Here is a 42,634-nt window from a genome sequence, read left to right as displayed (position 1 = left end):
CAGGCCATGGAAACCCTGAACTTCTCCGCCCGTGCCCACGACCGCATCCTCAAAGTCGCCCGCACCCTCGCCGATCTGGAGGGAACCGACCTCATCGCCCCAAATCACATCCTTGAGGCCATCCAGTACCGCTCGCTCGATCGGAATCTATTCCTCTAGCCAAATTCTGCCTCCGTTCCAAACCAGCATCCCCAGAGGCTGAACAGACCGATAGGGAAACAACCCCGATTGGAAGGACACCCAGAATGACGTTATTTCAGCATTCATCCGTCCGCGTCATCATGCTGCAAGGTTGACACATTTTCTCTAGGAAACTCGTAGAGCATTGGATGGACATTAGGACACAGTCGGTCCTCACTTTCTTTCTCGCCATGCCAACGATCCCTCTCTTCGCTTAACTGAAAGCCTGATCCCTACCACCACCGTGCTCGAACTCCAGGACGTCAGTTTCACGATTCAGAAAGACGGCGAGGCCATCAACCTCGTTGATCGTGCCAACCTCAAGGTGCCACGTGGGCACTTCATGGCCATTGTCGGACCTTCTGGTTGTGGCAAGACGACCTTGCTCAAGACCATCGCCGGATTGAATCCCGAGTCGGAAGGAGCGCTGTTCTGGGAGGGTCGGAACCTTTCCGAAGACGGAGACTTCGAGCCCTCGGAGATCGGCTACGTCCCCCAGTTTTCCGTCGCCTACGACCCCTTGACCGTCGACGAATCGATCGAGGCCGCCACCCGTCTGCGGGTGAAAACCCGGAATGCCGAAGACCTCGACCATCGGATTGACCGGGTTCTCGAAGAAACCGGCATGACCGGATTCGCCGACCGCCAGGTCAAGGTGCTCTCCGGCGGACAGAAACGCCGACTCGGACTGGCCATGGAGCTGGTTTCCGATCCCAAGCTCCTGCTTTGCGACGAGGTCACCAGCGGACTCGACCCCCGCTCCGAGCGCGAGATCGTCCGATTGCTCCACGAACTTTCGCGAAGGGAAGGCCGGATCGTCCTTTCCGTCACCCACTCCCTTGCTCATCTGGAACTCTACGATTCCATCCTGGTGCTCCACGAAGGTCGCATCGCCTACCACGGGCCTCCCGAACTGATGAACCACTACTTCTCGGTCCATGACACCGAGGAAGTTTACCCAAAGCTGGCCACCCAAACGAGTGAGCAGTGGCAGAGTTCGTGGGGAAAACATCGGGAAGCCTACTACGGAAAGCTCGAGAAGGGCCGGGCGAAGGCGATCGCCGCCGGCACCCTGCATGTCCCCGCAAAGACGGAAAAGACGGAGGACGAAGCCAAGGCGCTGAAGACCCCGGGATTCTTCACCCAGCTTTCAACCCTGCTTTCGAGACGATGGCGGATTTTCTTCCGTGACCGAGGCCAGGTCCTGCTCCAACTCGCCATCCTCATCTGCTTCCCCCTGCTCGTCACGCTTTTCTCTGACAAGGCGGACGACAACATCAAGACCCTCTCGGATTCGAAGCAGGAGAACATTCTGGAAGAGATCCAGGAACGTCAGATGGTTCGGCAGGATCAGGTCAAAGTGGGCTCCGCCGTGAGCGGCATCATCATGTTCCAGGTCATTCTCCTCTCACTCATGGGATCTAACAATTCAGCCCGCGAGATCGCCGGCGAGCGACCGATTTTCGAGAAGGAGAAATTCGGAGGGCTGAGACCCTTGGCTTACCTTGCGAGCAAAGTCACCTTTCTCTCCTGTCTGGTCATTGCCCAGTCGGTGTGGATGGCGGTATTCGTGAATTTCTTTGGCCAGTTCCGCGGCGACTTCGGACAGCACCTGGTCTTCCTGCTGCTGATCAACGCGGCCATGACCGGCATCTGCCTCGGGATTTCCGCCATGATGCGGACCGCCGAACAGGCATCGCTGCTCTCGATCTACCTCGTTGGTTTCCAACTCCCGCTTTCCGGAGCCGTCCTGGCCCTGCCGGAGCACATCGAACAGTTCACCCGGCCCTTCATTTCAGCCTACTGGGCCTGGTCGGGAAGCGTCGACGCCCTCGAAAGCAAGGTTCTCTACGCCGTCAAATCCGTCATCGACACTTCCCTGACCCCCCAGAGCGCCTGCCTCTATACGCTCGGCCTCCACATCGGATTAGGCCTGCTTGCCGCCTGGATTGGGACGAGAAGACACCAATGGGACTGATTTCACCTAAACTTCGTCTCCCTTCCGGGGTTGATTCCTTGCCTCGCGAGGCTTCATTTGGACAATAAACCACTCACCCACCGCTTCTCAAATATGCCACGTCGCGCCAGTTCAGGAATGAATCCGGGACTCCTGATCGGAGTCGCCGTCGCCATCGCCGCTCTCTTTTTTGGCGGAAAACTTCTGTTCTCAGGGAAATCCGAGCAATCGCTCGCCGGCTCGGAACTCGACATGGCGACCGTCGAAGAAAATGCCAATTCGCTCCGTGGAAACGAATACGTCGTCGAAGGCAAGATTGACGATCGGGTCCTTTGGACCGACGACCAAGGTCAGGTGGTCTCGCTCAAGGTCGATTCTCCCGCCGGACCCAGGTTTCTCGGAATCGAGATCCCACCCGGTCTGTCCGATGTGAATATCGAGCGTGAGCAGACCTACGCGTTCCGGATCAGTTTTCGCCAAGGCGGCATTGCCGTCGCCGAGGAAATCGCGCGCCGCTGAACCCCTTTCTCCACAATTACGATGAAACCCACCTCTTTCGCGATCCTTCTCGCCAGCGCCAGTCTGGCTGCAGCGCAGGTGTACACGCCTCCTCCATCCAGCCAGTCGACTCCTTCCAGCAACGATGGAGGAGGTGATACCGTCATCAATCGCCAGCCGGAGAAGAAGAACAACGGACCGGTCATGGGCAACGAGGTGCCCTTCATGGATCCGTCCAGCGAATTGATCTCTTGGAATGGCCACTCATGGGCAGCCACGGACAACCGGCTGCTTGCCGCTCGTTTCGAACGCTACCTGAACGAACCCGAAGACGACTCGGAAGCTGCAGTTGCTTATCGGGAGACGATCGATGAAATTCTTTCCCTGATCTCTCCGCATCATCGGGGCGGGCCGGATTTTGCCGCAGCCGTTCAGCTTCTCCCCCGAGCCTCCAGCTACCCAGGCGACGCGCGGCTCTGCGATTCCCTTTCCCAAGCGATCTACGCCACAGTTCTCGCCAAAAAGGACGTTAACGCCACCCGGGCACTCAACCGGGCAATGGAAACTGAAAAAGAGCGCCTCATCGATGACGCCGACTGGAAAGCGCGTCACGAATCTGATCCGGTCCTCGGTGAAGCACAGCCAACGGGAGGAGGCGATGGCAAAGGCAAGGGCAAGAAACCTGCAACGGCCCCCGGGCGTGGCTTGGTCTCTCTGGACTACCAGGAGCATCTGCGCCGCATCGCGGAAATCGAGGCCCTGAAGAAAACCAACACCGCCAAGAACGAAATCCAACTCGTCCAAGCCAAGATCCAATATCAAGCCCTGATGATCCAGTTCTTCGTCCAGCGGCGCTTCCAACACGTGATGATGGCGTCGCGCTTCTATCATCAGATCTTCGACGATGGCGACAACCGTCTGCATATCGACAAGAAGTCGGACGTCTCGAAAATGATCAGCGATACCTTCGGCACGAGCCCGACCGTTGCGGCACTCGATTCTCTGGCAAGCGAAGCCATTCGCGATGTCGACAAGGGCGTTGAAGCCTTTCTTTTCCTTTCCGAGAAAGGCGAGCTCCAAAGTGCCTCAAAACGACTCAGTGAGTCCTACATGGTCGGCGAATTCATGCCCGTCATTCAAACGCTTCCCCGTGAGAAAAAGCGTCGGGTGCTCGAGTTCGTCCGCGAGTCCTACAAGCTGATCGCCGCCCTCGACTCGAAAGACTACACCTCTGCCAAAGCCTTGGTTGAAAGTATCAAGGTCACGGCTTCGGACTTCGATGCCACCAAGGCCGAAGCGGCGATCGCCACCTACACCCGCGTCGGTGACATGCACATCAATTCGGCCAAGCTCGCCGCCGCCAATGGCGACAACGAAAAGGCCGCGGCCGAGATTCAGAAAGCCATGGAAGTCTGGCCGCAGAATCCAAAACTCGCCGAGTTCGATGACCTTGTTGCTCAAGGCAGCGGACTCGCCGTGGCAAAGAACGATTTCGACCGGCTTCTTGCCGAGAACAACTACCGCGAGATCTTCAAGCGACAGTATGAGTTGGCACCATCCATCAATGGCGATCCGGTTCGGGAAGATGCCTTCAAGCAGATCATCACCAATATCTTCCGCATCGATGGTGCCCTCGAAAAAGCCTCGGAATTCCGGAAAATGGGTCAGAGTTATGCCGCATGGGAACAGTTGGCGCAGCTCCGCGAGGAATTTCCCGATGACCCGAAGCTCGGACGTGAACTCGAACTTCTCGCCCCTCAGGTCGCCGACTTCACCCTTGCACTGAACAAGGCAAGGAACTTCGAAGACCGGCGCGACCGGCAAATCGGATCCGCGCTTTCCTGGTATCTGAAAGCCCGCTCGATCTATCCGCAAAGCGAAATGGCAGCCAATGGGATTGATCGCATCGCCAAGGAGATCGTGCCTGGCACCCTTGGTGAAAGCGACACTCCGCGAACTTCAGCCGGCGAGTCCGAAACCTACGAGGATTGAGCCGCTGCCAGTCGCCTGAGGTAATCGAAGCTGTAGATTCCCGTCGAGTGCCCGTCAGCCCAGAATAGCTGGAGTGCGTAGCCGCCGATCGTTTCGATCTTACTCAGCTCAAAGCCTCTCGCCCCAATCTGCTTGCGTGGGCGAATCACCCTTCCCGTGACATCCGGCTCCCCTTGGCAGGCGGCACAAGGACAAGCCGACCGAAGAGCCTCCAGTGGCAGGTAGCATTCTACCCCGTCACCGAAAGCCAAGGCGAGTTCCTGACCGACCACGGCAGCGTTGATCAATTCATGCATCGCCAGATGAGTGCTTGAGGATCACCCTAGCGTCCACCGAAAATCGCGGATCCCACACGAACGATCGTCGCGCCCTCCTCGATGGCCACTTCGAAGTCGCCGCTCATCCCCATGCTCAGATCGGGCAAATCCAGACCGGATTCCTGGCGGAGTTCATCGCGAAGCTCCCTCGCCTTCACGAACCAAGCCCGCGCCTGTTCTGGTTCATCCACAGCAGGCGGAATCACCATTAGTCCACGGATCGAAAGGTTTTCAAGGGCCGCCAACTTGGCCAGATCGCGATGGATTTCATCCACCAAAAATCCCCCCTTGTTTTCCTCCCCCGCCAAATTCACCTCAAGAAAGACTTCGGGGTGCCGGTCGTCCTCGCCTGCAATTCGATCGATGTGGGCGGCCAGCTTCAGAGAATCCACGCTGTGGAGGCAGCCAAAGTCCGCGAGGACTTTGCGCACCTTGTTCCGTTGAAGCTTCCCGATGAAGTGCCACCGGATCTCTTTTGGCAACACCTCGACCTTCCCCGCTGCTTCCTGCTGGCGGCTTTCGCCAAAATCGAGCTGGCCAGCGTTTAAGGCTTCTTGAACCGACGATGCCGGGAAGGTCTTCGAGACCGCCAGTAGAGTAAGCTCGTCTGGAGACCTGTTGCTCCTCCCTGCAGCGAGCGACATCCGCTCCCGGATGCCAGCGAGTCTCTGCGAGATACCCGGCATCAGCGAACGTCAGACTTCTTGAGTAGTCCCGCCATCCTCGCGTCGTCGGTGATCTCCACCAGGTCGGACAGCACATTCAGAGCTTCCCGCTTGTAGGGATCAAGCTTGCTAGGCCAGTCCGGAGTATCGTCCAGGTCGGCTGTCTTGTCCTTCGCACGGCGCATGTAATCGTCCGCATCCTGAGATGGGTCCACTTCTCGAAGCCCGTTCCCCTCCTCGAGATCATCCAGTGTCAACTTGAAGAAGCGCATATTCGATGCATCGTCCTCGGCGATCTCGGCAAAACGTTTCCGGCGCTCCTTGTTGCGCGAGGTCTGTTTCTCGTCAGCTTCCGCCAACTCCTCCCGTCGCTCTTCGATGTTCAGCGAAACCTGATTCTCGCGCAGGCGGGAGCGGGCCTTCGTCACATCTTCGATCACGTAGGAAAAGTCCTTGGACTTGCTGATCCGTTCGTTGCTCAGCTCCTTCAAACGCGGAATAAACAAGTTCGACTTCGCCAGTGGCTCAAATCCCGATGCCGGCCGAATGATGTCGTGGTCGAGCGCATGATCCAAGTATCCCTCCCCGACCTCAAGGGCATCGGTGAGGCTGGGCAGGATGATATCCGGCACAACGCCCTTGTTCTGGGTCGAAGAGCCCGAAGGGCGGTAGAATTTCTGGATCGTCACCTTCAGCGTCCCCGCCTTGTTCCGATCCGCAAAGAACGGCATCTGCCGACCGATATCCATCGGCTGCTGCACCGTCCCCTTGCCAAAGGTGGAAGCCTCTCCAATCACGACGGCACGATTGTCGTCTTGCAGGGCCCCAGCCAGAATTTCAGTCGCGGAAGCACTGCTCTTATCGGTCAGAATCAGCAGCGGTCCATCATAGATCGGTCGCCGATTGTCGGACTCCTTCACCTGAATTTGACCCAAGGTGTTCTTCACTTGAACCACGGGCAGCCGACGCGTGAAAAAGCCGGTCATTCGCCGGACCTCCTCCAGAGCACCCCCTCCGTTGTTCCGGAGATCCAAGAGCAAACCATCGATCTTTTCTTCCTTCAAGCGCAACAGCATCCGCTCGACATCCACGGAACATCGAGTCTCCCCGGCGTCAAAGTCCGCGTAAAACGATGGCAAGGTGATCACACCAAGTTTCTGCGGTTCACCGTCCGGTCCCTGATGTTCAATGATTTCAGCGGAAGTCTGGGCATCCTTGAGTTCGACCTTCCCACGCTTGATGACGATCAGGGCAGTTTCGCCCGGAGGCGCTCCCGCCGGCTCCACCTTCAAGCGGACCTCGGTTCCCTCAGCGCCTCGAATCAGGTCGACCACCTTATCGATCTTCATGAACATGATATCCACCATGTCTTCGGGGTTTCCGGTATTCAACGAATCCACCCCAACGACCCGATCGTTCAGCTTCAGTTGGCCGGCCCGGTCAGCCGGCCCGTTCAGCACGATCCCCATGATCTTGGTGGCACCATCCTCTTCAGCCTGAAGCAAGGCACCGATTCCCACCAATTGATTGCGCATCCCATCCTTGAAGCGCTCCATTTCCTTGAAGCTCATGTAATCCGTATGCGGATCGAAAGTCTGTGCGACAGCGCTCAGGAAATAGGCAGCGATATCATCCTGATCGACATCCTTCACACTGTGAAGAAATCGCTCATAGCGCAGCTTGAGTCGTTCTCGAGGCTCACGCTCCTCCTTGAGAGGATCCTCCTTCCCTTGATTTTCAGCCAATTTCGCCACCATCTCCCGGCGCAACCTCTCAGAGAGAAGCGCCTCCTTGATCTGCTTGCGCCAAATTGACATCGCCTCAGCTTCGTCTTTCGGCCATGGCGCTTCCTTGCGGCTTCGCATCACAGAGTCATCCGCAGTGAAGTCGAAATCATCCTCTTCGAGCATGCGCTTCGCTTCCGCGACGCGAGCCTCGACTCTTTCTACGAATGTGGCGTAGATGTCAGTCGCCGCCTGCATGCTGTTCTGCTGCAAGAGCATCTCGGAGAGTTGATCACCGTAGGCCTTTTCAAAACGGTCCACATCGCTTTGTGTGAAATAGACCCTGCCATAGTCCAGATCCCGCAAGTAGGTCTTCAGAAAGTCATCACCAAGGTCCTTGAAGGGTTGGCGAGACCGATCAAAGTGGCTGTTTTGAAGCATGATGGCCATCTGGCGACCTACCTCATTGAAGTCAGCTTGCTGGGCGCAGGCAGCAAGGGAGCTAGCGGATAGGATCGCCGCCAGGGTGGCGGAACGAAAACGTAGTCGATTCATGGAAAACTGGGTAAATAACAGGCTCTACAGCTCGGATAGCGTCGCACAGCGCTTTAGAATGTCGATTTTTTTAAGTTCTGACTATCGGCCCGTAGCCGGTGATTTTTGCTGCTCCATCCAAGCCTGGAATGCTTGGTTTTGAGCGTCTTTTTCATTCGGCGGCTGGAAGACTCCAGCGGCGAATGGATCTCTTTGAAGAGGAATTCTGTCACCGTAGCGCCCCAGAGACCAAGGTCGTGGAGCCAACACCAGTTCGATCGATTCCTTTTTTCCTGCCCGGAGGATCTCAAGGCGGACTTTGTCTCCACCGTGCATGGCCCCAATTCGTTTCGCAAATTCTTCGTCCGCATTTGGCGTGGACCAGCCCTTTCCATCAAGACTTACGATCACATCGGAAACCCGCAGACCTGCTTTCGCTGCCGGCGCCTCTTCCTTCACAGCCTGAATCTCGACCCCGTAGTCGCCGCTTCCCAGGCCATCGGCCAGCTCTACGACACCCATTCCGATGCCTACGTAACCCGGTCGTTGCTCGGCCAACTCACCCATCACAACCTCTTTTAAAACCGCCATGAAGCGACGGCGCACTTCAGGATCTTCCGTCTGGGCATGTTGCGTCAGCAGCCAATTTTTCGCCACGGCTCCCTCATCAATCGCCCAAGATTTCAACGCTTCCTCGGCAGCGATCCTGTCCGGATAGGCTTCAGCTCCCAAGCCCGCCACCAGGTTCTCAGGTGGATCCAATGCCGAGACACTCGAAACAGCCAGCGAGCACGTAACGAGGGCACAGAGTGAAGACCGGTATGTACGGAAAGAGCGCATTGCATCACTCCTCCTCCTAATTAACGGCCAAACAGATTCTTTTGCGGAACTTCAATCGTGTCTGAAGGTTCGACCAAGACGCCTTTCGACTGGGTCTTGAATAGATCGTACTCGCGGAGCTTTCCATTTCGGATCAACCGGACCCGGTGCATGCTGCCGAACTCGGTGGCTCCCCCACCTGCCTGTACCGCATCGTAAAGCGTCAAACCGCGAACATACTTCACCGGGCCGGGTCGTCTCACATAGCCACCAACCGTCACGATGAATTCTGCCAGCGTCTCATCGCTTGACGCGAGGACCTGGACCGTTGGATTCGTGTAGATCTGGGCCGATTTGTAAGCAGCCTCGATACTTTGGGCGAGGGAGTCAGGGCTCCGTCCAGCAGCCATTACATTACCGATGAATGGCATCCGGATAAAGCCCGCTTCCGAGACCGGATACGTGTTGTTAACGCGAGCCATCTCTTCGTTCGGGACTCCTTGAATTCGGATCTCGATAGCACGTCCAGCACTGATGGTGGACTGGGCGGAAGCGGACGATAGCAGAGAGGCTACCGCCGCTAGAATCAGGAATAATGTCTTCATGGTTTCGAGGGTTCAATGGGAATAGCCTGATGTCAATACAGGTCCTCTCCCGAACCGGGATGCTGAGTGGGAGCAGAGGCCGGTTTATCAGCTGCCTTGCTACTCGTCGGAACTGCGGGTTGCCCCTCAGCAGGTGCATAGTAGGTGTAGTAGCTCGTGTAGTACTGATACTGGCTGTCGCTGCGGACATCCACGTTGTTCAACACCACCCCGATGACATGGCCGCCCACATTCTCGACGGCCTGCTTGACCCGCATGAGCATGTTGCGCGGCAACTTCCGGTGCTGGACGACAATCATAGTCAGATCCACCTCGCTCGCGAGAACCGATGCATCACTGACCCCGAGAATTGGCGGTGAGTCAATAAGCACCAGGTCAAAGCGCTGCTTCACGTCCTGAATCAACTCCGACATCCGTCGTGAATTCAGAATACCAGCAGCGTCCGCCGGCAGGATCCCCGAGGGCATGAAGTAGAGGTTGTCCACTGGCGTCTGTAGGATCACATCCTCCAGCATCAGTTCGGTCGTCAGGTAGTTCGTCAGACCCACCGAGTTGTTGATATCGAAGAAAGTATGAAGGCGTGGACGACGAAGGTCGGCGTCAATCATCAGCGTGGTGTATCCGCCCTGAGCGCAGATGTAAGCAAGGTTGACGAGGGTCGTCGACTTTCCTTCACCCGCACCGCCGGAAACGACGGTGATCGCGTTGTCCTCCGGGTTCTTTCGATTGAACTCGATGTTCGTCCGCAGGATTCGGTAGGCCTCCGCGTCGGGGCTCATACCGCTTTGCTTGTAGAGCACTCCCACATCCTTCGGAATCACGGCAAGCACCGGGACGTTCAGGTAGCGTTCGACGTCTTCCAAAGTCTTCACCGAGGTGTCGAGATACTCGAGGAAGAAGGCAATACCTACTCCAAAGATCAAGCCAACGACTGCTCCCAGTGCAAGGTTCAGTGGAATATTCGGACTGACTGCCGACTGGGACTCAAATGGCTCTGCGTGGATGATGATCGGGTTTTCCGTGATCCTCCGCTGCATCTCTTCTCCGACCAATTTGATTTTTAACTGTTCGAGCAACCGCTGTGAGGTTTCGAACTCGTTCTTGGCATCATCGAATCCATGTCGATCCAGCCCCTCGTCGACGGCCTTCTCCTTGGTCCGATCCATGGTCTTTTTGAGTTCCTCTAGCTGAACGGTCGACATCTCAAGTTGAGCCTTCAGCGTTTCCCTCAAGGCAACGACGCCTTCGTCAAGGTCGCGCCTCATCCCTTCCGAGATCTCTCGCTGCTGCCTGACGTTCGGGTGCCGCTCACCCAGGCCACTGAGCTTCAGGGCTTCAAGTGTGCGCTTCGCATCGAGATATTGGGGATGGAGGACCTTGATGATGTTCTCCGGCAAATCCAACCCCGAAGCGTAGGTCATCAGTTGATCGCCATCATACTTGAGCAAGGTTTCGATCTGGCTCTCGAGCATCACTTTCTGCTCGGCAAGCGCGGTATAGGATCTCGCAGCCGTTTCTGCAGCCTCTTCGCCGGTGAATCCACCTTCCCTGCCGAGCCCTGGAGCCAAGCCTTGGTAAATTAGCCCGCGATTTCGAATGATCGTCGTCAGAGTCTTGCGTTTGTCTTCAACCGTATCTTCCTGCTTCTGGACGGCATCCCGCAACTCGGCAAGAGCCTGCTCCGTGCGCTGCCCTTCCAGCTTTGTCCTGCGGCTGCGATAGGCTTCCGAAACCCGTTCCGCAATCAGACGCGCATCCTCAGCACTCGATGCCCGGACTCGAATCTCGATCAGATCGGTTCCTCGAATGTTCTCCGCATCGATAATGTTACCCAATTTGGCCCGGACCTCCTCACGGTCCATTCCCCAGCGGTTCATCAACTCGAGATCATCGATCACGATATCGAGGGTCTTCTGCGCCTTGATCACCTCAAACTCCGTCGGGAAGAAGGACTGGCTGATATGCCTTTGTGGCGACACCACATTTTGAAGCACTTCCATTGCAGGCGTCTGCGGACGGACCTGAAGCGTCGTCGAAGCTTCGTATTTCTTAGGCATCACATAGGTGATGACCAGGGCCGTCATGAAGACGAGCAGGAAGGTGAGAAGAATAATGCCGTAGCGGTTTTTTATGACCTGCCAGTAGTCGACAGCGTGAAGAGCTGCTTCGGATGGATTGTTCGCGGGAGAATTCATGGAATTGTACGGGTGGGATTTATCCGCCGGGGCGGCTCAAGATTCAAACGAAAAACTCCCGCAATGGGCGACCATTGCGGGAGCTAAGACGTTTCGTTCAGTATTGCTAGAAAAGTCGTGTTCTTAAATCACCTTGATCGGGCAGATCAAAATTCAGCACGAAGGCCGACGTTGATCCGGCTGCGATCGTAGGTGTAGAAGGGGAAGTCGGAATCGCTGTCCGTGTAGTTGTAGGAGAGCGTTCCGTAGAAAGTCTCGTTGAACTTCACTGAGAGCCCGATGTAGGCATTGAAGAGATCTTCATCAATACTTCCGGTCGCTCCTGGACCAAAGCCTGCCACGAGACGACCTTCATCGTAGGTCGAAGGAATGTAGTCAACACCTCCAAAGATGCTGAATCTTGGTGAAATGGCATACTCACCTGTTGCGCCGATGCGAAGCGTCAAACGCTCATCGAAGTCGTAGAGGTTGAAAGGGGCGGCAAACACCTGGCGTGTCGAGTCATAGGCCTCAACTCCGTATCGAGTGAAAGCACGGACGGAGAACTGATCATTGATCTGTGACCGCAGAGCCAGCTCGAGATATGGAGCAGCTCCATCGTTGCCGTTGACAGCCTCAGACTCGTAGAACTGAACACCTCCGCGAGCGACCAAGATCGTGTTCGGGCTGAAGCGGTGCTCGATGCCCAGCAGGAAGAACAGGTACTCGGAATCGGAAGTCAATCCATCGGCATTGTTCTGAGCGTAGCGAATGTCGAAGGTCAACACCGACTGAGGGCTCAACTGATAACGGAACTGGTTGTAGACCATCCATGTGAACATATCCTGATTCGGAAGATTATCATACTGCAGGCCAGTAAGAGTGAATCCGGTGTATGTTGCAAAGCGCTCGGTCCAGCGGTAACCGATCGAGTTATCGGTCTGCCAGTAGAAATACTCGCTATTCTGACGAGTTGTTGCAAAACCATAGGCGTAGTCGGGCTCAAGCTCGTATGCGATGAAGTTCCGGGAGCTGAAACGAAGACGTTCACTGAAGCGGCGCGTGTAGTTGAGTCCTGCACGAAACTGCGTGAAGTAATCGTCGGTGCCAAGAGCTGTGGGACTATCCAAGTAGAAGACTCCACCAACGCGGGCGTAGACGTCTAAGGTCGACTGCGGCGTCATGTTGACAAACGAAAGTCCAACGTAGGGATTCAGGCTGAATGCATTTTCATCCGCACCGACACCAACGGCAGTCGGGCTGACGTTGCTGTCCCAGGTTGCGTTCAAGCCGACCGTCCACTTCAGGGGAAGGCTCTCTTGAGCTTCCGAACCAAGGTAGTAAAGATCCGCAGAAGCGGAAGTGACCGTGGCTGCTGCAGCGATCAGTGTGAGTAGGTTGCGTTTCATTCTGATAAAAATAATCGGATTTTTTGAGTATTTGGCCCTGACGAAATCAGCCAGCGGTTACGAAGAAGTCGTCCGATGGACCGAAATCAGGATTACCACTATTGGGAAATCCGAAATCCACTTGCGTTCCATCAGGAGGGTTGATGATCGGTGGCGTATTTGGTGAAGGCGTAAATGGCATCACCGGAATACCGCCCGGGCCACCAGGACTTGGACCCACAGGCCCTTGACCAGGAAAGTTAAGGGGATTCCATGCCGGCTTCACATCGATTGGAGCCTTGGGATTCTTGGCACTGTCCATGGCAACCTCACCCTTGTTCGGGTCAAGGCGAGCGGTCACACCTTGCACTGCCACAAGCGAATCGGGAGCAACGGCCACAGCACACTGAGCAATGAGACGCAGTTGATCGGGAGCAATGCTTCCGGCAACTTCGACGATTGAGGCGACTTGGGAGGCATCGGCGTCAGTGGCTTCGATAGCCGCTTTGACGATCTCGCAGGCGCATGAAGCATTGGCACCAACAGCTTTCTCGACAATCTGGAGAACTTCGGAAGGCTCAGCAGCAACCGCATGCTTGATCGAGACACTCAGTTTAAGGCAATCAACCTCAGCCATGGCGGCCGAGGAGAACAGACCCAAAAGGGCTGCCACAATAGCGAAACGGAACGTTTTTTTCATAAGTTTGTGATTTTTCGGGGTGAGTCTGTCCTGTCGGAAAGCGGGTAGCGGGAATCGAACCCGCATAGCTAGCTTGGAAGGCTAGAGCTTTACCACTAAGCTATACCCGCGCTTCAGTGCTGCATTAGTAACAAGCTCAGGCAAGGACCCGCAAGGCTTTTTTCGAATATTTGATGAGAGATTTGACTCACTTTTTTGCCCGGAAGACACGCTTTACGTCTGCTCTGACCTTCTACGGTGGCCAATCCCCGCCCCTTTTCTCCCATACGGCTGCAGTTCAATGGTAGAACATGAGCTTGCCAAGCTCGAGGCGTTGGTTCGATTCCCATCACCCGCACCCGTCAGAGGCAACCTTCGTAAACGACTGATTACAAGCAAGATGTCGCGTTTTCTCCACTGGTTTCCAACGATCGTCGGGGTCTCGACCTCTGGCCCGGAACTACCTGGCCATAAGCTCAGCGGCAGACTTTTGTCGCAGCCGAACATCCTCAGGGTGGATTCGCCCGGGTTTTTAAAGACCCGTTGGATGGTCCACGAACAGCCACTCGACGCCAAAGCGCTCCTGCAAAACCTGCGCGAGCACTTTTACCCCAAAAGTCTCGGTGGCGTAGTGGCCGGCGTAAATCAGATTGATTTCCAATTCCTCGGCCAAGGGATAGCTCCAGTGAGGCCCCTCACCCGTGATGAAGGTGTCAACCCCCTCTGCAGCAGCGTCCGCGATCTGCGATCCGGCACCACCGGTGACGATACCGACTCTTTTCACAAGCTCGGGCCCGCCCGGACAAACGTGAACTGCGCCACCGACGGCGAGTTCAACCCGCTGAAGCAAATTGTCGCGGGTCATCTCGACCTCCCCCTGGAGTCCCAAAGAAATTCCCTTCCAGCTCATGAACGGCCGTGGATCGGAAACACCGAGGGCCCGAGCCAACTGCGTGTTGTTCCCCCACTCCGGATGGACATCCAAGGGAATGTGCGCGGAGTAAACCGCCATCCCGGCATCCATCGCCAGCTTGAGCTTTTTGTAGAGCGCTCCCGTCATGGGCTGGGTTCCCTGCCAGAACATTCCATGATGCACTAACAATAACTGAACCTCATGAGCGATCGCTTTTTCGAAGACTGGTAGTGAGGCGTCAACTGCTGCAGCGACTCGTTTCACTTCACCACCCCCCTCAAGCTGCAAGCCATTGAGCGCCATCGGATAGTCCGGAATTTCGGCGATCTTCAGCTCGCGATCGAGGAATACCCGAATCTCACTAAGCGTTGTCATGCCTTTGTATTAAAGAGGTGCCTTCCACAAACCGAGCCAAATCCCAGGGAAGGTCACTGCTCCACTCCATCCGCCGTCCCTCCCATTCGGCAGCCAGCTTGGTCGCATGCAGCGCGTGCCTCGGAAGCATCAGTCGCTCAAGTGTCGCCTCCGACAAGCCTCCCGCCACTCTTTCCAGGTAGGCACGACCGTCGTCCCCATAGACTTTGTCGCCGACGATCGGATGCGCCAAGTATTCGAGATGCACGCGTATTTGATGCATTCTCCCCGTTTCAGGAAAGCATCTGAGGATCGAAAAGCGTCCTCGGCGGTTTTCGAAGCGACGCTCGACCCGGAATCCGGTGATGCACTCGCGACCCTGCGAATGGACCCGCTGGCGTAGCCAAATCTCACTCTCTCCAACTTCCCCGGCCCTCACGATCGGTCGCTCCACCTTCTGTTCTTCCCACCCCGGCCAGCCATGCACCAACGCAAGATACTCCTTTTCGATCTGGCGCCGCTGAAGCTGTAGGGAAAAATGCCGCGCCGCCCGTCGGTTCTTTGCAACCAATACCAGCCCGCTCGTTTCCCGATCCAGTCGGGTCAGGATGGAAAGTCCGGCACCGTTCGCCAGCTCGAAGGCCAGTAAGTGCTGCAGCCCACTCAGCAGGGTCGGCTCATCGAACTTCCCGCTCGCCGGGTGCACCATCAGCGGCGCCGGCTTCTCCACCACAATCCAGTCCGCCGACTCATCGACCACCCGGAATTCACAAAGCGCGCGCACGGCCTGAGAATGATCCTCACCCCCGCGATTCGCCACGCTTTTCTCTGGTCTCTGGTCTCCCCATTCTGATCTCTTCTCCGCATGCCCGCCGACGCGCAACACACTCTCGCTGGACCTGCCACCCTCGAAGGCACCTCCCTCCATACCGGCGGGAAAGTCACCCTCACCCTCCAACCGGCACCCGTGAATCACGGCTTCAAATTCCGCCGGGTCGATATCCCCGACCAGCCCTTCATCGATGCCGACGTCGACAAGGTCCAAACCGTCGAACGCGCGACCACCCTCGCGGAAGGCTCCGTCAAAGTTCACACCGTCGAGCACGTCCTCTCCGCGCTGTGCGGCATGGGTGTCGACAATGCCATCATCGAGATGGATTCGAACGAACCTCCCATTGGTGACGGGTCCTCCAAGCCATTCGTCGAACTGATCAAGAAGGCGGGGATCATTGCCCAAGACACCCCGCGCAAAACCTGGGAGGTCCGTGAGCCGATTCATCACGAGTGTGGTGACGGATCACTGCTCACCATCGTCCCCAGTAAAACCTTCCGCGTCTCCGTCACCAACGTCGGCCCCGGCGGACGCTTCGCCCAGTATTTCTCGTCTGAAGTCACCCCGGAGATCTACGAAACCGAAATCGCTCCCGCTCGAACCTTCGTCTACTACGAGGACGTTAAACCCCTCCTCGAGAAAGGCCTGATCAAGGGAGGCTCGCTCGAAAACGCCGTGGTCGTCCGCGGTGATCAAGTGATGTCGAAAGAGCCGGTGCGCTACGACAACGAATTCGCCCGCCACAAGGCACTCGACCTGATCGGCGATCTGATGCTCTCCGGCAAACGCATTCTCGGACACGTCATCTGCGTCAAACCCGGCCACGGCCCGAACACCCAGCTGGCCGCGATCATCAAGCGCGAATACTCGCGCATGCGCTCGCTCGCCGCCCCCTTTTCGATTCCCTCCGGCGAGGCGGTTCTCGACATCAACGACATCATCAAGATCCTGCCGCACCGCTATCCCTTCCTCATGGTCGACCGCGTCGTCGACTTCGAAGGCGACAACAAATGCACCGGCGTCAAAAACGTCACCGTCAACGAACCCTTCTTCCCCGGGCACTTCCCGGATCACCCGATCATGCCCGGCGTGCTTCAGCTCGAAGCCATGGCCCAGGTCTCCTCGATCGTCATGCTCCGCAAGCCCGAGAACGTCGGTAAGATCGGCTACTTCATGAGCGCCGACAAAGTGAAATGGCGGCGTCCGGTCCTGCCGGGCGACACCCTCTACATCGAAGCTGAAATGACCCGTTCCCGAGGTGCCATCGGCACCGCCCGCTGCCGCTGCCTGGTCAACGGAGAGGTCGTCTCCGAAGCGGAACTCAAGTTCGCCCTCGTCGACAAATAGGGGAGCGTGGGCGTCCCGCCCACACCTGCAACAGACTCATGTCCACACCTGCCAAACTCGCCGTCCTCATCGACGCCGACAACGCCTCGCCCGCCGCGATCGATTCGCTGCTCGACGAAGTCGCCACCTACGGTTCTGCCAGCGTCAAGCGCATCTATGGCGATTGGACCAACACGCGGCTGTCCTCTTGGAAAAACGCCCTCCCCGAGCACGCGATCCAGCCCATTCAGCAGTTCGCCAACACCAGGGGAAAGAACTCCACCGACAGCGCCATGATCATCGACGCCATGGATCTGCTCTACACGGAACGTTTTGACGGCTTCTGTCTCGTCACCAGCGACAGTGATTTCACCCGCCTTGCCTCCCGCATCCGTGAGAATGGCCTCTCCGTCTACGGCTTCGGTGAACGCAAGACGCCCAAGCCATTCGTCAGCGCCTGCACCGAGTTCATCTACGTCGAGACCATCGAGAAGACTCAGGCGTCCAAAAAAGGCAAAGCCGTTTCCAAGGGTTCTACCAAATCTAGCTCGCCGCGTGAAATCGGGATCAAACAATTCAAAGGTAGCTCTGGTCTGATCAATTCCATGCGCAGCGCCATCACCGACCTTTGCGAGGAAGACGGCTGGGCCAACCTCAGCTCCGTCAACTCTCGCGTCAAAAACGCCCACTCGGACTTTCTTCCAAAAAACTACGGCTACGCAAAACTCAGCGAGCTGCTTCAAGCGACCGGATTCTTCGAGATTCGGCGCAAAGGACAAAGCGTCGAAGTTCGAGATGCGAAAGCAAGCTAGCACCCGTCCATGGACCTCCCCGACGTCATTGCCCACTGCCTCGCCAAAGCCGCCGTCGAGGAGACCACTCCCTTCGGGCCCGATGTCCTCGTCTACAAGGTCGTCGGCAAGATGTTCGCTCTCACTGATCCCGACAGCTTCCCTCCGCGAATGAACCTCAAGTGCGACCCCGAGCGATCCGTCGAACTCCGCGCCGAATACGACGCGATCATCCCCGGCTACCACATGAACAAGAAGCATTGGAATACGGTCACGCTGGACGACTCCCTGCCATCGGCCCTGATCGCCGAACTCATCGATCACTCCTACGATCTCGTCGTCGCCTCCCTACCGAAAAGCAAGAGACCGTAGGGAGGGCAGACACTCCTGTCTGCCGTACAGTCTTGGGATGGATTCGTCAGGCAAGAGTGCCTGAGCTCCTTACGAGTGATACTCCTGCAGCGCCTTCACCGTGAACTCCTTCTCCTTGAGCGAACGGATCGCCTTCACCGAGGCCACCGCCGCCGCGAGATTGGTCACGTGCGAAATCTTCGCAACAATCGCCGTTGAACGAATCTTCACTTCATCCTCACGCGCGGTCTGATCGCTTGGCGTATTGATCACGAAGGCGATCTCACCATTCTTCATCATGTCGATCACGTTCGGGCGGCGCTGCTCGTGGAGCTTGAAGACTCGCTGACAAGGAACCCCCTCCTCCTTCAGCTTCTGATACGTCCCGCCAGTCGCCCAAATGGTAAAGCCAAGTTCCACCAGATCACGGGCAATACCCATCGCTTCCTCCTTGTCCCGGTCAACGACCGAAATGAACACGTTGCCTTCAGTCGGCAAGGGATTGAAGGCACTAATCTGGCTCTTTGCATAGGCCATGCCCCAGTCGGCATCGATGCCCATCACTTCACCGGTCGATTTCATCTCCGGGCCAAGCACAATGTCGATTCCCGGAAAACGCGGCCATGGAAACACCGCTTCCTTCACCGAGAAATGCTTTGGAATGATCGTCTCGGTGAAACCCAATTCATCGAGCGTCTTGCCGACCATGATCTGCGCGGCGTACTTCGCCAGCGGCACCCCCGTCGCCTTCGAAACAAAGGGAACCGTGCGCGAAGCCCGTGGATTCACTTCGATCACATAAAGCTCCTCATCCTTCACCGCGAACTGGATGTTCATCAGTCCCCGAACCTCGAGCTCCTTGGCCAGGTTTTTCGCCGCAGTATCGATCTCTTTGAGAATTTTCTCCGAGAGCGAGTACGATGGAATGCAGCACGCCGAATCACCGGAGTGAATGCCCGCCTGTTCGATATGCTGCATGATCGCGCCGACAACCGACTTCGTGCCATCGGAAATGCAATCCACGTCCACCTCGACGGCACCATCGAGGAAGCGGTCGACGAGCACCGGACGATCGGGTGAAACGTCCACCGCTTCACGCATGTACTTCCGCAGCTCCTCATCTTCGTAAACGATCATCATCGCCCGACCACCGAGCACGAACGAAGGCCGCACCAGCACCGGATAGCCGATGCGATTCGCAATCACCACCGCCTCATCCTCAGACACTGCCGTGCCCGCTTCAGCCTGCTTGAGGCTGAGCTTATCCAGCAGGGCCGAGAAAAACTTCCGGTCCTCCGCCAGCTCGATGCTCTCCGGCGAGGTGCCGATGATCGGCACACCGTGACGCTTCAGATCCGCCGCGAGATTTAGTGGCGTCTGACCACCGAACTGCACGATCACCCCGTGCGGCTTCTCCTGATCACAAATATTGAGCACATCTTCCAAAGTCAGCGGCTCAAAGTAGAGCTTGTCCGAAGTGTCATAGTCAGTCGAAACCGTCTCCGGATTGGAATTCACCATGATCGCCTCGTAGCCGAGTTCCTTCACCGCGAAAGCGGCGTGCACACAGCAGTAGTCGAACTCGATCCCCTGACCAATCCGGTTCGGACCACCGCCAAGAATGATGATGCTCTTCTTCTCCGTCTCACGTGCTTCATTCTCATCGCCGTAGCTCGAGTAAAAGTAGGGCGTGTAGGCCTCAAACTCCGCCGCGCAGGTATCAACCAAACGGTATCCGGGAATCACCCCGGCCGCCTTGCGCTCTTCACGCACGCTGTCCTCGGTTATCGCGGGGACATCCGACCTCGCCGCACCGCTGTCGCGAGCTTCGGCAAGGTTTCGAGCCCGGGCGATCTGGCGATCCGCAAAACCAAGACGTTTGGCATCCTTCAACGATAGCTCCGCCAGCACGCGCCCCTCTTCGGCAATCTCCTTGAGCTGATGCAGGAACCACGGATCAATCGACGTCGCCTCAAACACCTCCTCAATTGTCCAACCGTTGACGAAAGCCGTCTGAATCCAGAAGATCCGCTCGGCATTCGGCACCGCCAGCATCCGCTCGATCTCATCGTGCATCGGTGCCGCCGGCGATTTTGGATCAAAACCAAATCCCCAGCGACCCGTCTCCAGAGAGCGCAGGGCCTTCTGCATCGACTCCTTGAAGGTCCGGCCAATCGACATCGCCTCACCCACCGCCTTCATCTGCGTCGTCAGTACGGCGTTTGCCGTAGGAAATTTCTCGAAGGTGAAACGCGGCAGCTTCGTCACCACGTAGTCGATCGTCGGCTCGAAGCTCGCCGGCGTTTCGCGGGTGATGTCGTTTGGCAGCTCATCAAGCGTGTAGCCCACCGCCAGCTTCGCGGCGATCTTCGCAATCGGAAAGCCCGTCGCCTTCGAGGCCAGCGCCGAACTCCGCGACACCCGCGGGTTCATCTCGATCACGATCATTCGCCCACTCACCGGATCGATAGAAAATTGAATGTTAGAACCGCCGGTCTCCACCCCGATCTCACGAATCACCGCAAAGGAAGCATCGCGCATGATCTGATACTCGCGATCGGTCAGAGTCTGCGCAGGCGCGACGGTGATCGAGTCACCGGTATGCACCCCCATCGGATCGATGTTCTCGATCGAACAAATAACCACGCAGTTGTCCGCGCAGTCACGCATCACCTCCATCTCGTATTCCTTCCAACCGAGCAGACTTTCCTCGATCAGGACTTCCGTCGTCCGGGAAAGATCGAGACCACGAGTCACGATTTCCTCAAATTCCTCGCGGTTGTAAGCAATCCCTCCACCCTGACCCCCGAGTGTGAAGGCCGGACGAATGATCAGCGGAAACTTGTTGCCGGTAAACTCCGCCATTTCATCGGCCACCTTCCACGCCTCCTCCATCGTGTGGGCCGTGCCGGACTGCGGCAGATCGATGCCGATCTTGATCATCGCATCCTTGAAAAGCTGGCGGTCCTCCCCCTTGTCGATCGCTTCAGCCTTCGCACCGATCATCTTCACCCCGTGCTTGTCGAGCGTGCCGGATTTGAAGAGATCCATCGAGCAGTTGAGGGCCGTCTGACCGCCGAGGGTCGGCAGCAGCGCATCGGGCCTCTCCTTGATGATGATCTTTTCCACCACCTCGGGCGTGATCGGCTCGATGTAGGTCCGGTGGGCGAATTCCGGATCGGTCATGATCGTCGCCGGATTCGAGTTCACCAGCACCACCGTGTAGCCCTCTTCCTTCAAGGCCTTGCAGGCCTGAACCCCCGAGTAGTCAAATTCGCAGCCTTGGCCGATAACGATCGGGCCGGAGCCGATGACGAGAATCTTCTGAATCGAGGTATCTTTGGGCATGATGAAACGGGGATTTCAGCCGCTCGGCGCACGTGGCAGCTAAATTTCCAGTGGTCTGGCAGGACAGGCCGAAATTGTAAAGACCCACCTCGAAGCTTCGCTCCAGTTTACGAAATCCAGTGCTCCTTGACGCCCCTGCCCGACCGCGGTTAGACCCATAAGGACGCTCCCATCGAATCCACCATGACCCCGATCCTCCGTTTCGCCTCGCTCGCCGCCGTTTCCACCAGCGCCTTGCTGATTTCCTCCTGCAGCACCGTCGGACTCGGCCCCTCGGGAGCGGGAGAATACGCAGGAACCACCATCGCCAGCAGCAACCTCCCGCTGATCCGCCAGACGACCGTCGCCGTCTTCTCCGAAAAAGGCTTCCGCCTCGATGGTCCTGCCGATTACGGCACCATTCGCTTCGTCAAACAGGGCAGTCGCTCCGCCCAACTGGCCTGGGGCAACAACCTCAACAACAATCCCGTCATGGTCCGGCCTGAAGTGCAGATCGATCCGCTAGGACAGAAGACCCGGCTGATCTGCAATGTTTACATGACTCAGCAAAGCGACGTCTTCGGAGAAGATAGCAAGAAACCCCACCTCGCAGGCAAAGCCGGCTACTCATCGATCATGAGCACCATACGCAGTCGGGTGGAAAAGGCGGAGAAAGCCAAACCTTGAGGCGGAAAGACGATTCTCTCTACCCGGCCAACGCGCTTGAAGCCCCAAGACGCAAAAAGGCCCGCTTTTCAGCGGGCCTTTTCAGAAATAAATGGCAACCCGTAGGGGAGTCGAACCCCTGTTGCCAGGATGAAAACCTGGAGTCCTAACCACTAGACGAACGGGTCGCTGCATTTAACGTCCGGCAGCGCGGACGGGGCGGCAAAATAGTCGTGAGCCCATGACTGGCAAGCCAAAAGTGAATGGAAAAGTCGCGACATTCATGACGCGAATGAGCGACATCCTCGTTTCCCCCATGAAAGGCGGCTTGCCAGTGGGGAATCTATTCCTACCCTGCGCCCCCTGTCAGACAGATCTCCGACCTTATGAATACCGAAATTCTCTCCCAAGCCGCCAATCAAGCCCGCGGCCTCGCCATGGACGCCGTCCACGCCTGCTCGTCCGGTCACCTCGGCCTCCCTCTCGGCTGCGCCGAAATTGGTGCGGTGCTCTACGGTGCTGGTGGCCTGCGCTTTAACCCGGAAGCCCCGAAGTGGCTCAACCGCGACCGCTTCATCCTCTCCGCCGGCCATGGCTCGATGTTCCTCTACTCGTGGCTCCACCTTTCCGGCTACGATCTCTCGCTCGATGAGCTGAAGAACTTCCGCCAACTCCACTCCAAGACCCCCGGCCACCCCGAGTCCTTCGAAACCCCCGGCGTCGAGGCCACCACCGGCCCGCTCGGCCAAGGCATCGGCAACGCCGTCGGCTTCGCCCTCTCCGGCAAGCGCGCCGCCGCCAAGTTCAACACCAAGGACCACACCATTTTCGACCACCACGTCATCGCCCTCCACGGCGACGGCTGTCTTCAGGAAGGCGTGGCCAAGGAAGCCATCGCCTTTGCCGGTCACAACCACCTCGACAACCTGATCCTGATCTACGATTCCAACGACGTCACCCTCGACGCCATGGCCGAACGCACTCAGAGCGAGGACGCCGAAAAGTATTTCGTTTCCCAAGGCTGGGACGCCATCACCATCGACGGCCACGACCTCAAGGCCATCAGAGATGCGATGACCCACGCCAAGTCAGACGACAACGGCAAGCCAAAGGTCATCATCGCCAAGACCCTTATCGGCAAAGGCATCTCCGAAGTCGCCGGCACCGCCAGCGCCCACGGTGAAGGCGGCGCCAAGTTTGTCGACGAAGCCCACAAGGCACTCGGCCTGCCCGCCGAATATTTCTACGTTTCCGACGAAGTCCGCGAGCACTTCCAGGAAGTCGCCGAGAACGCCAAACACGAATTCCTCAGCTGGCAGAGCAACTACGAGGAGTGGGCGCAAGCCAACGAAGATCTCGCCTGCGAACTCCGCGCCGGCGTCAACGGTGAGATCCCCAGCGACCTCGCCGACCGCATTCCCGCCTTCGCCGACGACTACAAGGACGCCACCCGCGGTGCCGGTGGAGTCGTCATCAACGCCGTCGCCAAGGAAGTCCCGCAACTCATCAGTGGCTCCGCCGACCTCTACGGCTCGACCAAGAATTACATCAAGGACGGTGGCGACTTCGGCCCCGATAACTTCGCCGGCCGCAACATCTGGTTCGGCATCCGTGAGCACGCCATGGGCGCGATTTGCAACGGCATCGCCTACGACGGCATCTTCCGTGCCTCCGGCGCGACCTTCCTGGTCTTCGCCGACTACGTTCGCCCCGCGATCCGCCTTGCCGCGCTGTCGAAACTCCCCGTCACCTACATCTTCACCCACGACTCCGTCGGTGTCGGTGAAGACGGCCCGACCCACCAACCCGTCGAAACCGTCAGCGGTCTGCGCGTCATTCCAAACCTCGACGTCATCCGCCCCGCCGATGCCGAGGAAACCGCCGGCGCCTTCGCCTCCGCGATGCTCCGCACCGATGGCCCAACGCTGCTCGCCCTCACTCGCCAAGGCGTGCCACCGATGAGCCACCTTTCCTCAAGCGAGCGCCGCGAAGGGGTCCGCCGCGGTGCCTACATCGTGAAAAAGGAAGAAGGAGAACTCACCCACATCCTCATGGGCAGTGGCTCTGAAGTGCAGCACTGCCTCAAGGCCGCTGAAACACTCGGCAGCGGCGTCCGCGTCGTCTCCGTCCCGTGCTTCGAGCGCTTCGACCGCCAAGGCGCCGACTACCAGGAAGCCGTCATGCCAAAAGCCTGCACCAAGCGTGTCGCCATCGAAGCCGGTGTCTCCGGACTCTGGTGGAAATACGTCGGCACCGAAGGCAAAGTCGTCGGCATCGACCGCTTCGGCATCAGCGCCCCCGGCAACGTCGTCATGGAGGAACTCGGCATGACCGCCGAATCCGTCGTCGCCGCCGCCCGATAAGGGAGCAAGGGCGTTCCCGCCCTGACCGCCTCACCAAAACGCGCCGCCCCACCCGGGTCGGCGCGTTTTTTCGTCAAGCACCACGGCCGCCCGCACTACAACCCTCACGGCCCACCCGGCACCCAGCAACCCCAGCCTTGTGCCGTCCGCCTACTCCTTCGTTCAAGCTGCCTTTCACTTCACACCGATCACTTGGCACTCCGCACTGCCGCGCAGCGGCCTTACACTCCACCCCAAAACTTCCATTCGACGCCCCGCACAATAGACCCGAACCTCCCATTCCATGTTCGCCCGCCTCCTCGCCCTCTTCATCCTCGTTCCCATCGTCGAGCTCGGGATCTTCCTCTGGATCGGCGACCGCCTCGGCCTGCTGCCCACCCTCCTCATCATCCTCCTCACCGGCATCCTCGGCGCCGCCCTGACCAAATCCCAAGGCCTCCGCGTGCTGCGTGAATTCCAGCAAAGCACCGCCAGCGGAGAACTCCCCCACGCCCCGATCATCGAAGGCCTCATCATCCTCGTCGCCGGTGCCCTCCTCCTCACCCCCGGCTTCCTGACCGACATTGTCGGCTTCCTCGCCCTCGTCCCCACCGTCCGCAAGCAGCTCCGCAAAGCCCTCACCCACACCGTCGGCAAACGCATCAAAATCGTCACCCCCGGACTCAAACCCGAAGGCCGCCCCGCCTCCCCCCATCGCACCCAACCCCTCAACGACGACGACATCATCGACGTTTAAACCATGCCACCCGGAACGTCCGCCGCCAACGCGCACTCGGACTCAGCGCTCAGACCTCCCCGGACGCAGCAGCGGATGCCCCTGTTTGGCGGCCGTGACATGAGGAGGCCTGAGGTAGGCGGGCTGAGGAGGGACGTTCGAAAGTTCATCCCTCGCGGCTTGTGGTAAATCCAACCAAGCTTCGGCAAGTAGCACCGCATTCGGCTGAAGACGCTGAACGGTGATCTCATTCGGGAGACTCAACTTTTCAAGATCTTCAAAGGTAAAGATCTGGCCTGTTCCCACGAGCTGCTCCTCAAGCGCTTCCGTTGGTAGCATGGCGGGTTGGGGCAACTTGCCGGGAGTAATTTCCGCCCACCAGGCGCTGCCGCGACGGGCGTCGCCCACGGCCACGCCCTCCGCCACCCCTGCTGCTAGAAGCGAGCTCAAACCCACCGCCGGGCACGCGTGGACCATCGCCACGCCTTGACCTGCCGCAATTCCGACACGGGTGCCGCTGTAGCTCCCGGGTCCGGTGCCGATGATCACCGCGTCGAGCGACTCACTCTCCAAGGCGGCGAGCGCTTCCTGGAGAGGCGCGAACATCGCGGCATTGTGATTCCGGTCGCTCTCGAAGCTCCTTTCGAAGATGACACGACTTTCACGCAGCAGCGCCAACGAGGCACGCGGCGTGCTGGACTCGATGGCAAGGATCCACGGCACACGGGAGCGTTTAGCGCCAATGTTGGATTACGACAAGGTTGCGACGATTCCCCCTTGCGCCGAATCGGAGGAATCGCTTTCTTCCGTGCGGCTCCCAGCCTAGCATTCATCCCCCAGATCACTTTCCCGACATGACAGAATATTCAAAAGGCCTCGAAGGCGTCATCGCCAATGAATCCGCCCTCTCCAATGTGGAAGGAAAGGATGGACGCCTCAGCTACCTCGGTTACCACATCGATGATTTGGTGGAGAATTGCTGCTACGAGGAGATCATTTACCTCCTGCACAACGGAAAACTGCCGACGCAGAACGAGCTCGTGGAGTTCGAAAGGAAGATCCGGGAGGATCGTACGCTACCACAAGGGGTGGTCGATTTCCTGAAAGCCGCGCCGAAGGACGCGAACCCGATGGATGTGCTCCGCACCGCCGTTTCCATGCTCGGCCTCTACGACCCGCGTGTCGCCATCGGTGATCCGGATCTGGTCAAGGACGAGGACATCGGGCTGTCCATCGTCGCGAAGACTCCGATCATCGTCGCCAGTTACCACCGCTTCCGACAAGGCCTTGAGCTCCCGGAGATTCGTGAAGATCTCAACGAAGCGGCTCATTTCCTCTATCTGATGAATGGCGGCGAAATGCCAACCGACCGGGCCATCCGCACGCTGGACGTCGCCCTCACGCTCCATGCCGACCACGGCATGAATGCTTCCACCTTCTCGGCACGCGTGACCATTGCAACCCTGTCTGACATGTATTCGGCCGTCACTTCGGCCATCGGCACCCTCAAGGGGCCCCTCCACGGCGGGGCGAACGAAGGAGTGATCCACATGCTCCAGGAAATCGGCGAGCTCGACAAGGTCGACGAATACCTCGAAGGCAAGATCGCCCGCAAAGAGAAGATCATGGGCCTCGGCCACCGGGTCTACAAGGTGCTCGACCCCCGTGCGCCCCATCTGCGGAAGTTCGCCGTCCAGCTCACCGAAGAGCTTGGCGAAACCAAATGGATCAAGATGTCAGAGCGCATCGCCGAGGTCATGCGCGAGCGCAAAGGCCTCAACGCCAACGTCGATTTCTACTCCGCCACGGTCTATTACTCGCTCGGCATTCCGACGGATCTGTTCACACCGATCTTCGCGATCGCACGGACTTCCGGCTGGACGGCACAGATCCTCGAGCAGTTGCGCGACAGCCGGCTCTATCGTCCGATGACCCTTTACACAGGCCCTACTGAGTTGATGCCGGTGCCTCCGATCGACAAGCGTTGAGACCCGCCGTGAGCGCCTTCGAACCCGCTGCCTTCCTGCGTGCCTTCCGCACAGAAGCTGAGCAGCGGGGGTTTGCCAGCGAGGAACTTGCCATGACGGCCAGCGGACCGGTCCTCGCCTTCACCAGTTCGATCGAGGGCGAAGCTGCCTACTTGTCAGCGGGCATGCACGGTGACGAGCCTGCTGGCCCTCTGGCGGCGCTCGAACTCCTAAGGTCGGGCTTCTTCAATCAGGAACTGGCCTGGACGATTTGTCCGGCGCTCAATCCCACCGGACTCGCTGCCAATACCCGCGAGAACGATGCCGGGATCGACCTGAACCGCGACTACCTGCGCCGCGAAAGTGACGAGATTCGCGCGCACGCCAGGTGGCTTGAAGATCGGCCCTGTGCTCAACACTTTTTCTCGCTTCACGAGGATTGGGAAAGTTCGGGATTCTATTTTTACGAGATCAATCTCGGGGAAGACCGGCCCGAGCGGGCGAAAGCCATTATCGACGCCGTGGGGCCCTGGTTCCCGCCGGAGCCCGAAGCTCTGATCGACGACCATGAAACCCGCGCGCCCGGTTGGATCTACCATTGTGCCGATGCCGACCTCCCCGACCTCTGGCCCGAAGCGATCTTCCTCGCCAAGCGCGGTTGTCCGCTTTCCTTCACGCTCGAAACCCCGAGCGGCGGCGAGCTCCAAGCTCGAATTGCTGCCCACGTGGCTGCTGTGAAGGCGGCACTCCCACGCGGCTCTTAAGGTGTCTCGGCGAGCGTTCCTGAGTCGATCAAGGCTTCTTTCCCGCCCGCCTCAGAACGACCCCGTAACCACGAAAAATCCCGGGCACCATTGATGGCGACCGGGATTGAGAAATGGATTGAGAAATGAGCAATCAGTTCACGGCGACAGCCGATGAACCGGTCTCGCCGGTACGAATGCGGATCGCTTCTTCGACGGGGGAGATGAAAACCTTGCCGTCACCGATCTTACCAGTGTTGGCGCTTTTGACGATGGCTTCTGCAACAGCTCCGGCCTGCTCGTCATCGACGATGATCTCGATCTTCACCTTGGGAAGGAAGTCGACGGTGTACTCGGAACCACGATAGATTTCGGTGTGGCCCTTTTGACGGCCAAAGCCTTTCACTTCAGTGACTGTCATGCCCTGAATGCCTACTTCGGCAAGGGATTCTTTAACTTCCTCAAGCTTGAACGGTTTGATGATCGCTTCGATTTTTTTCATGGTTCGGCGGTATGGTCGACGGTTGTTGAGCATGGCCCGTGCCAATCGGCATCGGGAAATTTTTAAAACTGTCTAAAGCTAAATCCACCCCAAGGCCTTGGCGAGAGGAAATCCGGGCAACGGACCTTTCTTCAATCACCTATCGTTTTGGGATCACTGGCGAGAAGAGCAAGTGGAGGAAAATTCCTTTCACGGCAGGATCCTAACCCGGTCCCCAAGCTCGGTCAAAGCGAAGAGTTTGGACGCGTTTCCAGCAGGAACCCTGATGCAGCCATGGGAGGCCGGGTAGTTGGGAACGTGTCCCTGATGAAATCCAAAGTCGCGGCAGCTCAGCCGCTGAAAAAACGGCATGCTCGAGTGATAGATGGTCGAGGTCCAGGAACGATGGCGGTTGGTGATGGCAAATTCCCCGGTAGGTGTCCGATAGCCGCCCTTCCCCGTCGAAACGCGAGTGCTGAAGACCTCTTCACCCGATGCCGCATAGACCCGCAGGCGCTGTTCGGACAAGCGGATTTCGACCGTCCGCTCTTCGACGTGAGGGTCCTTGCCAAGCAGTCGCCGCATCATCTTCACATCCTCATGCCCGGCCGCGATATTGATCGGCCAGATCGAGGAACGGCGGGTCCACACATTCACTTTGGCCCCATGATCCAAGAGTGCATCGGCGACGGCGAGAGAGCCACTATCCACCGCCAGCATCAGCGGGGTGATATTGTGGTCTTTCCTTAACAACCAGCGCATCGTTTTCCCCCGGACCAGGCGGAGAAACTCGGAGGTTGCCGGAGCCGTCATCGGGGCGTTCGCGTTCGCTCCCTGTTCGAGCAGGCGGCGAACCGTCTCCCCCCGCCGTAAAACGATCGCACTGATCAGGGGCGGCTGTCCTCCGATGGCCGGCACCTCCGGGCTGGCACCCCAGTCCAGGAGACGGCAGGCCATGCGGTCGCTTCCACTCAGGACCGCGTCGCTGAAGGGGGTCGCGAGGAAGGGTGCCCGAGTCGGGTTGGGATTGGCACCGTGGGCGAGCAAGATCCCGACGATATGAGGCCTCCTTTTGACGATCCACTCATGAAGGAGCCCTCGCGGAACCTCATGATAGCCAAGGAACAAATGCAGCAGGCCCGTTTCGTCCGCCATCGCCGCCTGACGAATCAAGCAGGGTCCGCCCGGCGGCGAGGGATCAGCGCCAAGCCGCAACAGCAACTCGCATTCTGCCTGCCTTCCTCCCTCGTAGGCCCGCCTCAAGGCCAATGCGAGCCCGCTTTGATCGGGAAGGGCCCCATGTTTGGAAAGCTCATGCACCAAGGAAAAATCCTGCTCGACCAGCGCTCTGGCAAACGGCGTCAAACCATCGCCATCCTTGAGATTGGGGTCGGCCCCATGGCGGATTAAAACTCCAATCTGGTCGCGCCACCCCATCCGCAGCGCTACCACCAGGGCCGACTCTCCATCGGCATTCACCGCCCCGCAGTCAGCCCCCAAGTTGATCAGCTCTTTCGCCAACTCACGATTGGCGGACTCGATGGCGACGTGCAGGAGCGGTGTGCCACGCCGATCGAGTTGATGGGGATCCGCTCCTCCCTTGATGAGTCTTCGGGCAAATACCGCGCGGCCGTGACGGATCGCCCAGGGCAGCAAATGTGAGCCGTCGGAGGTCAGCCCGACCGGCTCAGCCCCAGCATCCAGCAAGCGGTCCGCCAAGGCCGCTTCGTTGGCCTCCACAGCCGCTGAAAGGGGCGTCACTTGGTTTGGAGCTGCCGCCCCCACATCTGCCCCACCTTCCACCAGCGCCCATGCCACATCCAGATTTCCCGATTGAATCGCGCCAAGCAAGGGAGTCCTCCCCTGCTCACCCCGCTGGCCGCTGTAGACTTCCGCCTGCAGCAGCAGCTTCACGTTCGCCACATCGCCACGCTCAGCCGCGTCGAGAAGCGATAGCCCACTGGGTTTGATGCCCTGGCGCTCCAACTCTTCGAGAGCCTCTTGTCGCGCCGAGTCACAGCACGTCATGGCCAAAGCGATCATCGCCACCAGGCAGGTCTTCAAAAAATGGCAGACGGATCGTTGCAAGGAGGCTTGATATACCACCGAAAACGCCTCGCCTCAAGTCCATGACGCGTCTGTAGCGGGAAGTGCCCCTCCGAGTCGCCTACTCTTCCGGTCTCAGCAGGTAGCCCGCAACCCAGCCTTCCGCACCGGAATCGTTGCGGCACCAATGCCAGCCGTCGATCTGCTCGATCGACTCCAGAATATCGCCCCGTTTCACCGTCAGCACTGTGGGGTCAAAATCCTTCATCAGCGCAAATCGCCCCTCGCCTGTCGGTTCGAGGATTTCCTCGGGCACATAGCCATGCCGACCCTGGCTGTCCTGTGCCCAAACCCATCCCGGCCAGGCGCGATCCGCCGGGCCGACGGTGACCTCGTCACCCGCCTCCAAGGCGATCGGGTTCGAATCCTTCTCCTCGTAGTCCGAATTGGCAGTAAACCGGGGCATGGCCGAATCATGGCGTGCTCCATGCCCCTCGTCTACGGCTGAAAAGGTCAGCAAGTGAGGCCTCTTCATCAGAGCGAGCACCTTGCATGAGCGGGGCTTTTCCCCCGAAGATTACTGATTCATTTTTCACGATCGCTGAGAATTTTGGCACCGCGATTGCTACCCATTCAATCGCGGATGGATTTCGTGACTGTTCGGAGGTTTCTTGGGTTTACCCTGTGAGCAGTCACGCTGAACCACGGTCGGAGAGGGATTTATGGGTTTTTTCCCTCGCCGGCCGTGGTAACCCGCCCGCTGTCTCCTCAGGCAGCCAGCCCTCACACCTTGGAGCAAATGCTGGGCACGAAAAACGGACGGCACGGAAACCCGCGACCGTCCGTCTCGATTTTGAGGCTTGTTGATTAGTCGGCCTTCTTTTCGGCCTCCTCTGTCCCGGCCTCCTCGGGGGCCTTCGGCTTGGAAGCCGCCGCAGTTTCGGGCAGGTACTTGAGTAGGGCCTTGGACTCTTCCGGCAGAGCTTTCCCGCCACCCAGAGTCAGCTGATAGAGAGCCGCAAGAGAGGCGGCTTCCGTCAGTCTTAGCGAACCCAGAGAATCTGGTTCCTCATCGGGCGTACCCCAGAGCCGGATGGCCTGCTGCACCGCCGGATCGGCCGCATAAAGCCGCAACGCATTCTCGGCGGCTTGACGGGCGATGACTTCCGAACTGGCAGTATCGGCAGTCATCGCAATATTGTAGGCGTTGATCGCATCGATGGTTCTTTGCTGACCTTCAAGCGCAAGGCCGAGGCAATAGCCGACCTGAGCACGCTGGTAGCCCGGCATCCTGGAGTCCAGCCACTCGTTGCAGAGTAACTCGAGCCGTGCCCAATCCTTGGTTCTGACCGCATCCCAAAGCACGTAAAGCTCCAACTGCCTGAGCTGATACTCCCGGGTCAGGCTGTTCCGGTCGTCAGGCACGAAGGCTTCCTGAGCCTTGGCCAATTCGTCGAGCTTGCCGAGTTTCCTAAGGCACTCCATCTCATAAACCGCCGCCAGAGCGGAGTGATTGTCCGGGAGTGTCCTGAGTTTGATATAGGCATCACGGACCGCAGCGAATTTGGTACGAGCTTCCTCGTACTTTCGAGCCTGAAAGAGCTCCACCGCTTCGGTGTATTCGGGAGGCTCCATCAGCCAGATTGAAACCGGCTTGCTGATCAGCATCGTATTCTGGTCAACGCCGTTGATCGTCGAATAGTACAGGAACTTGGCCTTGTTCGCATCGGCGATCCAGACCGTCTCGAACTTATTGTCATCGAAAATCAGCATCGCTTCCTGCTGGAAACGCTGAGCCATGGCAGACGACGACGCGCAGACGGCGGCAATGAGAAGGGTTGGGAAAATGGTTTTCATAGCGGTTCAGGTTTTGGGTATCAGCGGCTCGCGGCTTCGGCAGCGAGCTCCTCCTTCGATTTCACATTGGGATCAGCAACGTATTCTTCGACCAGATCTTCGATCTCCTTCCATGCGTCGACCTCTTCCTGAGTTGCCTTGTCCAGAATACCCCGGGTGAGATCAATGAACGAGCGACCGGCATTGTATGCCCCCTGACGGTCGGACACCTTTTCGCCCTGTTGATTCCGCTGCCAGAGAAGTTCCATGTAGCGTTTCAGTGCGGGAACGGAGATCCGCAGGGCACCCTTGTAGGTGTTCCAAACTGCCACATAGGAGGCGAGCGCGTCGTTGGTCATGCCCATCTCGTCGTAGGCTTGGGCAAGCAGCATTGAGACCTCCATTTTGCGCGATGAATAACCCTTTTCCCGATCAAGATAGAGTCGGGCGTTATCCTTGGCGGCTTCAGGTTCACCCATGGCCATCTGGGTGATGATCATCTGATAGAGAGCACGGTCCTTGTCGGACTTCTCCTGCGCATCCGCGAGAACCCGCTTGAAGTCCTCCACGGCTTTGGCCTGATCGGCCTTTGATCCTTCGGCAAGCACCGCTGCGCGACCAAAGAGCGCCGGGAAGCTATACGACTTGTCATCGCGACTGAGCACCTCGTCGTAGTAGACGACTGCTTCCGAAGGGCTATTGGTGCCGCGAATGAAATCGCCAACCCGAACAAGAATGAAGTTCGAGAGGTCCTTCACATCGAACTCGTTCTTCAAGTCCCTGAACAGGACCTTGATGCCGGCTTCCGCTTCAATACGCTTCTGTTCGTCATCCCCGGCCTCTTTGACCTGATCCTCAAAGACCCCGATGACCGCGATCCGCAGCAGCGCACGCGCGGCCTTGTTGGCAGGTTTGATCTTGGGGAAGTTGTAGTAGTGGTTCTTCAGCTCCTCCGGGGTGTGGCTGTCGAGGTAGACCTCGGTGTAGGAACCAATCGCCTCCTCCAAGCCAACGGCACCAGATTGCGTCGCCATTTCGGCGATCACATCCCGCAGGCGATTCAGGGCTTCTTCGCCTCGATCAACCGATCCAAGAGCATAAACCTGGGCAACCGCCACCTGAGCCTTGTAAGGCGAGGAGTCTCCATACTCTTCCCAGAACTTGTCAGAATATGGAACTGCCTCGGCCATGCGGTTCGGCTGGTCCTTTTTCTTCGGCTTATCGCCAAGCATCGCGATCAGGTAATAAAGCGCTTCGCCGGCAACGATGTCGTTCTCCCGGCGCTCGGCCAGGGCAAGGGCCTTGAGGTAGTAGGCCTCCGCTTCCTCTTTCTTGCCCTGATTCTGAAGAACATTTCCCTTGAGGTTAAAGGCCATGTCCATGATGTCGGCATTTGGAAACTCGGCTTCCAGGCGATTCAGCTTTTCAAGGGCTGCATCGGTTTCATCCAGCGCGTAGTGGCAGTTCGCCCGATCGTAGAGGGCGAAGGGAAGATAGATGTTCTTACCGGGGTCGGGGTATTTGGCGAGGAAAGCATCAAGCAGCTTGGCGGACTTGCTCCAGAACTGAAGTCGGGAATAATTCGAAGCTTGGAAGTAGAGCGCCGCCAACTCAAAGGAGCTCTCCGGATACTCCTCAACATGCCGGTCGAGCAGAGGCCGGGCCTCCTTGTAGTCGCCCGTGTAGTAGTAACTTCCACCGAGCACGTGAAGGCAGATGTCATGTTCCTTGCTAGGGGCGTCGGGATCCAGTTTGTCCAGCATCGGTTTGGCGATCTGAATGCACTTCACATACTCTCCACCGTAGAAAAGCGAGGTCAGCATCATTCGCCTCACAGCCGGAACATGCTCGGAATTCGGGAAGGTCTTGAGGAAGCGCAATCCGTAGACCTCGGTTGCCTCGATCTCGCCGATCATCGATGCGGTTCGAGTGAGATTGTAGAGGTATTTCTCGCGGTTCTTGTTCTTCGGGTAAGCATTCTCGAGCACCTCGTAGGCGGCGTAGGCACCGCGGACGTTGCCGTGCTTCTCATGCAAAAACGCGGTCGCACTGAGCTGCACCACTTCGTGCGGATTTCCGGAACTGAGCGACTTCTCAAGCACCGCAATCGAGTCCTTCAGGTTCTGGCCGCGGATCACCCGCGCCCCATCCTTGATCCCGATCCGGCCACCAAGTCTCTCAAGCCGGGATTCGGCGTCCTCAAGCATGACCTGCGTGGCCGGAATCAACTGATAGAGAGCAAAGGCGCTTCGCTCCATGTCCGCATTGTAAGCCTTGCCGGCCAGACTCAGAAACAGCGGCGAGTAGGGCTGCATGTCATAAGGCTCGATCACGATATCGGCACGATTCTGTTCGATGAACGAGAGCAGGGCTTTTTCGTCGCGTTTCTCGATCACCGCGTCGACCAAGGCCTGAAAAGCGGCGACGATTCCCGCCTCGGGAGTGGCGAATTCGACCTTGTTCTTGAGCGCGGTTTCGAAGTGCTGGATGCCTTCGGCAATGTTCTCGATCTTTAAATTGCAGATCGCCAACCAGATGTAGAAGGCTCCTCGTGGATAGTTGTCGGCCTGGTTGGTCTTGTCCCGCTCCTCGAGAAACTTCTTGTACATCCGAATCGCCAGCTCGTAGTCTTCGGCCCCCTGTGCGGCCTGTCCCCAGTAGAGCAGCGCCTTCTTGTTGTAGATATTGCCGCCCCCCTCGCCCTTCTTGTTCGAGTATTTCTTGTAGCAGGTTTCGAAAGACTTCATCGCATCGTCCCACTTCTTGAGCTTGAGCTCACAGAAGCCCTTGCGGTACCAGGTCACGCCGAACTGAGGACCATAGAGTTGAAGAGCCACGGAGTCGAAGCGAGAGGTGCACTTGGTCAGCAACTTCAGGGCTTCTTCCCAGTTGCCGGCCTTCATTTCATTGGTCGCCTGGGCATTGAGCGATTGCGGAGTGTCTTCAAGCTGGGCTTGAGCGGGTCCTGCAAGGAAGCTCGCCGCGAGAAAAACACCGAGGAGGGGGGATAGGATTCGCCGAAAAGAATTCATGACTGCTTGTCTGGGTTGGTGAACTTGGATTTAAATAAGTGAGCGCCAAATTGCTCACTCCGCAAGGGAGGAACGAAGTGGCGCTCGAAAGTCTTGGGATGGAACGGCCTTCAGGCGGAATGTCGGAGTCTTAAGGTCTCTACTCATCCATCAGATCGGTGAATGTCACCTTGGTGATCTGAACGCCGGCCAGCGCATTGAGCACATCGATCACCCGTTGCTGAGAGGCACCGCCATCCGCATAGATCTGAACGAGCGGCACGCTATTGGTGGAATCGGCCGCGTCCTTGTAGGCCCGAAGCTCGGCACTCAACATGGGAAGATCGCGCACATCCACATCCGAATCCATCGGCAACTGGGAGGCCCCGGTACCACTGAAAATCGCGCCGTTGGCATCGATCTTGATCAGGCGAGGTTCGATCTCGGGCGGCGTATCGGAAGGGTTCGCCGCAGGCAGCGTCATCTGAACGTCCTGCTCACGCGGCTGGATGGTCGTGGTGACCAGGAAGTAGATGAGCAGGAGGAAGGTCGCATCAATCAACGACGAGATGTCAAGCTTCGGCTGGTCCTCTTCGGGTTTGTCTGAACGTCGGTGGCGCGCCATGGTTTTCTAGGTTCGGGTTACTCGCTCAGCTCTCGAAGTTGTAGGTGGCAAAGACGACTTTATCGACCCCGGCTTTCGCCGAAAGGCGCAGCACCTTGCGCGAATGCTTGAAAACCGCACGTCGGTCACCACGGAGGTGAAGTTTGGGCTCGTAGCCTTGCTGGACAATTCGGTCCTTCTCCTTGGAAACCAGATCGATAACGGCGTCGTCATCCAGCTCCTCGCCCTGTTCACTGAACATCTCGCCCTCTTGGCGGATGTTGATCACGATCCGTCCATTACCGTCCTCGGCCTTGACCGAGTTTTTCGCGACCGGTGGCTCCACTTCGGGGTCCATCTTGACGATGATCATCGTCGCATTGACCAGGAAGAAGATCAGCAACAGGAACACCATGTCGATCATCGGCGACATGTCGATCGTCAGATCGTCGCCTTCGTCTGATTTGGTGGCGCGGAGTTTGGAGGATGAAGCCATGAGGTTTGCTTGCGTTTGGAGGAGAAATGACGAATTGGAGCGGACCATTCATCGGCCCCACCCCGGTCATCTGGTTCAAACGGCGATACCTTCAGGAATCTTGGCAAGATATGCGTCCTGATTGACCGTTTGGATGGAAGCATTGAGCAACTCCTCTGCGGCGTGATGGCAATCGGAAACAAGATGGTTCAGCTTGTTCTTGAAGAAGAAGTAGGCGAGCAGCGATGGAATCGCGGTGATCAGACCCCACATCGTGGTAAGGAGAGCCACGGAGATCGAACCTGCGAGCTGGGAGGGATCGGCCTGTCCGGAATCGGCGAGGATGCCGAAGGCCTGGACCATACCAATAACGGTTCCGAGGAGACCGAGCATGGGAGCTGCCTGCGCCACCAGCGAGATGTAGTTGATCCAAGTCATCGCCTTGCGGTTCTCATTGATCGAGAAGTCGGCGATCGCATCCTCAATCTGGTCGCGGCCAAGATCTTCGGGGCGGGTGGCATCGATGTTCGGCAAGGAGTAGGCAAGCATCCGACCCAGGTAGGAAGGGTGCGAAGCGGCAAGTTCAATGGCGGAACGCACGCGGCAGTTCGCCATGTGGTCCATGAGCGCCGCCTTGAGGTCATCGGGACAGAATTTGGGCTTCGTGAGGTTGATGAAGTTGAATACGCACAGGGCGATCAGCGCCACCACTGCCAGTCCGATGAAGATCATCGTCGGACCTCCTGCAATCACGTACTTCTGAAGGGCGTTCTGCTCACTCGGAGCATCTTGAGCCAAAAGCGCCGGCGCGCTGACAAGGAGAGAGGTGACAACAACCGTGGTGAGACGAGTTGAACGGGAGGCGAGGTTTTCGATCATGGTTGGTTTGGTGTTATTCAAAGGGTCGGCCCAATGCGCTGATGTTTCATTCTCGGAATCGGACCAATGTCGGCAAGGATAGATTTTCAAAAAGACGTCTGATGACACCCAATTATTTGGGACATTCGGTCGAATACTCCGATTCGCCCGGAGCTCATGATTTTTTCACCTTCACTCCCTGACGTCGGCGCGGGAAGAGCTCGCGGCAGAGCAGACATCTCGTGCCGTCGCAGCCGCGTGCAGTGCAGTGCTCTCTCCCATAGAAAATGATCTGCAAATGCAAGGCATTCCAGCGTTCGCGGGGGAACAGGCGCTTGAGGTCAAATTCCGTGCGCTCGACGTTGCGGCCATCCGTCAGCTTCCAGCGCTGAGCCAGGCGGTGAATGTGGGTGTCGACGGGAAACGCCGGGACACCAAAGGCCTGAGCCATCACGACCGAAGCGGTCTTATGGCCCACACCAGGCAGGGCTTCCAGGGCATCGAAGTCACATGGCACTTCGCCCTGATGAATTTCGACCAGCATCCTGGAGAGTTTGGAAATAGCCTGGGATTTCCGGGGTGAAAGCCCACAGGGGCGAATGATCTCCCGGATTTTCTCGACCGCCACCTTCATCATCGTCTCCGGCGTGTCGGCGAGATTGAACAAGGCGGGGGTCACTTGATTCACCCGCACATCCGTGCATTGGGCGGACAACAAAACGGCGATCAGCAGTGTAAACGGATCCTTGTGATCCAGAGGCACCGGCGTTTCCGGATACAGCTCAGCCAGGCGGTGGTCGATATGCCTGGCGCGCTCGGCCTTGGTCATGATTGCCGATGCCTGAGCTTAGCGGGCCGCCGTGTCGGCTCGGCCACCGGTCTTGCGCTGAATCGCGGCATACATCTGGTGGCAGTGAGCATGGTGCGTCCGCCCTGAAAGCAAGTGGGCACTACGGGCATACGAGCCCCACTGAACGATGGCGATTTCCACATTCCGGCGACCCCATGCTTTCATCTGACTCGCGTTGGGTGTGTAGATGTCGATGGTGCCGGTGCCGACGAGCGCCGAGCCGTAGTCGTCGATCACGAACAACTGAGACATCCCCTTGATCTTGAAAACGGTTCCCACCGGGTAAACCGACCAATCGGCGGCAGCACTCCGAACCCGGTTACTATACTTGAGCGGGGTGCCGGTGGCGTTCATCGATCCATACTGCAGGTGGTCCGGCTCGGAACAATGGTAGGCAGTGGTGCGGACGTGGCGAACACGCTCCGTCGAGTAGAGCGGCATTCCGTGCTTATCCTTGGGCATCGATCGGCCCTTGGTTACAAGCGACTCGGACGGCTCATAAGTGCTGTAGCGTCCAGCGTTCGGTGGATAGGTCAGCTTGTTGTTGAGGCTCGACTTGCCATTGAGCGCGCGCTCTTTGGAAACGAGATTCACATCCGAACCGCAGCTGGCGAACAACAGCAGGGAGAGGGCGAGAGAGAGATTACGGAAAGGCATAGGTTTATTTAGGAATTCCTGATCATCAGGAGTTTCTAATCGGGCGACTCGGTGTTTTTACGGGTCTTCGTCAGCCGCGGCAAACGAAAATCCAATTGTTAGGCGTTTTGGGACTCAATGTATTTACAAGAACCAGCCACCGTAAGGCGCTCCTTTGACAGGCCACGAAAGGGACAATTCGAGCTGAAAATGCGGCACTTTGGCGATTGCCTTCGTCCAGCGGCGGCGCGCCCTCCCCTTATTTGAGGGTGACGCTGACCTCCTCATTGGCCTCGATTTTGACGCCATCGATCCCCTTGAGAGCTTCCTGCATGGCGGCCGGAGTCTCCGGTTTGGCTTTGGAAAAGGCTTTGAATTTCTCGGGGTCCTCCAAGAGTTTGCCCATTTCCATCTCCATGAAGGTGATCGTGTTCCCATCAACGTGGCTGGCATTGGTTTCCTCGATCCCGCCGGAAAGCTCGAGCTTCAGGGACATCTTCATGTCGCCCATCATCTGCTTTGCCATTGCCAAACCCTGCTCATCGATTTCCTCTTCTTCCTCATCGGCAGCCTCGGCACCCTCGGCTCCCTTGCCTGCACCAGGATTGGCCAACTTGAGCACCCCGTCCTTGTAAACAAAGGTCATGGGCTTCTCTTCCGGCATCTCCCCGGCATCGGCACCAGGAGGTTTCATGCCATCACTCATGTCACTCACCGCGTCACCGAACTGGAACTTGACGGTATTGATGTCCTTGAACGCATAGACCACCCGGCCCCCCTTTCGGCCATTGGCATCGATTTTCTCGACCTTCTCGACGCTTACGCCTTCTCCCATTCCGTCCGCTCTGGCCTTGGCCTTGGTTTCGTCAGCCATATCCCCAAGCGGATCTCCCGCCTCCTCACCACCGAGCGCGGACATCTGTTCCATCATGGCAACGGCTTGGCCACCCAGGGTCGTCTCTTCGGTAATCGTACCACTGCCATCCTTGTTCAGAACGATGACCACGTGGTGCTCAATGCATCCGGTGAGGGCGAAAGCCAAAATCAAAGCGAACAGGATCCGAAGGTTTTTCATGAGGCGAGCAGCCTCACGAATCCCGACGGCAAAAGCAAGCTCGGGATGGTGACAAGCCTTCTAGGGAATCACGTTGCCAGCGTGACCGATGCACTCTTATCCTCCCGCCGGACCAATGCCTGCAGCAGTCGAAATACAAAACCTGGTCAAGGTCTTCCGCCCAAGCTTCCGCGGCACTCCGGTATGTGCCGTCGACAATGTGTCGATCACCATCGAATCCGGGGAGGTGTATGGCTTGATCGGGCCGAATGGTTCGGGCAAGTCGACAACCATGAAAGCCCTGCTCGGCTTGGTAGCTCCGACTGCTGGGACCTGCAAAATCTTCGAGGCGGATTCCCTCGAAGTCGACTCCCGGCAACAGGTCGGCTTTCTCCCCGAGAACCCCTATTTCTACAAGCATCTCACCGGCGCGGAGACCCTCGCCTTCTACGGAAAACTCTGCGGTTTACGCGGCAACAGCCTCGACGGACGCATCTCCGAACTCCTCGACCTCGTCGATCTGCAAGGCGCCCGCGACCGGCGTCTCGGTGGATACTCGAAAGGCATGCTCCAGCGGATCGGACTCGCCCAAGCTCTGATTCAGGAACCCCGTCTAGTCATCCTCGATGAACCCACAGCCGGGGTCGACCCCGTCGGTTCCCGCCAGATCCGCGACCTCATTTTCGCGCTCAAGGAACGGGGGATCACCGTATTTCTCTGCTCGCACCTGCTCGAACAGGTCCAGGAAGTCTGCGACCGCGTCGGCATCATCTACAAGGGCCGGATGGTGAAAGAGGGACGACTCGACGAAATGCTGGCGATCGAAGAACAGACCGAAGTGCTGCTGCGCGATGCCACTCCGGAGCTGATCGATCGCATTCGGCAACTCGTCGAAGAAAGCGACGGCACTGAATTCCTTGGAGCAGCAAAACCGCGCACCACGCTCGAACGCCTCTTTCTGGAACAAACCACCAACCGCGAAGAACCGTGAGCAAGGCCCTCCCCAATCGTCCGCTCAATCCACGCCGCATCGCCGTGCTGGCGATCAACACCTTCACCCAGCTGGTCCGGATGAAAGTGTTCTATTTTCTGGCGATCTTCGCCGTGATCGTCATCGGTGCCAACTCACTTGACCTCCCGACGAACAGCGCCCCGGAAAACGCAGGCGTCCAGGTTCTCTACGCCATCAAGAATACCTCGATCGGGTGCATGGGCCTCTTCTCGCTGGTGCTCGCCGTGGTGGCCACCGGTCTGCTGCTTCCCAAAGATGTCGAAGACCGGACACTCTATACCATTCTCGCCAAGCCCGTCCCTCGACTCGATTACCTGGTTGGCAAACTCGTCGGCGTCACCTCGCTGATCTTCATCTCCATGGTCGTCATGGATCTACTGATGATCGGCGTGCTCCACCTGCGGACCAGTGAAGTCATGGAAATGCGCTCTCAGTTTGCGGACAACGCCGGCTATCCACCGGAAATGAAGGCCCGCTTCCTCGAAGAAACCCGCGAGCTCGGACCCACATGGAATCTCCAGGCCGGCGTCCTGATCGTCTTCTTTCGGGCCGTCGTCATGGCCGCCGTGGCCTTGCTGCTTTCCACATTTTCCACCAGCACCCTCTTCACTGCCGTCGTCGGCTTCATGATCCTCTTCGTCGGCTTTTTCCAAGCTGATGCCCGCGAATTCTATTTCTCGGGGACCGGCATCCTTGGACGGATCGGTTCGGGAGCGATGACCGTCATTCTTCCCGACCTCCAGCTCTTCAATGTCGTCGACTCGATCATTGAAGGCAAACTCCTCGAAGCAGGCATGCTGCTCAAGATCGCCGGAGTTACTCTGTTTTACTGCGTCATCTACACCTTCACCTCTTGGATCATTTTCGCCCGCAAGGAGTTCTGAACCGATGAACCCGAACTTCCGACGCCTGACAGCCGCCGCCTCCGTTCTGGTCGTGGCCGGTATCGTGAGAATGCCTGTCGAGCAGGCCATGACCAAAGAACTGCGCGCGCAAGGCATGCTGAGCGAACCGCTCGATATCGAAACAACCAAGAGAGTCGGACAAGGATTTTGGGCGGTTTCCCTTGGTGGACTGAGGACGCTCGTCGCCACCGTCCTGAATTTGCGTGCCTTCTCCTATTTCGAAAACCAGCAGTGGACGCAGCTCGCAAACACCTACGAAACCATCGTCCAGCTCGCTCCGAATACCGACTATTACTGGGACACCGGTTCCTGGCACATGGCCTACAACGCGGCCGCCTACTATCAGACTTCCAGTGATCTGCCTGAACTTCGAAGCCGCTCGGAATGGCAGCAGTGGATCGAAAAGGGCACCGCTTTCCTCGAGGAAGGCACCAGGCAAAACCCCGACAGCTGGTATCTCTGGTCAAGGCTCGCCTGGCTCTATGCGGACCCCAACAAACTCGTCGACTACGAGAAGTCCGCTGCCGCCTATCTGAAGTCGATCGAATCCGGCAATGCCCTCCCTTTCGTCAAAAACGGAGCCGCCTATGCCCTCGCCAGAATTCCTGGCCGGGAAGCTGAAGCCTTGGAGATGGTGCGCGAACTGCGACAGACTCCGCGGGGCCGCGTCCCCACGATGAACTGCCTGTCCTTCGCTCTCGAATCCAAGGAAAATCCCTCGCTCGATTCTTACCAGCTTGCACTCGACACCTTCGGCAGTGAGAACAAGGCCTATCAGGAACTTGGTCCCTACTACCTCGACCTGCGTAACAACTTTCCCATGTATGGTGTGGCCTCAGCCCTCAAAAAACTGGAATCGCGACTCGGCATCCCGATTGAAGATAGCGTGTTCACGGAGCGTAAAGCCCTCGAAAGTCGATAAATCCAGGCAGAGCGATGAGTAGTAGCGCGCCCCGCCCACCTCCCATGATCCCCCCCGCCGGACC

At 57.9% G+C, this 42,634-nt stretch carries 37 protein-coding genes, 2 tRNA genes and 1 pseudogene; 15 read left to right on the top strand and 25 right to left on the bottom strand.

Going from position 1 to position 42,634, the window contains the following annotated elements; genetic code table 11:
• The 4 genes and pseudogenes from WBG04_RS22380 to WBG04_RS22365 all read left to right on the top strand — a co-directional run.
• Window positions 1-159, top strand: a pseudogene (locus WBG04_RS22380) (YifB family Mg chelatase-like AAA ATPase); the annotation flags it as partial.
• A 265-nt stretch (window positions 160-424) separates the two neighbouring features.
• The gene (locus WBG04_RS22375) at window positions 425-2,158 is read left to right on the top strand and encodes an ATP-binding cassette domain-containing protein (protein ID WP_424317192.1); all 1,734 of its coding nucleotides are present in this window, start codon (window positions 425-427) and stop codon (window positions 2,156-2,158) included.
• 117 nt (window positions 2,159-2,275) lie between these two features.
• Entirely contained in the window at window positions 2,276-2,656 is a 381-nt protein-coding gene (locus WBG04_RS22370) for a hypothetical protein (RefSeq protein WP_424317190.1), read from the top strand.
• A gap of 21 nt (window positions 2,657-2,677) precedes the next feature.
• A complete protein-coding gene (locus WBG04_RS22365; protein WP_424317188.1) occupies window positions 2,678-4,627 on the top strand; it encodes a hypothetical protein in 1,950 nt (649 codons plus the stop codon).
• Here the strand turns inward: WBG04_RS22365 and WBG04_RS22360 are convergent.
• From WBG04_RS22360 to WBG04_RS22310, 11 genes are all read right to left on the bottom strand, one after another.
• Window positions 4,615-4,923 carry a gamma-butyrobetaine hydroxylase-like domain-containing protein gene (locus WBG04_RS22360; protein ID WP_424317186.1) on the bottom strand — a complete coding sequence of 103 codons (309 nt, stop codon included), beginning with the start codon at window positions 4,921-4,923 and terminating at the stop codon, window positions 4,615-4,617. The two genes, WBG04_RS22365 and WBG04_RS22360, sit on opposite strands and share 13 nt — an antisense overlap.
• 26 nt (window positions 4,924-4,949) lie before the next feature.
• Window positions 4,950-5,630, bottom strand: coding sequence for a YggS family pyridoxal phosphate-dependent enzyme (locus WBG04_RS22355; protein WP_424317184.1), 681 nt, complete (start codon window positions 5,628-5,630; stop codon window positions 4,950-4,952).
• Window positions 5,630-7,888 (bottom strand): carboxy terminal-processing peptidase, encoded by a 2,259-nt coding sequence (locus WBG04_RS22350; RefSeq protein WP_424317182.1) that lies wholly within the window; start codon window positions 7,886-7,888, stop codon window positions 5,630-5,632. Before WBG04_RS22350 ends, WBG04_RS22355 begins: the two co-directional genes overlap by 1 nt.
• An 81-nt stretch (window positions 7,889-7,969) precedes the next feature.
• Window positions 7,970-8,599 (bottom strand): PDZ domain-containing protein, encoded by a 630-nt coding sequence (locus tag WBG04_RS22345; RefSeq protein ID WP_424317180.1) that lies wholly within the window; start codon window positions 8,597-8,599, stop codon window positions 7,970-7,972.
• Between the two features lie 128 nt (window positions 8,600-8,727).
• Window positions 8,728-9,291 (bottom strand): polysaccharide biosynthesis/export family protein, encoded by a 564-nt coding sequence (locus tag WBG04_RS22340; RefSeq protein ID WP_424317178.1) that lies wholly within the window; start codon window positions 9,289-9,291, stop codon window positions 8,728-8,730.
• 32 nt (window positions 9,292-9,323) lie between these two features.
• Complete coding sequence (locus tag WBG04_RS22335; protein ID WP_424317176.1) at window positions 9,324-11,486, bottom strand: GumC family protein; 2,163 nt, start codon at window positions 11,484-11,486, stop codon at window positions 9,324-9,326.
• A 146-nt stretch (window positions 11,487-11,632) separates the two neighbouring features.
• A complete protein-coding gene (locus WBG04_RS22330) occupies window positions 11,633-12,874 on the bottom strand; it encodes an outer membrane beta-barrel protein (protein WP_424317174.1) in 1,242 nt (413 codons plus the stop codon).
• A gap of 46 nt (window positions 12,875-12,920) precedes the next feature.
• Window positions 12,921-13,553, bottom strand: coding sequence for a hypothetical protein (locus WBG04_RS22325; RefSeq protein ID WP_424317172.1), 633 nt, complete (start codon window positions 13,551-13,553; stop codon window positions 12,921-12,923).
• Between the two features lie 39 nt (window positions 13,554-13,592).
• Window positions 13,593-13,663 (bottom strand) — tRNA-Gly (locus WBG04_RS22320).
• A 401-nt stretch (window positions 13,664-14,064) separates the two neighbouring features.
• Window positions 14,065-14,820 (bottom strand): Nif3-like dinuclear metal center hexameric protein, encoded by a 756-nt coding sequence (locus tag WBG04_RS22315; protein WP_424317170.1) that lies wholly within the window; start codon window positions 14,818-14,820, stop codon window positions 14,065-14,067.
• Window positions 14,807-15,583, bottom strand: a complete 777-nt coding sequence (locus WBG04_RS22310; protein ID WP_424317168.1) for an RluA family pseudouridine synthase — start codon at window positions 15,581-15,583, stop codon at window positions 14,807-14,809. The genes WBG04_RS22315 and WBG04_RS22310 overlap by 14 nt, the downstream gene beginning before the upstream one ends.
• Before the next feature lie 81 nt (window positions 15,584-15,664).
• Here WBG04_RS22310 and WBG04_RS22305 point away from each other — a divergent pair, with 81 nt between their 5' ends.
• From WBG04_RS22305 to WBG04_RS22295, 3 genes are read left to right on the top strand one after another with little or no spacing between them, the layout of a single operon-like run.
• Window positions 15,665-16,978, top strand: a complete 1,314-nt coding sequence (locus tag WBG04_RS22305) for a bifunctional UDP-3-O-[3-hydroxymyristoyl] N-acetylglucosamine deacetylase/3-hydroxyacyl-ACP dehydratase (protein ID WP_424317166.1) — start codon at window positions 15,665-15,667, stop codon at window positions 16,976-16,978.
• A 38-nt stretch (window positions 16,979-17,016) separates the two neighbouring features.
• Window positions 17,017-17,769, top strand: coding sequence for an NYN domain-containing protein (locus WBG04_RS22300; RefSeq protein ID WP_424317164.1), 753 nt, complete (start codon window positions 17,017-17,019; stop codon window positions 17,767-17,769).
• 9 nt (window positions 17,770-17,778) lie between these two features.
• Window positions 17,779-18,120 (top strand): MmcQ/YjbR family DNA-binding protein, encoded by a 342-nt coding sequence (locus tag WBG04_RS22295; protein ID WP_424317162.1) that lies wholly within the window; start codon window positions 17,779-17,781, stop codon window positions 18,118-18,120.
• 69 nt (window positions 18,121-18,189) lie between these two features.
• Here the strand turns inward: WBG04_RS22295 and carB are convergent, their stop codons facing one another.
• Window positions 18,190-21,447: a carbamoyl-phosphate synthase large subunit gene (carB, locus tag WBG04_RS22290; protein ID WP_424317160.1), complete on the bottom strand. Its 3,258-nt coding sequence runs from the start codon at window positions 21,445-21,447 to the stop codon at window positions 18,190-18,192.
• 183 nt (window positions 21,448-21,630) lie between these two features.
• Between carB and WBG04_RS22285 the strand changes: the two genes are divergently transcribed.
• On the top strand, window positions 21,631-22,113 hold the full coding sequence (locus tag WBG04_RS22285) for a hypothetical protein (RefSeq protein ID WP_424317159.1): 483 nt from the start codon (window positions 21,631-21,633) through the stop codon (window positions 22,111-22,113).
• A gap of 92 nt (window positions 22,114-22,205) precedes the next feature.
• Here the strand turns inward: WBG04_RS22285 and WBG04_RS22280 are convergent.
• Window positions 22,206-22,280: transfer RNA gene (locus WBG04_RS22280), tRNA-Glu, on the bottom strand.
• Between the two features lie 198 nt (window positions 22,281-22,478).
• Here WBG04_RS22280 and tkt point away from each other — a divergent pair.
• Both tkt and WBG04_RS22270 read left to right on the top strand, forming a co-directional pair.
• A complete protein-coding gene (gene tkt / locus WBG04_RS22275) occupies window positions 22,479-24,455 on the top strand; it encodes a transketolase (protein ID WP_424317157.1) in 1,977 nt (658 codons plus the stop codon).
• Between the two features lie 283 nt (window positions 24,456-24,738).
• Window positions 24,739-25,191 (top strand): FxsA family protein, encoded by a 453-nt coding sequence (locus WBG04_RS22270; RefSeq protein WP_424317155.1) that lies wholly within the window; start codon window positions 24,739-24,741, stop codon window positions 25,189-25,191.
• 42 nt (window positions 25,192-25,233) lie between these two features.
• Here WBG04_RS22270 and tsaB read toward each other — a convergent pair whose 3' ends face one another.
• On the bottom strand, window positions 25,234-25,893 hold the full coding sequence (gene tsaB / locus WBG04_RS22265; protein WP_424317153.1) for a tRNA (adenosine(37)-N6)-threonylcarbamoyltransferase complex dimerization subunit type 1 TsaB: 660 nt from the start codon (window positions 25,891-25,893) through the stop codon (window positions 25,234-25,236).
• A gap of 131 nt (window positions 25,894-26,024) precedes the next feature.
• Between tsaB and WBG04_RS22260 the strand changes: the two genes are divergently transcribed.
• Window positions 26,025-27,158, top strand: a complete 1,134-nt coding sequence (locus WBG04_RS22260; protein ID WP_424317151.1) for a citrate/2-methylcitrate synthase — start codon at window positions 26,025-26,027, stop codon at window positions 27,156-27,158.
• A gap of 8 nt (window positions 27,159-27,166) precedes the next feature.
• Window positions 27,167-27,901 (top strand): M14 family metallopeptidase, encoded by a 735-nt coding sequence (locus tag WBG04_RS22255; protein ID WP_424317149.1) that lies wholly within the window; start codon window positions 27,167-27,169, stop codon window positions 27,899-27,901.
• Window positions 27,902-28,034: 133 nt separating this feature from the next.
• On the opposite strand, the gene WBG04_RS22250 is transcribed toward WBG04_RS22255, so the two are convergent.
• The 11 genes from WBG04_RS22250 to WBG04_RS22200 all read right to left on the bottom strand — a co-directional run bounded on the left by WBG04_RS22250 (window position 28,035) and on the right by WBG04_RS22200 (window position 39,752).
• A complete protein-coding gene (locus tag WBG04_RS22250) occupies window positions 28,035-28,382 on the bottom strand; it encodes a P-II family nitrogen regulator (protein WP_424317147.1) in 348 nt (115 codons plus the stop codon).
• 189 nt (window positions 28,383-28,571) lie between these two features.
• Window positions 28,572-30,389: an ankyrin repeat domain-containing protein gene (locus tag WBG04_RS22245; protein ID WP_424317145.1), complete on the bottom strand. Its 1,818-nt coding sequence runs from the start codon at window positions 30,387-30,389 to the stop codon at window positions 28,572-28,574.
• 139 nt (window positions 30,390-30,528) lie between these two features.
• Window positions 30,529-30,873 carry an SH3 domain-containing protein gene (locus tag WBG04_RS22240; protein WP_424317143.1) on the bottom strand — a complete coding sequence of 115 codons (345 nt, stop codon included), beginning with the start codon at window positions 30,871-30,873 and terminating at the stop codon, window positions 30,529-30,531.
• A 401-nt stretch (window positions 30,874-31,274) separates the two neighbouring features.
• Window positions 31,275-32,264 (bottom strand): hypothetical protein, encoded by a 990-nt coding sequence (locus tag WBG04_RS22235; protein ID WP_424317141.1) that lies wholly within the window; start codon window positions 32,262-32,264, stop codon window positions 31,275-31,277.
• Between the two features lie 20 nt (window positions 32,265-32,284).
• On the bottom strand, window positions 32,285-35,275 hold the full coding sequence (locus tag WBG04_RS22230; protein ID WP_424317139.1) for a tetratricopeptide repeat protein: 2,991 nt from the start codon (window positions 35,273-35,275) through the stop codon (window positions 32,285-32,287).
• Between the two features lie 139 nt (window positions 35,276-35,414).
• A complete protein-coding gene (locus WBG04_RS22225) occupies window positions 35,415-35,879 on the bottom strand; it encodes an ExbD/TolR family protein (RefSeq protein WP_424317137.1) in 465 nt (154 codons plus the stop codon).
• Window positions 35,880-35,904: 25 nt separating this feature from the next.
• On the bottom strand, window positions 35,905-36,354 hold the full coding sequence (locus tag WBG04_RS22220; protein WP_424317135.1) for an ExbD/TolR family protein: 450 nt from the start codon (window positions 36,352-36,354) through the stop codon (window positions 35,905-35,907).
• Window positions 36,355-36,429: 75 nt separating this feature from the next.
• The gene (locus WBG04_RS22215; protein WP_424317133.1) at window positions 36,430-37,212 is read right to left on the bottom strand and encodes a MotA/TolQ/ExbB proton channel family protein; all 783 of its coding nucleotides are present in this window, start codon (window positions 37,210-37,212) and stop codon (window positions 36,430-36,432) included.
• A 154-nt stretch (window positions 37,213-37,366) separates the two neighbouring features.
• Window positions 37,367-38,020 (bottom strand): endonuclease III, encoded by a 654-nt coding sequence (gene nth / locus WBG04_RS22210; RefSeq protein ID WP_424317131.1) that lies wholly within the window; start codon window positions 38,018-38,020, stop codon window positions 37,367-37,369.
• A gap of 18 nt (window positions 38,021-38,038) precedes the next feature.
• Window positions 38,039-38,698: a 3D domain-containing protein gene (locus WBG04_RS22205; protein ID WP_424317129.1), complete on the bottom strand. Its 660-nt coding sequence runs from the start codon at window positions 38,696-38,698 to the stop codon at window positions 38,039-38,041.
• Window positions 38,699-38,936: 238 nt separating this feature from the next.
• Entirely contained in the window at window positions 38,937-39,752 is an 816-nt protein-coding gene (locus WBG04_RS22200) for a hypothetical protein (protein ID WP_424317127.1), read from the bottom strand.
• A 115-nt stretch (window positions 39,753-39,867) separates the two neighbouring features.
• Between WBG04_RS22200 and WBG04_RS22195 the strand changes: the two genes are divergently transcribed.
• Genes WBG04_RS22195 through WBG04_RS22185 form a run of 3 tightly spaced genes read left to right on the top strand, consistent with a single transcriptional unit; the run spans window position 39,868 to window position 42,570 of the window.
• On the top strand, window positions 39,868-40,722 hold the full coding sequence (locus WBG04_RS22195; protein ID WP_424317125.1) for an ABC transporter ATP-binding protein: 855 nt from the start codon (window positions 39,868-39,870) through the stop codon (window positions 40,720-40,722).
• The gene (locus WBG04_RS22190) at window positions 40,719-41,627 is read left to right on the top strand and encodes an ABC transporter permease (RefSeq protein WP_424317123.1); all 909 of its coding nucleotides are present in this window, start codon (window positions 40,719-40,721) and stop codon (window positions 41,625-41,627) included. The genes WBG04_RS22195 and WBG04_RS22190 overlap by 4 nt, the downstream gene beginning before the upstream one ends.
• A gap of 4 nt (window positions 41,628-41,631) precedes the next feature.
• A complete protein-coding gene (locus WBG04_RS22185) occupies window positions 41,632-42,570 on the top strand; it encodes a hypothetical protein (protein WP_424317121.1) in 939 nt (312 codons plus the stop codon).
• Window positions 42,571-42,634: the final 64 nt, after the last annotated feature.

The organism is Haloferula sp. (assembly GCF_049672945.1).
Lineage (GTDB): Bacteria > Verrucomicrobiota > Verrucomicrobiia > Verrucomicrobiales > Akkermansiaceae > Haloferula.
Note: the sequence above shows the minus strand (reverse complement) of the source record. Positions and strands in the feature narration are given on the sequence as shown.

What these genes read in the sequence shown, in the direction of transcription:
- WBG04_RS22250 (WP_424317147.1), bottom strand. Translation starts at nt 28,382, where the DNA reads ATGAAAAAAATCGAAGCGATCATCAAACCGTTCAAGCTTGAGGAAGTT.
- WBG04_RS22260 (WP_424317151.1), top strand. Translation starts at nt 26,025, where the DNA reads ATGACAGAATATTCAAAAGGCCTCGAAGGCGTCATCGCCAATGAATCC.
- WBG04_RS22185 (WP_424317121.1), top strand. Translation starts at nt 41,632, where the DNA reads ATGAACCCGAACTTCCGACGCCTGACAGCCGCCGCCTCCGTTCTGGTC.
- WBG04_RS22330 (WP_424317174.1), bottom strand. Translation starts at nt 12,874, where the DNA reads ATGAAACGCAACCTACTCACACTGATCGCTGCAGCAGCCACGGTCACT.
- WBG04_RS22220 (WP_424317135.1), bottom strand. Translation starts at nt 36,354, where the DNA reads ATGGCTTCATCCTCCAAACTCCGCGCCACCAAATCAGACGAAGGCGAC.
- WBG04_RS22365 (WP_424317188.1), top strand. Translation starts at nt 2,678, where the DNA reads ATGAAACCCACCTCTTTCGCGATCCTTCTCGCCAGCGCCAGTCTGGCT.
- WBG04_RS22240 (WP_424317143.1), bottom strand. Translation starts at nt 30,873, where the DNA reads ATGCCCCGGTTTACTGCCAATTCGGACTACGAGGAGAAGGATTCGAAC.
- WBG04_RS22200 (WP_424317127.1), bottom strand. Translation starts at nt 39,752, where the DNA reads ATGAAAAACCTTCGGATCCTGTTCGCTTTGATTTTGGCTTTCGCCCTC.
- WBG04_RS22340 (WP_424317178.1), bottom strand. Translation starts at nt 9,291, where the DNA reads ATGAAGACATTATTCCTGATTCTAGCGGCGGTAGCCTCTCTGCTATCG.
- WBG04_RS22245 (WP_424317145.1), bottom strand. Translation starts at nt 30,389, where the DNA reads ATGACGTGCTGTGACTCGGCGCGACAAGAGGCTCTCGAAGAGTTGGAG.
- WBG04_RS22230 (WP_424317139.1), bottom strand. Translation starts at nt 35,275, where the DNA reads ATGAATTCTTTTCGGCGAATCCTATCCCCCCTCCTCGGTGTTTTTCTC.
- carB (WP_424317160.1), bottom strand. Translation starts at nt 21,447, where the DNA reads ATGCCCAAAGATACCTCGATTCAGAAGATTCTCGTCATCGGCTCCGGC.
- WBG04_RS22355 (WP_424317184.1), bottom strand. Translation starts at nt 5,630, where the DNA reads ATGCCGGGTATCTCGCAGAGACTCGCTGGCATCCGGGAGCGGATGTCG.
- WBG04_RS22195 (WP_424317125.1), top strand. Translation starts at nt 39,868, where the DNA reads ATGCCTGCAGCAGTCGAAATACAAAACCTGGTCAAGGTCTTCCGCCCA.
- WBG04_RS22215 (WP_424317133.1), bottom strand. Translation starts at nt 37,212, where the DNA reads ATGATCGAAAACCTCGCCTCCCGTTCAACTCGTCTCACCACGGTTGTT.
- WBG04_RS22325 (WP_424317172.1), bottom strand. Translation starts at nt 13,553, where the DNA reads ATGAAAAAAACGTTCCGTTTCGCTATTGTGGCAGCCCTTTTGGGTCTG.
- WBG04_RS22295 (WP_424317162.1), top strand. Translation starts at nt 17,779, where the DNA reads ATGGACCTCCCCGACGTCATTGCCCACTGCCTCGCCAAAGCCGCCGTC.
- WBG04_RS22270 (WP_424317155.1), top strand. Translation starts at nt 24,739, where the DNA reads ATGTTCGCCCGCCTCCTCGCCCTCTTCATCCTCGTTCCCATCGTCGAG.
- WBG04_RS22335 (WP_424317176.1), bottom strand. Translation starts at nt 11,486, where the DNA reads ATGAATTCTCCCGCGAACAATCCATCCGAAGCAGCTCTTCACGCTGTC.
- WBG04_RS22285 (WP_424317159.1), top strand. Translation starts at nt 21,631, where the DNA reads ATGACCCCGATCCTCCGTTTCGCCTCGCTCGCCGCCGTTTCCACCAGC.
- tkt (WP_424317157.1), top strand. Translation starts at nt 22,479, where the DNA reads ATGAATACCGAAATTCTCTCCCAAGCCGCCAATCAAGCCCGCGGCCTC.
- WBG04_RS22235 (WP_424317141.1), bottom strand. Translation starts at nt 32,264, where the DNA reads ATGAAAACCATTTTCCCAACCCTTCTCATTGCCGCCGTCTGCGCGTCG.
- WBG04_RS22225 (WP_424317137.1), bottom strand. Translation starts at nt 35,879, where the DNA reads ATGGCGCGCCACCGACGTTCAGACAAACCCGAAGAGGACCAGCCGAAG.
- WBG04_RS22350 (WP_424317182.1), bottom strand. Translation starts at nt 7,888, where the DNA reads ATGAATCGACTACGTTTTCGTTCCGCCACCCTGGCGGCGATCCTATCC.
- WBG04_RS22315 (WP_424317170.1), bottom strand. Translation starts at nt 14,820, where the DNA reads ATGACAACGCTTAGTGAGATTCGGGTATTCCTCGATCGCGAGCTGAAG.
- WBG04_RS22205 (WP_424317129.1), bottom strand. Translation starts at nt 38,698, where the DNA reads ATGCCTTTCCGTAATCTCTCTCTCGCCCTCTCCCTGCTGTTGTTCGCC.
- WBG04_RS22360 (WP_424317186.1), bottom strand. Translation starts at nt 4,923, where the DNA reads ATGCATGAATTGATCAACGCTGCCGTGGTCGGTCAGGAACTCGCCTTG.
- WBG04_RS22300 (WP_424317164.1), top strand. Translation starts at nt 17,017, where the DNA reads ATGTCCACACCTGCCAAACTCGCCGTCCTCATCGACGCCGACAACGCC.
- nth (WP_424317131.1), bottom strand. Translation starts at nt 38,020, where the DNA reads ATGACCAAGGCCGAGCGCGCCAGGCATATCGACCACCGCCTGGCTGAG.
- WBG04_RS22370 (WP_424317190.1), top strand. Translation starts at nt 2,276, where the DNA reads ATGAATCCGGGACTCCTGATCGGAGTCGCCGTCGCCATCGCCGCTCTC.
- WBG04_RS22305 (WP_424317166.1), top strand. Translation starts at nt 15,665, where the DNA reads ATGCCCGCCGACGCGCAACACACTCTCGCTGGACCTGCCACCCTCGAA.